The following is a 55066-nucleotide window of genomic DNA, read 5'->3' as shown; positions in this document are numbered from 1 at the left end:
GCTGTTCCCCGAGATGGTCTTCCCGGTGAGTGTCGGCCGGCCCTCGTCGGTCGCCGCCATCCAGCAGGCCGTCCGCGAACAGCGCCAGATCCTGCTGGTGCTGCAGCGCGAGGCCACGAAGGAAGAACTCGTGCCTGCCGACCTGCACACGGTCGGCACGGTCGTGAACATCCTGCGCTACGTCACGACGCCCGACGGCAACCATCACATCGTCTGCCAGGGCGTGCAGCGTTTCCGCATCACCGACTTCGTCGACGGCCACCCGTTCATGCTGGCGCGCGGCCTGCATCTCGCGGAACCGACCACCTCGGGCCCGGAGATCGAGGCGCGCTTCCTCGTCCTGAAGCAGCAGATCCGCGAGACGCTGGAGCTGCTGCCGCAGGTCCCGCAGGAGCTGCGTCAGACCGTCGAGAACACGACATCCGCAGGTGCGCTGGCCGACCTCGCGGCCTCCTATCTCGATTCCAGGCCGGCCGAGAAGCAGGAGGTGCTGGAGGCGATCGACCTCGTGCCACGCCTCGACAAGGTCACTGAGCTTCTCTCGAAGCGGCTGGAGGTGCTGCGCATCAGCAGCGAGATCGGCAGCAAGACCAGGAGTTCGCTCGACGCCCGCCAGCGCGAGATGGTGCTGCGCGAGCAGATGGCCGCCATCCAGCGCGAGCTGGGCGAGGACGATTCAAACAAGCAGGCGATCGCGGATCTCGACAAGGCGATCACCGAGGCGAAGATGCCGCCGGAGGCCGAGACCGCCGCGCGCAAGGAACTGCACCGCCTGCAGCGCACGCCCGAGGCGTCGGCCGAGCACGGCATGATCCGTACCTATCTCGACACGCTGGTCGAGCTGCCCTGGGCGCTGCCCGAGACGCAGCCGATCGACATCGCCGAGGCGCGCAAGGTGCTCGACGCCGATCATTTCGGCCTTGAGAAGATCAAGAAGCGCATCGTCGAGTATCTCGCCGTGCGCAAGCTGGCGCCGGAGGGCAAGGCGCCGATCCTGTGTTTCGCGGGACCGCCGGGCGTCGGCAAGACCTCGCTCGGCCAGTCGATCGCCAAGGCGATGGGCCGCAAGTTCGCGCGCGTGAGCCTGGGCGGCGTCCACGACGAGGCCGAGATCCGCGGCCATCGCCGCACCTACATCGGCGCGCTACCCGGCACGATCATCCAGGCGATCCGCAAGGCGGGCGCGCGCGACTGCGTGATGATGCTCGACGAGATCGATAAGATGGGCAGCGGCGTCCACGGCGATCCGTCGGCGGCGATGCTCGAAGTGCTGGACCCCGAGCAGAACGGCACGTTCCGCGACAATTATCTCGACGTGCCGTTCGACTTGAGCCGCGTCGTCTTCATCGCGACCGCCAACATGCTGGACACGATCCCCGGCCCGTTGCGCGACCGCATGGAGATCATCCAGCTCAGCGGCTACACGGCGGGCGAGAAGCTGCAGATCGCCAAGCGCTATCTCGTGCGCCGCCAGCTCGAGGCCAACGGCCTCACCGCCGAACAGGCCGGCATCGACGACGAGGCGCTGGAGCTGATCATCGCAGGCTATACGCGCGAGGCCGGCGTGCGCTGGCTCGAACGCGAGATCGGCCGCGCCCTGCGCCATGTCGCGGTGCAGGTGGCCGAAGGCACGGCCACTAAGGTGCAGATCGGCAAGGCCGACATCGAGGAACTGTTGGGACCGGTCCGCTTCGACAACGACGTGGCGATGCGCACCAGCGTGCCCGGCGTGGCCACCGGTCTCGCCTGGACGCCGGTGGGCGGCGACATCCTGTTCATCGAGGCGACGCGCTCGCCCGGCAACGGCCGGCTGATCCTGACGGGCCAGCTCGGCGACGTGATGAAGGAGAGTGCGCAGGCGGCATTGAGCGTCATCAAGAACAAGGCCAAGTCGATCGGCATCGACGCCGCGCTGTTCGAGAAGAACGACATCCATGTGCACGTGCCGGCCGGGGCGACGCCCAAGGACGGGCCGAGCGCCGGCGTGGCGATGTTCATGGCGCTGGCCTCGCTGATGACGGGCCGGACCATCCGCAGCGACACGGCGATGACCGGCGAGATCAGCCTGCGCGGCCTCGTCCTGCCGGTCGGCGGCATCAAGGAGAAGGTCGTGGCCGCCGCGGCTGCGGGCATCACCCGCGTGATGCTGCCGGCCCGCAACAGACGCGACTACGACGACATCCCCGAGGAGGTCCGCAACACGCTCGAGTTCATCTGGCTCGAGAAGGTCGACGACGCCGTCGCACAGGCGCTGACGCCCGACGCGCCGGACGAAAGCGAAGAGGGCTGAGCCTCCTCTCATGTTCCTCTCCCCCGATAGGGGGGAGAGGTTAGGTGAGTGGGCTATAGGAGGTGCGCCGCCCCCTCACCCAGCCTCTCCCCCCTATCGGGGGGAGAGGAGCCTGAGGGAAATCACGCAATCGGCAGCGACAGCGGCGAGATCTGGTCGCCCGGCCGGTTCGCATAGTCGAGCTTGACCGAGTCGCGCAGCATGCGGGCCTGCGCCTCGGCCAGACGTTCCATGGCGGCCTTCGGATCGAGATGGACGGGATCGCCGTCCTTCAGGACCACCTCGCCATCGACGATCACCGTCTGCACGGCGCGATCGGCGGCGTGGAAGACGAAGGAGCGCAGCGGGTCACGCGCCGGTTGCATCAGCGGATGGTTGAGGTCGACCAGTACGATGTCGGCCGACATGCCCGGCGCCAGCGCGCCGATGTCGTCGCGGCCGAGCGCGGCCGCGCCGCCAAAGGTCGCCGCCTCGAAGGCGCCGGCGGTGTCGAGGCTGCGGATGTCCTCGCTCATCAGGCGGCCGGCGACGATGGCCAGTCGCATCTCCTCGATCAGGTTGTGCGGCGCGCAGTCGGTGCCGAGGCCGACATTCACGCCGCGTGCGCGATAGCGGCCGACATGATCCATGGCGAGTCCATAGCGCGCGAAGGGCTGCGGACAGTGCGCCACCGAGGCACCCGCCTCGGCGATCAGGTCGAGGTCCTTGCGCGTGTGCCAGGCGATCTGCGGATGGTCGTCCAGCAGGATGCAGTGCGCCATGATCGTGTCGGACTTCATCAGTCCGTTCTGCGCGGCCCACTGGATGGGCGTCATGTTGTGGCGGCGGATCATCTCGCGCACCTCGACGACCGACTGGCCGACATGGGTCGAGAAGCGGCGGCCCGTTTCATCCGCATGCTTGCGGCCGGCGGCAAACAGTTCCGGCGTCACCGTGTCGATCTGGGCGGGAAAGACCACGGCCGAGAGACGCCCGGAATTGTGCGCCTCGGCCTCGTCCATGACGCGCTTGGCCTTCTCGAACTGCGCGAAGCCCGCCGCCTCGTCCCACTTCCACGTCACGGTCTGCGGCGCGGCCATGCCCCAGCGCGCCGAGGCGAAGGTGGGCGCCGCATGGAAGCGCATGCCGCTCTGCGCCATCGTCTCCAGCCAGCCCTCGAACGGCACGGTGACGTCGCAGGCGGTGGTCGTCCCGGCGCGCAGCATCTCCGAATAGGCCATCGTCGCGGCGCCCTGACGACCGTCGTCGCCCAAGCGGAACGCCTGCAGCCGCTCCATCAGGCCGGTCATCTGCTGCTCGGGCACGCCGTGATCCTCGCGCACGCCGCGATAGCCCGGCTCGGTCGACGGATGCGAGTGGATGTTGATCAGGCCCGGCAATGCCAGCATGCCGCGCCCATCAATCACCGTCTCCGCCGGTCCCGACGGCTTCGCCCCCGCCGGCGTGATCTCGACGATGCTGCCGTCCTTCAGATGAAGGTCGACCTCGCGGCGATAGACGTGGCGCTTCTCGGCACCATCCCGGACGACGGCCCAGGAGACGTTACGGATCGAATCGGGCCGGCTGTCCATGGTCTGCTCTCCCACAAGGCATGCCTGTTGCATAGGCACCGCAATGGGACGATAGAATCGGGACAACGATAGAACAAGGAGGCAGGTCATGCGGAAGATGAAATGGGCGGCGCTCGCGGCCACGGCGGCGGCACTGGTCTCGGGCGCGGCACAGGCGCAGACGCTGAAGGTCGTCATGCATTCGGACGTCAAGATCGTCGACCCGATCTGGACCACCGCCTACATCGTGCGCAACCACGGCTACATGATCTACGACACGCTGCTCGCGGTCGACGACAAGCTCGCGGTCAAGCCGCAGATGCTGGAAGGCTGGAAGGTGAGCGACGACAAGCTCACCTACACGTTCACCCTGCGCGACGGCCTGAAGTTCCACGACGGCGCACCGGTGACGGCGGAAGATTGCATCGCCTCGATCAAGCGCTGGGCCTCGCGCGACGCGATGGGACAGAAGCTCATGAGCTTCACCAAGGGCCTGGCGGTCGTCGACGACAAGACCTTCACGCTCACCCTCAACGAGCCCTACGGGCTCGTGATCGAGTCCCTCGGCAAGCCCAGCTCGAACGTGCCCTTCATCATGCCCAAGCGCGTGGCCGAGACGCCGGGCAACACCCAGATCAAGGAGTTCATCGGCTCCGGCCCATTCGTGTTCCGCGCCGACCTGTGGCGGCCGGGCGAGAAGGCGATCTACGACAAGTTCAAGGACTACAAGCCGCGCGCCGAGCCGCCCTCGGCCCTCTCGGGCGGCAAGAACGTCTACGTCGATCGGGTCGAATGGGTGAACATCCCCGATCCGCAGACCGCGGCCAACGCGCTGATGACCGGCGAGATCGACATCCTCGAACAGCCGCTGATCGAGATGCTGCCGCTGATCGAGAAGGACAGGAACATCGAGATCAAGGATCTCAACCCGCTCGGCAGCCAGTACAGCCTGCGCTTCAACGTGCTGCACAAGCCGTTCGACAATGCGAAGATCCGCCAGGCCGCGCTCTATGCGCTGAACCAGAAGGACTTCCTGCTGGCCGGCATCAACGACCCGCGATACTTCAAGGAATGCAAGGCGCTGTTCATCTGCGGCACGCAATATGCGACCGACGCGGGCTTCGAGGACAAGCTCAACTCGAACTTCGCCAAGTCGAAGGAGATCCTGAAACAGGAAGGCTATGACGGCACGCCGGTCGTGCTGCTGTTCGCCACCGACACCAACACCGGCCGCCTGACTCCCATCGCGAAGTCGCTGCTGGAACGCGGCGGCTTCGTCGTCGACATGCAGGCGATGGACTGGCAGACCGTTCTGGCGCGCCGCTCGCGCAAGGAGCCTCTGAATGCCGGCGGCTGGAGCGGCTTCATGACGTCATGGGTGTCGGCCGACCTGCTTGACCCGATCGTGTCGGCCTTCGTGGGCGCCGCCTGCGACAAGGCCGCGATCGGCTGGCCGTGCGACGCCAAGATCGAGGAACTGCGCGACGCCTTCGCCAAGACGACCGATCCCGCCAAGCGCAAAGAGCTGGCGACCGCCGTCCAGGTGCGCGAATCGGAGTATCCGACCTTCGCCCAGCTCGGCCAATTCAACATCCCGATGGCGATCCGCAAGACCGTGACCGGCAACCTGACCTCGCCGGCACCGGTCTTCTGGAACATCAAGAAGGCGCAGTAGACCTGGCACCTCACCCTGAGGAGCGGTCCGCTGGACCGCGTCTCGAAGGGTCGGCACGAGCACCACGTCCATTGCCCATCCTTCGAGACGCACGCCTGCGGCGTGCCCCTCAGGATGAGGATGTGCGGAACGAAGTCAGCCGAGTTCGAGGCTGGTGACGCCGAACAGGCCGGCATAGTCGACGTCGGGATCGGCGCCCGTGTACATGCGCGCAGTCTCGAAGGAGGGTTTGAGGCCGATCTGTTCGGCCAGCTTCACGGCCGGCTTGTTGCGATCGGGCACATCGATCGCGACGGCGCTCGCGCCGAGCGTCTTTGCCAGCGCTCCCACCAGCGCCGACGCGATCTCCGGCGTCGCGCCATAGAGCGGTCCGACGCGAGAGGCGGCGGCACAGGCCCGCATCACGGCGAAGCCCGCGATCTCGCCATCGCGCAAGGCGACCAGAGAGGCGCGTTCGGGCAGCGAGATCCATGAAGCGAGGAAGGAATCACGGGCTTCCGGGAAGAAGCGGCGGTCATAGGCGGCGAGACGATCGAAGCCGATGCTGCGCGCATCGACCAGCGCTACGCCCGCGGGCGCCTTGTCCGACGGCGGCGCGCCTTCGTGGCGGATGTTGTTCCAGGCCAGGCGAAAGCCCGACTTCCTGTAGTTGCCCTGCTGCGCCACCACGCCGTCGAGCCCGACATTGCGTCCCTGCAGCCGCGCCATGCCGGCACGCCAGACCTGGATGCCGTAGCCCTTCCCGCGCACCGGCGGGCGCGCGATGTAGAAGCCCAGGAAGCCGAAGCCCGCGCCGTACTTCACGACGGAGATGCAGGCCTGCGGCTCGCCGTCGAGGCGACCGATCAGGAAGGCGGACGGATCGGCGGCGAAGAAGGCATGGGCATCCGTATTGCCCGGATTCCAGCCTTCATCGTTGGCCCAGGTGGCCATGCGTTGGACATCGTCGGCGCTGCCGACCGTGATCTCGAAGCTCATGGTGCGGAGTTTACTCCGCCGCCCTCGCCTTTTCCGCGAAAAAGCGGTTCTCGGGACGCGGCAGGCCGAGATTCTCCCGCAAGGTCGTGCCCTCATACTCGGTGCGGAAGAGGCCGCGGCGCTGCAGTTCCGGCACGACCTTGTCGACGAAATCGTCGAGGCCGCCTGGCAGGTAGGGGAACATGACGTTGAAGCCGTCGCAGGCCTCCGTCACCAACCACTCCTCCATCTGGTCGGCGATCATCGCCGGCGTCCCCAGCATGCCGAGGCCGCCATAGCCGCCCAGGCGGCCCGCGATCTGGCGCACCGTCAGGTTCTCGCGCTTGCCGAGCTGTATGACACGGTCGCGGCCGCTCTTGCTCGCCTCGGTCTCGGGAATGTCGTCGGGTAGCGGCTTGTCGGGATCGAACTTGCGGGCATCGACGCCCAGCGCCATCGACACGGCGGCGATAGAACTGTCGTAGTTCACCAGACCGTCGAGCCGCGCGCGCTTCTCCTTCGCCTCGTCGAGAGAATCGCCCACCACCACGAAGGCGCCCGGCAGGATCTTGATGTGATCGGGATTGCGACCGACTTTCGCCGCCCGGCCTTTCACGTCGGCATAGAAGGCGCGCGCATCGGCGATCGGGCCGCCGGCGGCGAACACCATCTCCGCCGTCTCGGCGGCGAGCTGGCGGCCGGCATCGGAGGCGCCGGCCTGCACGATGACGGGCCAGCCCTGCACCGGCCGGGCGATGTTCAGTGGCCCGCGCACCTTCAGGTACTTGCCCTTGTGGTCGAGCACATGCAGCCGCGCCGGGTCGAAGTAGATGCCGTTCTCGACATCGCGGATGAAGGCATCGTCGGCCCACGAATCCCACAGGCCCGTCACCACGTCGAAGAACTCGCGGGCGCGGGCGTAGCGCTCGGCATGGGGCATCTGGTCGTCCAGGCCGAAGTTCAGCGCGGCATCGGGATTGGACGTCGTCACCAGATTCCAGCCGGCGCGACCCTCGCTGATATGGTCAAGCGAGGCGAAGCGGCGGGCGATCGTGTAGGCCGGCTCGAAGGTGCTCGACGCGGTGGCGATCAGGCCGAGATGCTTCGTGGCCATGGCGAGCGCCGGCAGCAGGGTCAGCGGGTCGAACGAGGTCACGGTGGCGCTGCGCTTCAGCGCATCCATCGGCATGTTCAGCACGGCCAGGTGATCGGCCATGAAGAAGGCGTCGAACTTGCCGCGCTCCAGCGTCTGGGCGTACTGCACCAGCGCCTTCAGGTTGAAGTTGGCATCCGGCGTGCCGCCGGGATAGCGCCACGCGGCGGTGTGGATGCTGACGGGGCGCATGAACGCGCCAAGGCGAAGCTTCTTCTGGGTCATGGGCGATATCTTGCCCTCGCCGGGCGGACCGGCAAGGTCCGCTCGGACGACAAGAACTAATTCGATGAATTATTTCTGCAATCAGACGATCGGCGGGTGCTTCTTGTCCGTCCCGGCCACCCGTTCCCAGGCACGCGCCACCTGGAAGACCGTCGCCTCGTCGAAGTAGCGGCCGACGAACTGCACCGAGACCGGCAACCCGCCGACCGAGAGGCCGGCCATCATGGCCAGCGCCGGATGACCCGTGACGTTAAACGGCGTGCGCGCCTGCCGCGGGTAGGTGCGCTCGACCTCGGCCGTATCCTCGATCCGGCAGGCCGGGTCCATCGAGCTGGCGCAGAGCAGCACGTCGACCTCGCGGAAAGCCGCCTCGACCTCGGCGATCATCTGCAGGCGGCGACGGCTGGCCAGCATGTAATCGCCCGCGCTCATGAAGGCGCCGGCCATCAGGCGCTGGCGTCCGAGCTTGCCGTAGTCGCCGGGACGTTCGCCGAGCCACGGGCCATGGATCGACCAGGCCTCGCTCTGCAGGATCACGCGATTCACGGCGCCGAACTCGCCGAGCGATGGCAGCTTGATGTCGCGCACCTCGGCCCCCTCGACTTGCAAGCTGCGCGCGACATGCTCGAGCGCGGCCGTGACCTCGGGATGGGCCGGCGTGTCGATCTCGTGGAAATGACGCACGAAGCCCACGCGCAGGCCGCGGATGCCCCGGTCGAGCGCAGCGGCGTAGTGGCCCTGCGACGCTGCCGCGCTGCCAGGATCCAGCGGATCGTGGCCGGCAATGGCCTCCAGCATGAGCGCATTGTCGGCCACCGTGCGGGTCATCGGCCCGACATGGTCGAGCGTGAACGAGAGCGGGAAGACACCGCGGCGCGAGACCAGCCCATAGGTCGGCTTCAGGCCGACGATACCGCAGCAGCTCGCGGGATTGCGTACGCTGCCGCCGGTATCGGTGCCGAGCGCCATCGGGAACAGGCCGGCCGCGACGCCAGAGCCTGAACCGGATGAGGAGCCGCCGGGATGATGATCGGTGTTCCACGGATTGCGCGCCGGCGGCCACGGCAGGTCGAAGCTCGGCCCCCCGATGGCGAATTCGTGGGTCGATAGCTTGCCCAGCACGATGGCGCCCGCGCCGCGCAGCTTCTCGACGCAGACCGCATCGGCACTCGCCATGTTGTCCTGCAGGACTTTCGAGTGGCAGGTGGTGGGCAGGCCGGCGACGTCGATGATGTCCTTGATGCCGACCGGCACGCCGTGCAGCGGCCCGCGCAGCCGGCCCGATTGCGCCTCGGTCTCGGCCGCGAGGGCGGCCGCCATCGCGGCCTCGCCATCGACGCGGATGAAGGCGTTTAGCCTGGGATCGAGCGTGTCGATGCGATCGAGCAGCGCCTTGGTGAGATCGACCGGCGAGAGCTCCTTCGCGGCGATGGCGCGGGCGGCGGCACCCACCGTCATCCAGTGCAGCTCGCTCATAGCGTCGTCCCCGCCTTCATCGGCGGCCACGGCTCGGCCTTGGGATCGGCGGGACGCCTGATCTTCTGCGCCACGTCAGCCGCCTGGGTCGCGGCGACCCTCACGTCCTCGGGAAAATCCGTCAGCGCCTTGGCAAGCCCGGCGCGCTTCGCCAGGACTTCGATCGTTTCCTTGTCCACGCGATATCTCCTAAAGCCCCCGACAGGTCAGCACGAGTCGTGCCAGCCGTCCATCGGCCCGGAGTCAGCGGGACGGTACGCCGGCCGGTGAGCCGAGGCCCGGCGGGTGCTTGTGCCAGGCGCGGCCCTCCACGATCTCGCGCACGCCGTATTCGTAGAGGGCGTTCATGTAGGCCTGGTCGAACTCGCCCTTCTTGGGCGCATCGAAGTCGCGCCCGATATAGGCGAGGTTGTAGTCGACCTTGTCGCGCTGCGAGACGAAATAGGTCCGCAGCACGTCGTTGACGCCGCTGGCCGCCAGCATCGTGCTGATCGCGCGGCCGGCGATGGTGATCGTCCGGCGCTCCGCCATCGCATAGTCGGGATCGAGGCGGGCATTGCGGATGATGTAGGCGTAGCGCTCGCGCTTGATGTTGGCGGCGGACATGTCGATGGAGGGCGGATAGAGGAAGAGCTGGGCGATGGCGCCGCCATCGACATGCAGTTCCTGATACTTCTTGCCGTCGAGCTCGACGTCGATCAGCACCGGCTGGAAGGCGCCCGGAATGGCGGCCGACGCGCGCAGGATCTTGCGGAACAGTTCGAGCGAACCCGGCTTGCCGCTGGCGGCGATGGCGCCGATGTTCCAGATCACCGGCCGCTGCGCATCGAGATCGGTCGTGCCGATCATCAGCAGCCGTCCCTTGCCATACTCGACCGCGATCGCGTCCAGGAGCTTCTGGTCGGCGTACTTCGCGATCACCTCGGCGAGCGGACCCGTATCGGCCATGGCGTCATCGAACAGCGCTGCCGTGATGCCGCGCGCGCGATACACCTTGTCCGGCGTCATGGTCGTGTAGACTTCACGCAGCTGGGCATCGTAGTCGGAGCCCAGGAAGGCGAACGGTGCGATCAGCGCGCCGGTGCTGACGCCGGTGACCATCTTGAACGTCGGCCGGTTGCCGACCGCGGTCCAACCATTGAGCAGTCCGGCGCCGAAGGCGCCGTTGTCGCCACCGCCGGATACGGCGAGGAAATAGGCGGGCGGCGGCTTTGTCGGCAACGGTCCCTGCGCACGCAGCGCCGCCGCCTCGCGCAGGCCCGACTGCAGGCCCTCGTCGACCATCAGCTTGGGATCGCCGTCGGCATAGAAGCGCGCATTGGGAATCCCGAGCGGCATGGCCCGCGCCGTGTCGGCCCGGGGCACCGCTTCTCCACGATCGGGAATCGAGCAGCCGGTGCCGACCAGGCACACCAGGGCCACTGCGAGCAGCAGGCGATGAATGGACATGTTCCCTCCCCCGAGGTCTCCGATCAGTCGAGTTGAAGCACCATGGCCTTTAGGTAGGCCGTTTCCGGCAGGCTCGGATGGACCGGATGGTCCAGCGCCGCGCCGCTGCTCAGCAGGATGCGCCCCGAGCGCTGGGCGTCGCGCAGGCCGCGGCGGACCTGCTCGGCAAACAGCGGCGGATCAACGAGATGCGAGCAGGAGGCCACGAAGAAGAAGCCGCCGCGCGTGACCAGCGGCGCCGCCAGGCGCACCAGCTTGCGATAGCCCTGGGCGCCGGTCTTGAGGTCCTTGCGGCTCTTCACAAAAGCCGGCGGGTCGCAGATGACGACCTCGTAGGAGCGCGGCTTCTCCTTCTCCAGCGTCTCGAACACCTCGCCCTTCCGGAACGAGACGATCTTGTCGACGTCGTTCAAGGCGGCCGCCCGCTGGGCCGCGTTGAGCGCAGGCTGCGAGCGGTCCAGGCATACGACCGACTTGGCGCCGCGCTTCGCCGCCAGCACGCCGAAGCCGCCGCTGTAGCAGTAGGCGTCGAGCACGCGCGCGTCCTTCGCCAGCCCCGCCATGAAGCGGCGGTTGTCGCGCTGGTCGTAGAACCAGCCGGTCTTCTGGCCCTCCGAGAGATCGGCGACGAAGCGGGCGTCGTTCTCTATCAGCTCGATGCTGCCCGCTTCACCCTTGGCGACTACTACCTCGCGCTTGAGGCCCTCGAGCTCGCGCACCGGCGAATCGTTCTTGAGGATGATCGTGGTCGGCGAGAATTCCGCCTCGATCGCCTCGAGCAGGACCGGCGTCAGCGCGTCCATGCCGGCGGTATTGACCTGCACCACGAAGGCGTCGCCGAACCGGTCGACGATCACGCCCGGGATGCCGTCGGCTTCGGCATGGATCAGCCGGTAGTAGGGCACGCCGACCAGACGGTCGCGCAGCGCCGCCGCGCGGGTCAGAATCCGCCCGAAGAACAGGGCATCGGCCTGCGCTTCAGGGTTCGTGCTGAGAAGGCGAGCGGCGATCAGCGAATGCGGGTTGAACGTGCAGACACCGAGCGCCTCGCCTCCCGGCGCGCGCAGCGTCGCCAGGCTCCCTGCCGGGATCGCCTTGGCGTCGGCATCCATCAGGATTTCGTTGGAAAAGGCCCAGGGATGGCCGCCGCGGACGCGGCGATCCTCGCCGGCGCGCAGGATGACGGTGGGGAGTTTCTTCACGGCCACTTCTACTCTCCTCGGGCGACGCCATCGCGTCGCGGGTCGGCGCCGCCCTCCCATCCGTCGCCCGTGCGCCGGATGGCCGTCAGGCCGCCTTCATGCCGGCGGACTTGTACTTCATGCCCCAGCTTGCGCAAGGCGTCGGCCTGGTCGGCGATCGGCGTGCCCTCCTCCAGTTCCGTGGCACCGTTGAGGTTGGCGACCCGCGGCAGGTCGACCGCGGCCTGGGCCGAGAGGTCCCAGTCGAGCAGGCCGATCAGGGTCTGCAGTGTGTCGCCGATGATCCTCGCCCCGCCCGCCGAGCCCAGTGCGGCCACCAGCTTTCCGTCGCGGTCGAGGACGAAGGTCGGCGACATGGAGGAGCGCGGCCGCTTGCCGGGCTGTACCCGGTTGGCCACCGTCTTCCCGTCCAGCTCGGGGCGCGGCGAGAAATCCGTCAGCTCGTTGTTCAGGATGAAGCCGCGCACCATCATCTGGGCGCCGAACGGCGCCTCGATGGTGGTGGTGAAGCTGACCGCGTTGCCCCAGCGATCGACGATGCTGATATGGCTGGTGCCGCGCTCGACATAGCCCGGCGGCACGCCCGGGCCGACCTTCCCCATGCTGCGGTCCGGCGACATCAGCTTGCGCCGCTCGTCGAGATAGGCGGGCGACAGGAGGCCGGCCACCGGCACATCCACGAAGGCCGGATCGGCGACGTAGCGATCGCGATCGGCAAAGGCCAGCCGGCTGGCCTCGGCGATCAGGTGCGCCGCGCGCAGGTCGTTGGGCGCGTCGCGTTGAATATCGAAGGGCTGCAGCAGGCCCAGCACCTGCAGGATCGCGATGCCGCCCGACGAGGGCGGCGGCATCCCGCATACGGTCCACACGCGATACGGCCCGCACACGGCCTCGCGCCTGACCGGCTTGTAGTCGGCCAGATCGGTGGCGGAGAGCGCTCCCGGCCGGCGATGCCCGCGCACGCGCCCGACGATCTCGGCGGCGATCGGCCCCTGGTACAGGACGCGCGCGCCGCGAGAGGCGATCAGCCCCATCGTATCGGCGAGCGCGCGATTGACGATGCGGTCGCCCCGCTCGCGCGGCGATCCATCGGCATGGAAAAAGGTCTCGCGGATCGCCGCCTCATCGCGCAGCGTCGGCATCCTCTGCAGCCAGGTCGCCAGCCGAGGCGATACCGCAAAGCCGTCACGCGCGGCGACGATGGCCGGCGCGAACAGGTCGCTCCAGGCGAGCTTGCCATGCTCCCTGTGCGCGAGTTCCAGCATGGCCAGCAGGCCCGGGACGCCGACCGACATTCCGGAGGCGACGGCCTCGCGATAACCGAGCGGCCTTCCGTCGGGCGCGAGGAACATGCCGGGCGTTGCGCCCGCAGGCGCCGTCTCGCGACCGTCGTAGACGGTGATGGCGCGACTGGTGCCGTCGTAATGCAACAGGAACCCGCCGCCGCCGATCCCCGAGGCGTGCGGCTCCACGACACCCAGAACCATCTGGACCGCGATCGCGGCATCGACGGCCGTACCGCCGCGGCGAAGCATTTCGAGTCCCGCTTCCACCGCCAGCGGGTGAGCGGCCGCGACCATCGACTGCGGCGCCGCCTGCACCGATGGTACGCGACAGACCGCGGCCAGCAGCAGCGCAATGCCGAGCAGGCGGCGAACGCTCATGCGCGGCGCGCCACGATGAACAGACGCCGGAAGGGAAACAGCGTGATGCCATCGGGTCGCGTGGGATAGGCCTTGGCAAGCAGCGCCGCATAGGCGTTGTAGAAGTCCGTGCGCTCCGGCTCCTGCAGCAATTCGAGATAGGGGCGCAGGCCGGTCGACGAGGTGTACTGCGCCACCGGATCCTTGCCGGTCAGCGGCTGCTGGTAAATCGTCTCCCAGACTTCGAGGTCGGAACAGAGCGGCTTCAGCGCGTCGTAGTAGCGTGCCGGCTCAAGCACGGGCGCGATGGGACGCACCCTCGCGAGCTTGTCGCGCCACGGACCGGCCTCGGCCGCCTGCTTCATCGAGGCGTGCGAGGGCGCCTCGTGGTTGCGCGGCATCTGGATCGCGAGCTGGCCGCCGGACGGCAGCAGCTTCAGCAGGCCGGGGAACATGTCGATATGGCCGTCGAGCCAATGATAGGCGGCGTTGCTGTAGAGGATGCCCGGCGGCAGATCCGGCTGGAAATGCGCGAGGTCGCCCTTCTGGAACGTCACGCGCGCATCGACCGTCTGGCTGCGCGCCTTGGCGAGCATTTCCTCCGAGGAATCGATGCCGACGACCGGCGCCTCCGGGAAGCGCTCCGCCAGGATGCGCGAGATGTTGCCCGCGCCGCAGCCCAGGTCGTAGATCGCGTGGCCGGGCCGTGCGCCGTTCGCCGGATCGAGCCTTCCCATGAGGTCGAGTGCCGGCCGCATGCGATGATCGGCGAACTTCAGGTAGAGATTGGCATCCCACGTCGTCGATTTGCCGTCGCTCACGTCACTTCTCCTCGAACGCCGCATCGACGGGGACACGATAGGCCGTCGCGATCTTGTTGCCCTTCTGCGCAGCCAGCACGACCGCCATGAACTCCCCGAACATCTCCTCGGTCATGCCCTTCTGCCGCGCCATGGTGCCGTGCGAAGCGATGCAGTAGTCGCACTGGTTGGCGACCGAGACCGCAAGATAGATCAGTTCCTTGGTGAGCCCGTCGAGCGCGCCGGGCGCCATCACCGCCTTCATCTCGGCGGCAAAGCGCTCCATGGTGTCGGGATGGCGGGCGAGCGCCTTCCAGACGTTGTTGATGTTGGCAGGATCGCTGCCGCGTGCCCTGGCAATGCCCTCGACCACAGCCTTCGCCCGCGGGTTCATGTCCTTGTACTCGGTCAGCTTGGCCATGCGTGGTTTGCTCCAGGAATGAAAAGGGCCGGCAACATGCCGGCCCCATCTTGGCGTTTCCGCGCCGCCCGGTCAGTACCAAGCTTGCGTCAGTACATGTGCTGGCCGCCGTTGATCGACAGGGTCGAGCCAGTGATGAAGCCGGCATCGTCGGCGATCAGGAACATCACGCCGCGGCCGATCTCGTCGGCCTTGCCGAGACGGCCGACCGGGATCTTGGCCACGATCTTCTCCAGCACGTTGGCCGGAACGGCCGCGACCATGTCGGTTTCGGTGTAGCCCGGCGCGATGGCATTCACGGTGATGCCCTTCGACGCGCCTTCCTGCGCCAATGCCTTGGTGAAGCCGTGGATGCCCGACTTGGCGGCGGCGTAGTTCACCTGGCCGTACTGGCCGCCCTGGCCGTTGATCGAGCCGATGTTGACGATGCGGCCGAAGCCGCGCGTGTTCATGCCGTCCCACACCGCCTTGCTCATGTTGAAGCAGGAGCCGAGGTTGGTATCGATGACGGCGTCCCACATGTCGCGCGTCAGGCGGCGCATCGTGGAATCGCGGGTGATGCCGGCATTGTTCACCAGGACATCGACGGGCCCCATTTCCTTTTCGATCTGCCCGACCGCCGCCTGGCAGGCGGCGAAATCGCCGACGTCGAACTTGTAGACGTTGATGCCGGTTTCGGCCTTGAACTTCTGGGCGGCTTCGTCGTTGCCGGCATAGGTCGCAGCGACCTTGTAGCCCTTGTCCTTCAGCATCCGGGAAATGGCGGCGCCGATGCCCCGCGTTCCCCCCGTCACGATTGCTACCCGTCCGGCCATTTTGTGCCTCCCTTGCGATGACGCGCGAACAGTCTAGCCGGTTATCCCCCATCGCGGGCAAGCGTCAGATTGATGCCACCGGGCGATTCGAATTGACCGCCGCCGGCGGATAGAAGCGACCGCTCGTCCCACCCTAGAAGCGTGGTGATGAAACCTTTCACCGCTCTGCTCGGCGCCGCCGCCGGGACCCATGCCGCCGACCAGATGGCACTGGCCACCCTGCCGTTGACCGCGACCCTCGTCCTGGGTGCCGGCCCCGACCTGCTCGGCCTTCTCGTGGCCGCGCAGAGTGCCGCCTGGCTTCTGGTCTCGCTCCCCGCCGGCGCCTGGATCGACCGGTTGCCGCGCCGCCGCCTGCTGATCGTGGCGCTGGCACTCGGCCTCGCCGCCTCGATCGCCGCCGTCGCCGCGGCCGCCACCGGCTTCGTCTTCCTGCTGGGCCTCGCCGCCATCGCCGGCGCGTCGGGCACCGTGGTCTATGTCCTGACCTCGGTGTCCCTGCTGCCGAGCCTCGTGCCGGCCGACGACCTCTCGCGCGCCAACGCCCGCCTCGAGCTGGCGCGCGCCATCGTGAGTCTCGGCGCGCCGTTCGTGGCGGGTCTGCTGGCGCAATATCTCTCGCCGACCTGGGGCTATGTGCTGGCGGCCCTCGGTGCCTGTCTCGCGCTGGCGTGCGTGCTCGCCTTGCCGGAAGGCACTGCACCGGCCATCGCCGGCGAGCGCCCCTCGCTCGCAGGTGCCGTCCGCCTCGGCACGTCGTTCGTCATCCGCAACCGGCTGCTGCGCGGCATCAGCCTGTGCGCGATCTTCTGGAATTTCGCCTTCTTCGCCCTGCTCGCCATCTGGGCGCCGCTGGCGCTGGGGCCGCTCGGTCTCGATCCGGCGCAGATGGGTCTCGCACAATCGGCCTATGGCGCCGGCCTGATCCTCGGCGCCGTGGTGGCGCCGCTGACCGCCCGCCGGCTGCCGCCGCTCGTCACCCTGATCTTCGGGCCGGCCGCGTCGATCGTCGCTTCCCTGATTTTCCTGTCGGCCATGCCGGGCAACGGCCTCGTCCTGGCCGCGGCCGGCTTCTTCCTGGTGGGTTTCGGGCCGATGCTCTGGCTGATTTGCCAGACGACGGTGCGCCAGCTCGTGACGCCCTCGGCGCTGATGGGCCGGGTCAATGCCACGGTTCAGACCGCGATCTACGGCGTCCGGCCGCTGGGCGCGCTGACGGGCGGGCTGGTGGCCGCGCAGGCGGGCCTGACGGCAGCCCTGCTGCTGATCGCCGTCTCGTTCGCGCTGTCGACCCTCGTCATCCTGCTGTCGCCGCTGGCGCGGCTGCGCGCCATGCCCGCGCCGGTGCAGGTCCCGGCGCGGGCTTGACCCACACGCCCGTCCGTCGGAATTTGGCGGCGGAGGTCGTTGCATGAAGAAGTTTCTGGGCGCCGCGTTGCTGGCGCTTTCCCTGTCCGCTTGCCAGAACTCGCCTTCGCCCTGGTACCAGGCCTATGGCACGACGAGCTTCCCCGTCGCCAAGGACGGCATGGCCGCACTCTACATCGTGCGCGACACCGCCCCGCCCGACGCGCCGAGCATTCCCATCTCGATGAGCCGCCATCCTGTCGGCGGGCTGACGGGCTCGACCTGGATGCGTCTCGACCTGCCGCCCAACCCCTACGACCTGCGCGCCTTCGGCAGCAGCGAGAGCACCGAACTGATTATCACCGTCGTGGCGGGCGAGACCCGGTTCCTCCTGGCAAAGCCCAAGGGCACCAACGACGCCGAACTCACCTGGCTGTCCCAGGAAGACGGCCGCGCGCTCGTCCGCAAGGGAACGCAGGTCGGCAGCTACTACAACCCCTGAACGGCAAAACGCCCGAAGGATTTCTCCCTCGGGCGTTTGAACCTTCAAGCGTCGGCGCGGGATCAGTCGCGCTGGACGCACATGGCGATGCCCATGCCGCCGCCGATGCACAGCGTGGCGAGGCCCTTCTTGGCGTCGCGCTTCTGCATTTCATAGAGCAGCGTCGTCAGCACGCGCGCGCCCGAGGCGCCGATCGGATGGCCGAGCGCGATCGCGCCGCCGTTGACGTTGAGCTTGCTGTCGTCGAGGCCGAGCTGTTTGCCGACGGCCAGCGCCTGCGCGGCGAAGGCCTCGTTGGCCTCGACCAGGTCGAGATCCTTGACCGTCCAGCCGGCCTTCTTCAGCGCCGCCTGCGAGGCCGTGACTGGGCCGATGCCCATGATCGACGGATCGACGCCGGTGGTCGCCCACGACACTATCTTGGCGAGCGGGGTGATGCCGCGCTTCTTGGCTTCGTCGGCGCTCATCAGCACCAGCGCCGCGGCGCCGTCGTTGATGCCCGAGGCGTTGCCGGCGGTGACCGAGCCGCCTTCCTTGGTGAAGGCGGGACGCAGTTTGGCCAGCGCCTCGACCGTCGTCCCGTGGCGCGGGAACTCGTCGGTGTCGACGACGACGTCGCCCTTGCGGGTCTTGATCGTCACCGGGACGATCTCGTCCTTGAAGCGACCGGACTTCTGGGCCGCCTCGGCCTTGTTCTGCGACGAGGCCGCGAACGTGTCCTGCTCGGCGCGCGTGATCTGGAACTTCTGCGCGACGTTCTCGGCGGTGTTGCCCATGTGATAGCCGTGGAACGCATCCCACAGCCCGTCCTTCAGCATGGTGTCGACCATCTTGAGCTCGCCCATCTTGGTGCCGTCGCGCATGTGCGCGGCGTGCGGCGCCTGGCTCATGCTCTCCTGGCCGCCGACCACCATGATGTTGGCGTCGCCGTTGCGGATCGCCTGCCAGCCGAAGGCAACGGCGCGCAGGCCCGAACCGCAAAGCTGGTTGATGCCGAGTGCGGTCTTCTCGACCGGGATGCCGGAGTTGACGGCCGCCTGGCGCGCCGGGTTCTGGCCCTGACCGCCGGTCAGGATCTGGCCCATGATGACTTCGTCGACTTCCTCGGGCTTCACCTTGGCGCGCTCGAGCGCGCCCTTGATGGCGGCCTTGCCGAGATCGTGCGCCGGCACCGCGCCGAACGCGCCGTTGAACGAGCCGATTGGCGTGCGCGCCGCGCTCGCGATTACGATGTCCGTCATTGAATCCTCCTTGGCAGGCCGCCCTTGGCGATATTTATAGGCCTGCCGCGCGCCGGAGCAAGGACCGCCGGGCGACCGGACCGGCCGGCTTCATGCCGAACAGCGGCCGGACCCAGCGCCACGGGCGCACCAGCCCTGCGTAAATCAACCCGGTTCCTGCGAAGGTCGCGAAGACGGCGGCCACGAAGCCCGGCAGCGGCGACGCCCCCGCCCCCAGCAGCGCCCAGACCGCGATCACCGTGACGGTCTGGTGAATGAGATAGAACGGATAGACCGCCTCGGTGGCCTGCGCGAGGAAGGCGGGCCGCCGGGTCAGATGGCGGTGCGCGAAGCCCACGATGGCGAACAGCCAGGCCATGACGTTGATGCCCGACACCAGGGCGAAGAGCGGCCGGGCCGGCGGCTCGATCACCGCCCGCACGGTGCCCTCGAAGTAGCCGAGATAGAGGAAGGCGTAGGCCGCGATGCCGACGAGCAACGATACGAAGCGCTGCCGCTCCAGCGCCCGCAGCAGATCGGGCGATCCGAAGAGGAAGGCGCCGTAAAGCAACAACGCGCCATAGGACACGAGCCCGTTCCAGTCGCCGACCAGGCCATTGATGTTCCAGGAGACGGGCGCCAGCCACAGGGTCGACGCGGCCAGCGGCAGGACCATCAGCCACTGCAGGCCATACCGCGCCGCGACCGCACCGGCCTGGGCCACGGCGCTGTTGCCGCGCGCGGTCCGCGCCCACAGGAAGATCGGCAGCAGCACCAGCGTGAAGACGAGTACGTAGGCCAGGAACCAGAGATGATGCCAACTCAGGTTGCCCCCGGGATAGACGCCCTCGAAGGCGTGCGGTAGCCATTCCAGGAACGAGCCGCCGAACTGGCCGCGCGACAGCCGCTCCAGATAGACTTGCGGCGGCACGATCACGACCATGCCGAAGGCAAGCGGCAGCAGCAGCCGCTTCAGCCGGTCGCGCACGAAGGCGCCCGGCGTGCGATCGCCGAGCGCCAGCACGATGGCCGCGCCCGACACCATGAAGATCAGCGGCATGCGCCAGCGGTTCAAGAACCGCATGGCCTCGCGCAGCCCGTCCAGACTGTCGGGGCTGGTGACGTGCCAGGACCAGCCCGACCAGGCCATGCCGGCGTGGTAGAAGATCAGCAGACCGAAGGCGAGGACGCGCAGCCAGTCGAGGTCGGCGCGGCGTTCGACAGGGGCGACTGGCGGCATGACAGGGCTCCCGGGGATGGACACCGCCTGCCCTTAACCCGCAAGCCTTTGATTTCTCGGCGTTTTGTGACGACCGGCGCGGAGGATGGGACGACCGGCGGGCGGCGCGGGACGTCCGGTCAGGTCCTGACGGGGGCCAGCGCCTCGAACCGCTGGCGGTAGCGTCGGCTCAGGTTGACCTCGGCACCGCCCTGCAGCCGGATGCGCCAGTCGCCGCTCACCCAGGGTGTCACCTCGACCACGCGGGCGATGTTCACCAGATGGGATTTGTGCACGCGCACGAAGCGCTTAGGATCGAGTTCGCCCTCCAGCCGCGTCAGCGAAGAGCGGATCTCGAAGGTCTCCTCGCCGACGTGGAGGACGGCGTAGTTGCCCGAGGCTTCGATCCAGTCGATCTCGCCGACCTCGACCATGATCTCCCGGCCCTTGCGACGAACCGCGAAGCGCTCGGGACGCGGCGCTAGCGGGGGCTGCTGGGGCTGCGGGATCGCCTCGGGCGTCGCCGCCCCGGCCGCCACCGCAGAGTCGGCCGGACGCGTCAGATAGTGGCGCAGCGCGACCACGCCGGCGCTCAACAGGCCATAGGCGATGATGTCCTTGGCGAACTCGTAGAGCATGCGGTCGAGGGTGAGCGGGAAACTGTGCGTCTTGCCCAATATCCCGCCGAACCACACGAAGCGCAGCGCCGCCATGCCGACCGTATGGACGATGCTGAAGGGAACGACGGCCGCGCCGTGGATGACGAGGTTGCGCGGGCGCTCGCCGATCGGGAAGCGGCGATGCAGCCAGTAGATCACCGGCAACAGGGCCGCGACCACCAGATGGCTGGAAACCTGGATCGCCAGCGCCGTGCCATACGGCATGCCAACGCCGCGCGCCGTTTCGTTGGCGATCTCGACATGGGTATGCGCAAACACCGACACGGTCAGCAGCGCCGCCCAGATCGCCGGGAGACGCCAGTCGAAGGAGCTAGCCGGTGACGACACGGGACCGCCGCGTGGGAAGATTGCCCAGCCACTCCATCAGCGGTGTCCAGCAGAGATCGCGCGCGCGGCCGCTGACCACCATGCCGATATGGCCGAGCGGCAGGTCGATCCGCGTGGCGTTCTTCAGCCCCTTCTTCGGATCCGCCAGCGCCGCCGCCGAGAGCGGCGGCACGATGCGATCGCCCGAGGGGATCATGACCAGGGCCGGCACCTTGATCTTCGACGGCACGATGCGGCGGCCCGCCACGACCCACTGGCCTTTGCCCGGGACGTTGTCGCCGTACCAGCCGACGAGACACTCGCGCGCGGTCGGACCGGCGAGCGGCGCGCCGCCGTTCAGCCAGTCCTCCAGCAGCACGAATTCCTTGGCATGCTCGCCGTTCTGGTCGAGGCCGAGGAAGCGGCCGAACTTCTTCACTGCGAGCCACGGATCGAGCGACCAGAACAGGGTCTGCAGGATGTCGACCGGCAACTCGCCGACGCGGTCGGCGACCTCGGCCAGCAGCGGCCCGGTCGAGACGAGGAACGCCTGGCCCGTCCGGTCGGCATGGAAATCCCAGGGCGCCGCCATCAGTGCGAGGCCCGCGACGCGGCGCGGCTTGCGAGCGGCCAGCGCGACGGTGAGCGTGCCGCCCATGCAGTAGCCTAGGACGGCCGGCGCCCGCCGGGCCCGCTTGGCGACGAAGGCCAGCGCCCGTTCGAGGCGCCCCACATAGGCCGTCGTGTCGAAGCCGCGCTCCTCATCGTCGGGCGTGCCCCAGTCGACGAGATAGGGCCGCAGTCCCTGCGCCGCCATGGCGCGCAGCAGGCTCTTCTCGGCGGTGAGGTCCAGCACTTCCCAGCGATTGATCAGCGACGGTACGACCAGCACCGCGCGCGCGCCGCGGCGGCGGGCGGCGCGATGGGTGGCGCCGTAGTCGAGCAGGCGCGTATTGCCTTCGCGCCACACCGCGGGGGGTTCTTCCAGGGTCCGGCGGACAGCGTGCCGCTGATAGGCGAGCACACCATCGGCCAGCCGGTCCATCCGCCGCAGGATCTCCCGTTTCAGCGCTTCGTCGAACCTGCCGGGTCCCGCCTGCGCCTCGAGGAAACCGATCTCGGGCAGCAGTGCTGCCAGAGCTTCAGGAGGTTCGCGTGCGGGACTCGAGTTCTGCGAGCCGGGCTTCAAGAGCTTCCACGCGCTTTCGGAGCTCGCCCACGTCATCAGCGCCGTTCCCAGATGGAGCGGCAGCGGGCGGGGGCCTAGTCGTGCCTGCATGAGATGCTCCTTGGACAGCCTGCATCGCCGAGGCGACCTGCGTGTTGGCGGCGGCAAACAGGCGGGCGATCTGTTCGGTCACGGCCTGATCGGAGGCAAGGCCGGAAAGCTGGGCCTGCCAGAGATCCAGGTAACGGCGGGCCAACCTGTCGAAATCGGCGGTGGAATCGCCCGTCGTACTGCCTGTCGCGTTGTCGTTTTCGGAGGCCATGCGCGTACTATAACGCATCGACGCGCTTTCGCTGCTTTCGCATCAGCAAAGCCTGCCTTGTCGCACTGCGGCATCGGCGCTAAGGTGAACGATCCCAGTAAACGAGCGTTCACTGCGCACGGGAGCTAGAGGAGCGAAGCGTAATGGCCGACCAGGCAGTACCCGACGGCGGACCGAAAACGGCGCCGGTGGTGATCAAGAAGTACGCGAACCGGCGGCTCTACAATACCGCCACATCGGCCTATGTGACGCTCGATCATCTGTCCCAGATGGTGAAGGACAAGACCGACTTCGTGGTCTACGACGCCAAGACGGGCGACGAGATCACCCGCTCGGTGCTGACCCAGATCATCTTCGAGGAAGAGAGCAAGGGTGGCCAGACGCTGCTGCCGATCCCGTTCCTGCGCCAGCTCATCTCCTTCTACGGCGACAGTCTGCAGGGCGTGGTACCGCAGTATCTCGAAATGTCGATGACGCAGTTCGCGCGCAATCAGGACCAGATGCGCCGCTACATGCAGAATGCCTTCGGCTTCAATCCGTTCCAGCAGTTCGAGTCGATGGGCAAGCAGAACATGGCGATGTTCGAGAACGCCATGCGAATGTTCAACCCGTTCGGCACGGCGCCCAGCAGCCCGCCCGCGGCTCCCCCGTCGGCTCCCGCCAACGGTCACGAGCCGGCCAGGCCGGAAGCCGCGGCGGCGTCCAACGATGCGGCGATCGACGACCTGAAGCGCAAGCTCGACGAGTTGCAGAGCCAGCTCTCGGAACTCGGCAAGAAGTCCTGAACCGGGCATGAGCGCGTCGACGTCGTCGATGACCCGCCGGGTCATGTCGCCCTGCATCGGCATCTGCAAGCTCGACCAGAAGAGCGGCCTCTGCATCGGCTGCAAGCGCACGATCGAGGAGATCGGCCGCTGGGCCATGCTCGACGACGCCGCGCGCCAAACCATCATCGACCAGCTTCCGACGCGTAAGCTTTAGAGCCGTTCCAGTTCATATTGACCCACTTACCTCATCCTGAGGAGCGCGCCGAAGGCGTGCGTCTCGAAGGATGGGCAACAGGCAAGGTGCGCGTTCCCACCCTTCGAGACGCATCGCTGCGCGATGCTCCTCAGGGTGAGGTCGTTGTTTGAATGTTCGGCTTGATTCAATCTCGCCCAGAAGCGCTCTAAGGGATCACTCCTCGCTGCGGGCGCGCCTGATTCATGATCGCGCCACTCAAGAGGGGAGGTCACGCCGCTCACAGTGGCGCGGCCCCCACCTATCTGCCCTTGAACGACGGCTTGCGCTTCTCGCGGAAGGCCGAGGTGCCTTCCTTGTAGTCTTCGGTCAGGCCGGTCAGCACGTTCTGGTCGGCGTCCATGTGGCTGCCGAGATCGTCGAGCGCATGGGCGAGACGGTTCACCGTGCTCTTGGTCATGCGCACAGGGATCGGCGGCTGGCGGGCGATACGCTCGGCGAACGCCATCGAGGCGGCCAGCGCCTGTCCGTCGTCGACGACGTTCTCGACCAGGCCCCAGTCCAGCGCCTCCGCCGCACCGATCCGGTCCGACGCCAGGATCACCGCCTGCTTGGTGCGCGCCGGGCCCATCAACGCCAGCATGCGCGGGATCGAGCCCCAGCTCATGTTCATGCCGAGCTCGACTTCGGGAATGCGGAAGTGCGCTGAGCGGCCGCAGGTGCGAAAGTCGAGCGACACGACCAGCGCCGCGCCGCCACCGACGCAATGGCCCTCGACGGCGGCGATGGTGATCTGGTCCATGTCCTGCCAGGCCTTGCACATCCTGGGGCCCAGCCGCTGGCGGTGGATGCGCTCGCCGATCGACAGGCCCTCACGCTCGCGGCCCTCCGGATCCTTGAGGTCGAAACCGGCCGAGAAGGCCTTGGCCGAGCCGGTCAGGATCACCACCGTCGTCTCGAGATCGTCCTCGAAAGCGCGCGGCACGTCGCGCAGCTCGCGCATCGCCTGCTGACTCAGCGCATTGATGTTGTCGCCCCGATCGAAGCGTACGACGGCGATGCGGCCCTGCGGCCCCAGCCCCTTCTCGATCTTCACGAACTGTCCGCTCATCGCGCATTCCTCCAGGATTTCGCACGACCCTAGCGGCTCGTCTTTACAAGGGCGAGCCGCTTCGATTGACTGGCCTGCATGTCGAAAGCCATTGAATCCGCCGTCTTCGAGCGTCGCGTCACCGCGTTGTTCGCTTCCTACACCAAGCCCGGTTCGCCGGGCGCCGTCGTCGGCGTCATGCGCAATGGCGACGTCGAGTTCTGCAAGGGCTTCGGTCTCGCCAGCGTGGAACTGAACGTTCCGATCCGCCCGGACACCCGCTTCCGCATCGCCTCGGTGAGCAAGCAGTTCACGGTGACGGCGGCGCTGATGCTGGCGGCCGAAGGCAGGCTCAAGCTCTCCGATCCGCCGCACAAGTACCTGCCCGAGCTGGCGCCGCTGCCGGTGACCATCGACCAGATGATGCGCAATTCGAGCGGGCTGCCCGACTTCCTCGAATTGCTGCGGCTGGGCGGACACGGTCTCGACAGGCCGGCTAGGCCGGAGGATCTGTTCGATGCCTGCACGCGCAACCGCCATCTCAACTTCGCGCCCGGCAGCCGCTTCCTCTACAGCAACACCAACTTCCTGCTGCTCGGCCTGATCGTCGAGAAGCTGGCGAAGCAGAAGCTGGGAGACGTGCTCGCCGAGCGCATCTTCAAGCCGCTCGGCATGGCGCAGACAAGACTGACGGCCGAGATCGACGCCGTGATTCCCGGTCTCGCCACCGGCTACCTCGGCGACCGCGAGCAGGGCTTCCGCCGCGCGGCGCATGCCTATCCCCAGGGCGGCGAGGGCGGCCTCACCTCGACGGTCGAGGACCTGCTGATCTGGAGCCGGCATTTCGACAGGCCCACGCTCGGCAAGACGATCCCCGCGCAGCTCGCGGCCATCGCGCCGCTGACCGGCGGCAAGGCCAACAGCTATCGCCGCGGTGTCGCCGTCGAGGAACTGCGTGGCCTGCAAACGATCGGCCATGGCGGTCTGTGGCCGGGCTTCCGCACGGAATTCCTGCGCGTGCCGAGGGCCGATCTCACCGTTGTGGTGATCGCCAACCTGGGCAGCATCGACCCGTGGCGGCGCGCGCGCGATATCGCGGCGCTCGCCCTCGACGGCGACCGCCGGATGAAGCCCGCCCTGGCGCCGATCACGCAGGCCGAGATCAAGCCGATCGGCGGGACCTGGTTCAACGCAGCGGAGCCGTCGCTGTTCGATCTGGCGTGGCGCAATGGTGAGGCGACGGTGACGCAGAACGGCATGCCCTTCGCGCTGGGACGCCGCGCCGGCGGCTGGCTGGCGGCCGAGCGCGGCTCCTACGAGTTCGCGCTGAAGCCCGGGCCAAAGGGGACACTGAAGGTCGATCTCGGCGCCGGCCGCATCGTGACGTTCGGCAAACTCGCCATGCGCGCGGCCGTACCGGCCGATCTCGCCGGCACCTATGTCTCGTCCGACTGCGCCGCCGTATGGCGCATCAGCCGCGACGGCAAGGACTGGACCATGGAGGTCGGTGGACCGCTGATTTCGGGCGGTGCGCCGTGGCTCGTGCGCGGCCTCGATGCCGACACGGTAGAGGTGGAATCGCCGGGCAACTGGATCAAGGCGACCCAGCTCGCCCATCTGGTCCGAGACCGCGCCGGCCGCATCGTCGCGCTCGAAGTCTCGACCGGCCGCATCAAGAAGATGCGCTTCGATCGCGAGGACTGAGCCCACCCCCCATTCGGATGGGGAAGTGTCGCGTTTGCGGCTTGCAACCCAGCCGCTGATGCGACGGAGGGGTCATGACCCCATCGCCCTCGTAAGACGAGGGCACTTCCCCTTTGCGGAACCCGCAAAGGGGAAGTGATCGACGATCAACGGAACGGGATTGCGTACATCAGGCCGCCGTTGGTCCACAGCGCGTTCTGGCCGCGGTCGAGCTTCAGCGGCGTCGCCGGACCGACATGGCGGTCGTAGCTCTCGCCGTAGTTACCGACCTGCTTGATGACGTTGTACATCCACTTCTCGTCGACGCCGACGGCCTTGCCGAAGCCGGGCGTGACGCCAAGGAAGCGCTTCACCGCGGGATCCTCGCTCTTCAGCTTCTCGTCGACGTTCTTGGAGGTGATGCCCATCTCCTCGGCCTCGATCATGCCCATCAGGGTCCACTTCACGAGGTCGAACCACTGGTCGTCGCCGTGGCGCACGATCGGACCGAGCGGCTCCTTGGAGATGCGCTCGGGCAGGATGACATGCTCGCCCTTGCCGGCCAGCTGGCCGGCGCGCACCGCGGCGAGGCCGGAGGCGTCGGTCGTGTAGGCGTCGCAGCGGCCGGCGGCATAGGCCTGCAGCAGCTCGTCGAGCTTCTCGATCAGCACCGGCTTGAAGGTCATCTTGTTGGCGCGGAAATAGTCCGCGAGGTTGAGCTCCGTGGTGGTGCCGGGCTGGACGCAGATCGTGGCGCCGTTCAGCTCCTTCGCGCTCTTGATGTTGGCCTTGGCCGGCACGATGAAGCCCTGGCCGTCGTAGAAGTTGACGCCCGCGATGTTGAAGCCGAGCGACGTGTCGCGCAGCAGGGTCTGCGTCGCGTTGCGGGTGATGACGTCGACCTCGCCCGACTGCAGGGCGACGAAGCGCTGTTGCGCCGTCGTCGGGGTGAACTTCACCTTCTCGGCATCGCCGAACATCGCCGCGGCGATGGCCTTGCAGAGATCTACGTCGAGGCCGGTCCACTTGCCCTGGCTGTCGGCGAAGGAGAAGCCCGCCAGGCCGGTGTTCACCGCGCACTGCACGAAACCCTTGGCCTTGACCGCGTCGAAGGTCTGCCCGGCAAGCGCCGGACCGGCAGCCAACGCGGTCACGCCCAAAACGGCGGCCAGCGCCACACCAAACCTGACAGACATTGCGTTCACCCTTCTCATGAAACCCCGTGGTCGCGACACCATAGCAGAACACATGCCACCGGCCGTCAGTCCGCCAGGAAATTGCCGATCTCGTCGAGCAGCCGCGCATGTGCCGGCTCGCCGTCGAGCAGGGCGTGGTTCTTGCTCTGCAGGGTGACGAAGCGGGCGCCGGGGATTTCCGCCGCCATCGCCCGGCCGAGCTCCCACGAGGCGACGGCGTCGCCGCGCGAATGGGTGACCAGCGTCGGCACCTTGACCTTCGGCAGCAGGTCGCGAACGTCGATGTTGCCGACGGCCTCACGGATGCGAAAGGCGTTCTCCGGCGAGATGCAGATTCGCTGCAACTCGTTGAAGCTGTCGAACACCTCCTTGGTACCGTCGGGGAAGAACAGCGATGTGAACATCTGGCGGAAGGCCGGATTGTCGGTGCCCCAGCCGGTACGGATCAGGTGCATCATTGCCCGTGTCTGCTCCGCCACCTCGGGCGACCGCCGGAGCGGCCCGACCGCGAAGCCGCCGTGCAGGATCAGGTGGCTCACCCGCTCGGGATGGCGCACCGCGTAGGCGACGGCCACGGCGCAGCCCTGTGACATGCAGAATACCGGCGCACGCTTGATGCCCGCTGCATCCATCACCGTTTCCAGGTCGGTGACGAAGGCCTCGAAGTCGATACGTCCGACCTCCCAGTCCGACAGGCCGTTGCCGCGCGCGTCGTAGCGGACCAGCGTGCGCTCGGCCGCCAGCCCGCGGAACAGGCCGCGATAGATTGGGCTCTCCCAGTCGTACTCCAGGTGATTGAGCCAGTTCGCCGTCTTCACGATCGGCGGCCCCGCGCCCACCGTTGCATAGGCCAGCCGCACCCCATCGGAGGCGCGACAGAAGGCGATGCGCTGCTCGCGCGCCGGTGCAGCCGGCCCCGACGGCAAGGCTTCGGAGGCGGCGGGCGCGTGCGCGGCGACGCCCAGCCGGGCGGCGAAAGCCTCGACGTCGAGATCCCAGTCGGCCCGGCCGAAATCGGCCTTGTGGCGCATCACCGCCTGGGTGAGCAGCGAGAGATTGTGGTCGGTCGGCACCGTGGCGCCCGAGGCCCAGCGGCTGACCACCGACTTGTCGATCCCCACCGTCTGCGCCAGCCGCCCCCGGCTGAGGTTGAAGGCCTTCAGCACGAGATCGAACTTGCGCGCGAAATCCCGCACCGCCGCCATTTTCCTCCCCGAACCGGCGCCATTCTGGGGGTTGTTCGCCGCCGTGCAACCCCCTGCACGCCGCAGCAACTGCCGGCCACGGCGGCGCGGTGCCAAAACCCTCCCATCGACGGACGGCATCCCGCCAGCCCGCACACCTCAAGGGAGACTTCAAATGTTCAAGACCATCCTCGCCACCGCTACCGCCGCCCTGATCGCCACGGCCATCGGCGCCCCGGCCCAAGCCCAGATCCGGCCGAACGGCCTCACCCTCCAGGGCGTCGAAATGAACGGCGGCACCTGGAATGGCCAGCGCTTCCACGGGGCGACCATCGAATCGCAGGGCTTCGCGCTCGACGGCATCGCGCTGCCGGCCTCCGTGCGCTGAGACCGCCAGCCCCCACCCACATCTCAAGGGAGACTTCAAATGTTCAAAGCCGTCCTCGCCGCCGCCGCCGCCCTGATCGCCACGATCCTCGCCGCCCCGGCTCATGCGGTCATCAGGCCGAACGGCGTCGCGCTCAACGGCAGCGTCGCCCCGACGTCGTCGAACGTCACCATCGACCAGGTCCAACTACCGGCCGGAACCCCCTGACCGACTCCGCCCGTCACCCCGCCCGGCCGGCCCGAATTCGCAGGGCCGGCCGCCTCTTTTCCAGAATCCAAGCGCCGTCCAACGCCGGCAGGACTCCCATGAAGGTCAACCGTCGCCCACCCTGGCTCGACCATCTCGGCATGATCGCCGCGGCTGCCCTGGTGGCTTATGCGGTCGCGGCTGCCGGGGCCGTTCTGTCCGCACTTCGATCCGGCCATGCGCTCGATGTCTCGCTGCTTGCGCAATGGCCGGTCGAGTCGCTGGCCTGTTGGTATGTCCCCGTCCTGCTGGCGATCTTCGCCCTCGAGATCGCGGTCGGCGGTTGGCACGACAGCCCGGCATGGCGCGTTCTGCATGGAACGTCGCCCTCCCACCGCACCGACGTGTTCTACCTCGCGACCGAACTGCTGGCGTTAGGGCCGATGATGGCGGCGGTCGCCACGATCGGCCTAAGCACCGCCCTCGATGCGGTCCTGACGGCACCACGGGCCTGGCAGCCAGCCGCCGATCTGCCGTTATGGCTGGCGGTACCGCTGTTCATCATCGTCGAGCCGTTCTTCACCTACTGGTCGCACCGCCTCATGCATACACCGCTGATGTGGCCGCTCCATGCGGTCCATCACGCCGCCGACGATCTCACCGCGATCTCGACCACGCGCCATCATCCCGGCGACACCCTGGTGTGCACCGGCATCAGCGGCGTACCGGCGGCGCTGTTCGGCTTCCCGCCGGATGCGGTGTTCTATGCCCTTGTGGCGATGGCGACGGCGACCACGCTGCTGCACACGCGCGTTCCCGTGCCAGCTTGGATCGAGAAGTATATCGTCGCCGGGCCGCGCGCTCACGGCATCCATCACAGCCGCGATGCCGCCGACCACGACACGAACTTCTGCCTGTTGCCGATCTACGATCGGGTGTTCGGCACCTGGCGCTGGCACGAGCGGCCGGTCGCCTTCGGCGCCGGCGATGCCCGCTTCGACACCGGCCGGCCGTTACACGATATCGTCGGCGTCTACGTCATCTGGATCGACGGTCTGTGCCGGGCAGCCCGTCACCTGGCCAGGAAGCAGCCGATCTCTTCGAACAGGCGGACGTGCGCGGGCTCGCTGTCCAGAAGGGCGTGAGTGATGCCTTGCAGGGCGTGCGGCCTTCGCGATCGACCGCATCGAACGGTCGGCCTCGGTGCGCTGAGACGGACCCGACCTCGCGCGTGACCGCCATTCGCCCGCTTCTTCTCCTGCCGACCGGCCTGGGCGGCGCCACCGCCCAAACCACCTTGTGCCCCCTCCGTCGCAAGAGGGTGAGCCGTCCGCAATACGGATCCGACACCCCCCGCTCTAAGGAAGGCCCGCCTTGGCGAGGGCGGCGTGATAGCGCTTCCAGCCTTCATTGGTCTGCTCGATCGCGTTGGCGATCGTCGCGAGGCGCACGCCGGGCGCGTAGCGGAGCGCGAGCTGAACATGTCGAGCGGCGTCGTCGGGCCGATCGAGTTCGGCAAGCGCCGCCGCCATGTACAGATGATTGTCGACCGACGCTTCGTTGAGTTGCAGCCCGCTTTCAGCCGAGGCGAGGGCGTCGCGGAAGTCGCCCCCCGCAAAGTGACAGAAAGCCCGGCAGCCGAAGAACAGATAGGCCATCGGATCGCGCGGGCTGAGGCGCATCGCCTGATCCACGTGCGGCAAGCCGTCGTGGGATTGGCCGAGGCTCCCATACCCCCGCGCCAGCAACGCGCGCGCCATGGCAAGATTTGGATTGAGCATCACTGCCCGCTCCAGCAGGCCGACTCCGGCGCGGTGCCGCCCCATGAACATCGACGCGCCGCCGACCAGGAAGAGCCCGGTCGGATCGTCCTGGTCGAGCGCGAGCGCGTGCTTGATGTCCGCCGCCGCCTGGCGTGCATCGCTGAGCCAATCCTCGCCCCATTGCGTGTACGCACGATAGCCGCGCGCGAAGGCACGCACGCCGTAGGCGAGAGCGTCGTCGGGCGCCAGTGCGATGGCGCCGGTGGCGTTCTCCTCGGCGGCCGCGAGATTGTCGCGTGTGAAGCTGATCAATGCCACCAGTCCGCGCACGACCAGTCCCCAAGCCCCCAGATCCGGTCGCTGGAGCTGGCGCTGCGAGCGGATCTCGGCATTGAGAAGCTGCGGGAACAGCGTACCGACGATCGCACTCGCGATGTCGTCCTGGACGGCGAAGACATCGACCAGCTCACGGTCGAATTGCCCGGCCCACAGCCGTTGCAGGTTCCGGCCATCGACGAGATGGGCGGTCACCCGGACCCTGTTGCCCGCCGTGCGCAGCGTGCCTTCGAGCAGATAGCGGACATTCAGTTGCTGCGCGATCCGGCCCGGGTCGCTGGGGCCCGCCTTGTAGGAGAAGCTGGAGCTGCTGGCGATGACGGTGAAGGCCTGGCTCTGGGACAGCAGCGCGATCGTGTTCTCGGTCATGCCGTCGGCGAAGTATTCGTGCTCGGGATCGCCACCGATGTTCTGGAATGGCAGCACGGCGATTGACGGCTTCTCGGGCGGAGCGGGGGACGGTGCCACCCGCTCCGGCGCAGCGACGCCGAGCCGGGCGGCGAAGGCCTCGACGTCGAGATCCCAGTCGGCCCGGCCGAAATCAGCCTTGTGGCGCATCACCGCGTGGGTCAGCAGCGAGAGATTGTGGTCGGTCGGCACCGTGGCGCCCGAGGCCCAGCGGCTGACCACCGACTTGTCGATCCCCACCGTCTGCGCCAGCCGCCCCCGGCTGAGGTTGAAGGCCTTCAGCACGAGATCGAACTTGCGCGCGAAATCCCGCACCGCCGCCATTTTCCTCCCCGAACCGGCGCCATTCTGGGGGTTGTTCGCCGCCGTGCAACCCCCTGCACGCCGCAGCAACTGCCGGCCACGGCGGCGCGGTGCCAAAACCCTCCCATCGACGGACGGCATCCCGCCAGCCCGCACACCTCAAGGGAGACTTCAAATGTTCAAGACCATTCTCGCCACCGCTACCGCCGCCCTGATCGCCACGGCCATCGGCGCCCCGGCCCAGGCCGCAAGTTGTCTGAAGTGCCTGCCCAACGGCGTCGAGATGAACGGCCTCGGCTGGAACGGCCTCGGCTGGAACGGCCTCGGCTGGAACGGCCTCGGCTGGAACGGCATCGCCCCCGCCGCCTCGTCCTTCGTGCTCGAAGCCATCGAGCTGCCGCCCCAGGAGCACTGAGCCGGACCGGATCCCGCACCCAAGGCAAGACCCATGCGCCTGCTCCTTCTCCTCCTGCTGATCGGCCTGGGCGGTGCTGCCGCCCGGGCTGCCGAGCCGGAGGGCCGGGTGCAGGCGCAGTGGGTGGCCGGCGCAGGCTTCGCCCTCTTCGCCGAAGCCAGCCGCAGCCACGAGACGACCGGCGCCGGCCGCCATCTCGGCGAGACCAGCGCGGCGGGCCTCTCTTGGCAGGCCGGCGGCTTCAAGGCCGCCCTCTCCGCCGGCCACTTCTCCTACGACTATACCGGCGTCGGCGTCGGCGCCGGTCGGCACGCCTCCTTTGCCGTCAGCCACGAGATCGTCACCCCGGCCGCCGGCTCCTTCTCCCTCGAGCTGCGACGGTCACGCCTCTGGGAAGCCGAGAACCAGCTCGACATCACCAGCGGCCGCCTCGGCTGGACGCTCAGGTTCTGAACTCCCTGCATACCGGATCTGGACCATGACCCGTCGCTTCCCCTGGCTAGACTATCTCCTGATCGTCACAACCGTCGCTGCCTTGGCTTACGTAGTGGCTGTTGCCGGCGCGACGCTGGGCGCCCTCGACAAGGGCGCGACCCTCGATGCCGCCGTGTTCGCACAATGGCCGGTCAGCGATCTCGCCTACTGGTATGTGCCCGTGCTGTTGGCGATTTACGGTGCCGAGGTCCTGCATCTTGGATGGCATGCGAGCCCGCTATCCGACCTGCTGCAGAGTCCCAGCCGTTCGCACCGCAGCGATGTCTTCTACCTGGCCGTCGAGCTGCTGGGGCTCGGCCCGCTGTTCCTTGTCGTCGCCTCGCTCGGCATGAGCGCCGGCCTAGATGCCGTTCTTTCCGAGCCGCGCGCCTGGCGGCCAGCCGCCGAGTTGCCGCTGTTGATCGCCGTGCCGCTGCATTTTCTGGCCGATAGCTTCTTCACCTACTGGTCGCATCGCTTCCTTCACTCGCCGCTCATGTGGCCCTTCCATGCCATCCATCACGCGGCCAAGGAGATGACTGCGATCACGACGACCCGGCACCATCCCGTGGATGGGTTTTTCGGCATGCTCGTGAGCACCCTGCCTGCCGTGCTGTTCGGCTTTACGGCCGACGCCGTCTTCATCGCCGCCGTTTCCGCCGGCGTCGCCACCACGATCCTGCATACGCGACTGCCGGTCCCCGCCTGGTACGAGAAGCTGTTCGTGGCAGGTCCGCGAATCCACGGCATCCATCACAGCAGCGATCCTGCTGACCACAATGCGAACTTCAGCCTGTTCACGCCGTGGGACCGCCTGTTCGGAACGTATCGCTGGCACGAACGGCCGCTTGTGTTCGGCGTCCACGATCCCCGCTTCGATACCGGCCACCCGCTGCTTGATCTCTTCGCCGTTTACCCAATCTGGCTGGCCGGCGTGCGCGACCGCGTCACGACCGCGCTTTCGGCACGGCTTTCAAGGAGGATACAGGCATGAAAAGGATCACTCTCGCGGCCGGGCTTTTCGTCCTGCTCGTCGCGACCGCTTTCGCCCAGTCGCCTTCCGTGTCGTCGCTCGGTGTCGACGGCACCGAGATCGTGGTCGGGCTGGCCGACGGCCGGACCTTGCGCAGCACGGACCTGGTCGGCGCGGTGCTCAAGGTGCGGTTCGAAGGGGAACCCGCCGAGGTGCGCATCGCCGCCGTCGAGGCCGATCCCGACGACACGTCGAAGACGGTGTGGCTGCACACGTTCGAAGGACGGCAGGCCGACGGAAGCTGGGCGAATCTGTGCGGTCCCGGCCCCGATGGCCGCCGCCAGGGATTCCCGCTGCAGGGACCGCAGGGGCTGGAGTTCACCTGCTCTTCCGGCGCGCTCGGCAAGTGCGTGCGCATGGGCTACCGCCCGTGGGCCGTCGGTCCCGACGGAACGAGCCTTGCACCGCTCCATGCCGCCTGCCTGCGCATGGTGCGCGCCGACTATGGCGGCGACGGCAGGGCATGGACGAAGGACGGCATGCGCATCGACATCTACGACCCCCAGGGCATCCAGACCGCCGAAGAAGATCCGGTCGACAGGTTCGAGGCCGGCTGGTCGCCCGAGGGCGCGGTGTGCGTGCGCCATGTCAGGGTGAAGGAGAACGCGACGCTGGAAGAGCTGGAGGCGACTTACCCGCGCCTCGCCGGCCGCACCGGCGCCGTCTGCACCGAAGACTTCGCCCGCGCCAACGGCGCCATCCTGTTCAACCGATCGAAGGACTGAGCGCGACCGCTCGGTCCCGCGTCGTCCGGCAGCGTCAGATCGTGCGCTCGACCATCAGCTTCTTGATCTCGGCGATCGCCTTGGCCGGGTTCAGGCTCTTGGGGCAGGTCTTGGTGCAGTTCATGATCGTGTGGCAGCGATAGAGCCGGAACGGGTCCTCGAGATTGTCGAGGCGCTCGCCCTTGGCTTCGTCGCGGCTGTCGGCGATCCAGCGATAGGCCTGCAGCAGGATGGCCGGCCCCAGGTAGCGCTCGCCGTTCCACCAGTAGCTGGGGCACGAGGTCGAGCAGCAGAAGCACAGGATGCACTCCCACAGGCCGTCGAGCTTGGCGCGCTCCTCCGGCGACTGCAGGCGCTCGCGCGTCGGCGGCTGGGTGGAGGACTTCAGCCACGGCTCGATCGAGGTCAGCTGGGCGTAGGGCACGTTGAGGTCGGGCACCAGGTCGCGCACTACCGGCATGTGCGGCAGCGGGTAGATCTTGATGTCGCCCTTCACCTCGTCGATGAACTTGGTGCAGGCCAGCGTGTTGGTGCCGTCGATGTTCATCGCGCACGAGCCGCACACGCCCTCGCGGCAGGAGCGGCGGAAGGTCAGCGAGCTGTCGATCTCGTTCTTGATCTTGATCAGCGCGTCGAGAACCATCGGACCACAGGTGTCCATGTCGACTTCATAGGTGTCGACCTTCGGGTTCTTGCCGTCTTCCGGCGTCCAGCGATAGACCTTGAACGTCCTGATGTTCTTGGCGCCCGCGGGTGCCTTGTAGGTCTCGCCGACTCCGATCTTGGAATTGGCGGGGAGGGCGAACTCGGCCATGACTTCCTCTCGAACTCAGTACACGCGGGCGGTTAGTACACGCGGGCTTTTGGCGGGAACGACTGGACGTCGTTGCTCATCGGCTGCAGGTTGACCGGGCGGTAGTCGATCCGGGTCTTGCCCGTCTTCTCGTCGACCCAGACGACCGTGTGCTTCAGCCAGTCCTTGTCGTTGCGCTCCGGGAAGTCCTCGTGGGCGTGGGCGCCGCGGCTTTCCTTGCGGTTGGCGGCCGAGCGGATCGTGCCCTGCGCCTGGAGGATCAGGTTCTCGAACTCCAGCGTCTCCATGAGATCGGAGTTCCAGATCATCGAGCGGTCCTTGACGCGGATGTCGTCCTTGCCGCCGAACACCTTGTCCATGTTCGCGCAGCCCTCGTCGAGGGTCTTGGTGGTGCGGAACACCGCGCAGTCGTTCTGCATGGTCTTCTGCATCATGGCGCGAAGCTGCGCCGTCGGCGTGCCGCCGTTGGCATGACGCGCCTTGTCGAGGCGGGCGAGCGCTTCCTCGCCGGCGTTCTTCATGTCCTTGTGAGGCTGGCCCGGCGTCAGCTGCTCGGCGACGCGGTTGGCGGCGGAGCGGCCGAAGACGACCAGTTCGAGCAGGGAGTTGGAGCCCAGGCGGTTGGCGCCGTGGACGCCGATCGACGCGGCCTCGCCCAGCGCCATCAGGCCGGGCACGACGGTGTTGGGATTGCCGTCCTTAACCGTCATCACTTCGCAGTGATAGTTCGCCGGGATGCCGCCCATGTTGTAGTGGCAGGTCGGCAGGATGGGGATCGGCTGGCGGGTCACGTCGACGCCGGCGAAGATGCGGGCGGTCTCGGCGATGCCCGGCAGGCGCTCGTGGATGATCTTCGGGTCGAGATGCTCGACGTGCAGCTCGATGTAATCCTTGTTCGGACCGCAGCCGCGGCCTTCGCGGATCTCGATGGTCATCGAGCGGCTGACGACGTCGCGCGAGGCGAGGTCCTTGGCCGACGGCGCATAGCGCTCCATGAAGCGCTCGCCGCTGGCGTTGGTGACGTATCCACCCTCGCCGCGCACGCCCTCGGTGATCAGGCAGCCGGCGCCGAACACGCCGGTCGGATGGAACTGCACGAACTCGAGATCCTGCAGCGGCAGGCCGGCGCGCAGCACCATGGCGCCGCCGTCACCCGTGCAGGTGTGGGCCGAGGTCGCGGTCTGGTAGACGCGGCCGTAGCCGCCGGTCGCCAGCACCACCTTGTGGGCGCGGAAGCGATGGATCGTGCCGTCGTCGAGGTTCCACGCCATGACGCCGCGGCAGACGCCTTCGTCCATGATGAGGTCGAGCGCGAAATACTCGATGAAGAATTCGGCATGGTTGCGCAGCGACTGCTGGTAGAGCGTGTGCAGGATCGCGTGGCCGGTACGGTCGGCCGCCGCGCAGGTGCGCTGGGCAATGCCCTTGCCGTATTCCGTGGTCATGCCGCCGAACGGGCGCTGGTAGATCTTGCCCTCGGGCGTGCGGCTGAAGGGCACGCCGTAATGCTCGAGCTCGATGATCGCGCCGATGCCGTCGCGACACATGTATTCGATCGCGTCCTGGTCGCCGAGCCAGTCGGAGCCCTTGACCGTGTCGTACATGTGCCAGCGCCAGTCGTCCGGGCCCATGTTGCCGAGCGCCGCGGAAATGCCGCCCTGCGCCGCCACGGTGTGGCTGCGGGTCGGGAACACCTTGGTGATGCAGGCCGTCTTGAAGCCCTTGTTGGCCATGCCGAAGGTCGCGCGCAGGCCCGAGCCGCCGGCGCCGACCACGACCACGTCGTACTCGTGATCGATCACCTTGTAGGCGGTGTTGCCGATGTTCATGATGCCTGCGACAGGCAGGCTGCTCTTGCCGTTACTCGCCTCGGCCATGACTTAGCCTCCGAAACCGATACGCAGGATGGCGACCGCTGCCGCCAGCCCGAAGAATACCGCGATGAACTTGACGCCGACGATCATCGCCAGCTTGGCGCCGTCGTTGTGGACATAGTCCTCGATCACCACCTGGATGCCGAGTTGGGCATGATGCAGCCCGATGACAATGGTGAGGATCAGCAACACCATCACGAACGGCGAACCGATCCAGGCCCGCACCATCGCGTAGTCGGCGCCGCTCAGCGTCACCAGCGAGACGGCGAACCAGACGGCCAGCGGGATCAGCGCGACGGCGGTGAGACGCTGCACCCAAAAGTGATGAACGCCGCTCTTGGCGGAACCGAGGCCGCGGGCGCGGCCGAGATGGCTTCGGAGATCGCTGCTCATGGGATGCTCCTCAGACCAGCCGCAGGCCGACGATCCAGGAAGCGGCCGTCGCCACGAGGGCCGCCACCACCACGATCCAGCCGCTGCGATAGGCTTCCTTGATCTCGAAGCCGTAGCCCATGTCCCAGAACAGATGCCGGATGCCGTTGAACAGGTGGAAGAACAGGCTGAACAGCCAGCCTCCCAGCACGAAGCGGCCGACGATCGATCCGTTGAAGCCCTGGAACGTCGCGTAGGTCGAGGGGCTCGCCGCGGCGAACACGACCCAGGTCGCGAGGTAGAGGGCACCCACCGACAGGGCAATTCCGGTCGCGCGGTGCAGAATCGAAAGGACCGAGGTGAGCTGCGGGCGGTAGACCTGCAAGTGCGGAGAAAGCGGCCGATGCACCGGCCGGTTGGCGACGCTCATCCGTAAAAACCTCTAAATGCCGATATCGGCTGCTGGTGTATGTAGCGCCCGACCGCATCAAGTCAACGAATGTCGGCGTCGCACGCGCGGTAAGCCCCGGATTTGCAAGCGGAAATCCGCCTGCCGAGCGGCGGCGCTAACCGAGGCGCCTGGGCATCAGCACCCAGTAGTCGAGATCGAGCACCACCGCGGGATGATATTTGCCGTCGGCCCCCTTGCCCGGCCAGTCGCCACACGGGCAGTCCTTTGTCGCAATGCTTCTTATTCTCAGAGCACCGACATCCGCGCGACCCGGCAGCGGCGCGCTTTCGAGCACCTCCGACCAGGCATAGATCGTGTCGCCGCCGAAGGTGGGACCGACATGGCTGCCGGCGTTGAAGGCGGCGACCCGGAAGCCGTTGGCCAGCCCGTTGAACGACAGCGCCCGCATCAGCGAGATGACGTGACCGCCATAGGCCAGGCGCCGACCGAACCGCGTCTGCTTGCCCGCGTAGGCATCGAAATGGACGCGCGCGGTGTTCTGGTACAGCCGCGTCGAGAACATGTGGTCGGAGTCCTCGACCGTCATGCCGCTCACATGGTCGATCCGCTCGCCTGGCGCATAGTCTTCCCAGCGATGCGACGAGCCAGCGGCGCCGTCGTCGTAGCCGGCGATCGAGAGCCCGGCCGGCACGACGAGATCCTCCGGCTTCACCGAGGGCGCGGTCTTCGGCACGACGACCGGCTGCACCGGCGCCTGCGGGTCGCGCTTGTGCACCATCACCCAGCGCACGTAGTCGAGCACCATTTCGCCCTTCTGGTTGACGCCGGTCGAGCGCACCCAGACGACGCCGCTGGTCTTGTTGGAATTCTCGCGCAGGCCGAGCACGGTCGATTTGGCCGACAGCGTGTCGCCGGGATAGACCGGCACGCCCCAGCGGAACTCGGCATAGCCGAGATTGGCGACGGCGTTCAGCGAGATGTCCGGCACCGTCTTGCCGATGACGACGTGGAAGACCAGCAGATCGTCGAGCGGTGCGCGCGGCAGTCCGATCGCCCGTGCGAACTCGTCCGACGAATTGACGGCGAAGCGCGATCCATAAAGCGCGACGTTGAGCGCCGCATCGGCCTCGGTCAGCGTGCGCGGGGTGGCGTGGCGGAATTCCTGCCCGACCCGGAAATCCTCGAAGAAGTTGCCGTTGCTGGTCTTGCTCATGGTGGTCGCGCTCACGTTGCCGCCTGGAGTTCCTTGATCGCCGAGGCCAGCGCCAGAGCGCGCTCGGCCTGCTCGACGTGGAGATTCTCGATCATCCGTCCATCGACCGTGACGACCCCCTTGCCCTCGGCCTGCGCGGCCTTGAAGGCGGAGACGATCCTGGCCGCCACTTCCAGTTCGGCGCTCGAGGGCGCAAATACTTCGTTGCAGGGCTCGACCTGGCTGGGATGGATCAGCGTCTTACCGTCGAAGCCCATTTCCAGGCCCTGCTGGCAGACCGCCCGGAAGCCCTCGGCGTCCTGAATATCGTTGTAGACGCCGTCGAGGATGGTGAGGCCGTGCGCGCGGGCGGCGAGCATGCCGAGCCCGAGCGCCGTCACCATCGGCAGGCGCATCGGCGTGTGGCGCGCCTTCATGTCCTTCACGAGGTCGTTGGTGCCCATGACGAACAGGGCGAGCCGCGGATGCGATCCGGCCACCTCTTCGGCGCGCAGGATGCCCTTGGGCGTCTCCATCATGGCCCAGATCGCCATCGACGCCGGCGCGCCGGCCGCATCGAGCAGACCGACGACGGTGGCCACCTCGGCGGCGCTCTCGACCTTCGGCACCACGATGGCATCGGCGCCCGACTTCGCGATCGCGGCGATGTCGGCCTTGCCCCAGGGTGTGCCGAGACCGTTGCAGCGGATCGCGATCTCGCGCTTGCCGTAGCCCCTGCTCTGCGCCGCGGCGACGACGTTGGCGCGGGCGGTCTCCTTGGCGTCGGGCGCGACCGCGTCCTCTAGGTCGAAGATCAGCGCGTCGGCCGGCAGGGTGCGCGCCTTCTCCAGGGCGCGCGTGTTGGCGCCCGGCATGTAGAGAACGCTGCGGCGCGGACGGACGGTCATCGACATCTGGAGGTCTCCCCGAAAACGCGGCGGACTATAATGACGGTCCTCCTTGTGGCAAGGTGCCGCCGGCCATGCGCTTCCTGTCCCTCCAGAGCCATGTCGCCTACGGCTACGTCGGCAATCGTGCGGCAACCTTTCCCCTGCAACGATTGGGCCACGAGGTCTGGGCGGTGAACACGGTCGAATTCTCGAACCACACGGGCTACGGCGCCTGGCGCGGTCGCGCCGCCTCGGCCGAGCAGGTGAGCGAGATCGTCCAGGGAATCGAGGCGCTCGGGCAACTGCAACGCTGCGACGGGGTGCTGACGGGCTATGTCGGCGATGCCGCACTGGCCGACGTCGTGCTCGATGCCGCAGGCCGCGTGCGATCCGCCAACCCGCGCGCCGTCTGGTGCTGCGATCCCGTGCTGGGCGACATCGACACCGGCGTCTACGTGAGGCCGGGCATCGAGGCCTTCTTCCGCGACCGCGCCATCCCGGCCGCCGACCTCGTTACGCCCAACCACTTCGAGCTGGAACTGCTGACAGGCCGCACGGTGTCGACGATGGACGAGGCGCTGGCGGCGGCCCGCCTGCTGCTCCAGGGGCCGCGGCTCGCCCTGATCACCAGCCTGCGCCGGGCGGATGCCCCACCCGACGGGATCGAAATGGTCGCGGTGACGCGGGAGGCCGCGTGGCGCGTTGCAACGCCCATGATCGGCTTCCCCATCGCACCCAATGGCACCGGCGACGCCGTCGCCGCCCTGTTCACCGCCCATTGGATTTCGGGCGACGAAATCCCCGAAGCGCTGAGCAAAGCCGCCTCGTCGATCTTCGCGGTGCTCGAGGCCACGCAGGCGATGGGCGAGCGCGAATTGCAGCTCGTGGCGGCGCAGGACCGGCTGGTCGCGCCGCCGCGCGTCTTCAGAGCCGAGAGGCTTTAGGCGCGCGATGGACGTGCCCGGCTTCGTCTTCAATCCCATAGCGCTCGCCATCGAGGGCGCGGCCATCGGCTTCCTCATTGCCGTCCCGGTCGGACCCGCCGCCGCGTTGTGCATCCGCCGCTCGATCACGGTCGGCGCCATGGCGGGCTACATGACGGGAATCGGCGCGGCGCTGGGCGACGCGGTGTTCGGCGCGGTCGCGGCCTTCGGCCTCTCCTTCGTGCAGCAGTTCGTGATCGAACGCGAAGCCTGGCTGCTCGGCATCGGCGGGCTCGTGCTGGTGATCATGGGCTGGACGACGATGCGCCACCGGCCGCGCAACGTCGGCGATCCCGTCGCCGACGATCGCGAGCATACGTTCTCGACGCACTTCCACTATGCCAGTTCGAGCTTCTTCATCACGGTGTTCAATCCGCTCACCGTTATGGCCTTCGGCGCGGCCTTCGCCGGACGCAACCTGGCCGGGGTCGGCGCCAGCCTGCCCGACGCCACCCTGCTGGTCGCGTCGGTGTTCTGCGGCGCGCTCGCCTGGTGGACGATCATCTGCACCGCATCGGTGTCGCTGCGCGCCCGCTTCACCGGCGCCGGCCTCCTGTGGCTCAACCGCGGCTCGGGCGCGGTCATCCTGGGCTTCGGGCTGGCGGCGCTGATCTCGCTGCTGCCGCTGCCCTGGAAGCAGATCGGGGCGTTCTTCGGGCTTTAGGATCCGCCGACGTTCGTCCCTTTTCACCTCCCCCGCGTGACGGGAGAGGTGAAGATTCTCACACGATCTTGCAGACTTCGTCGAACGCGAAGCGCGGGCTGCGGGCGAACACCTTGGAGTGATCGCCGTAGCCGATGTTGCACAGGAAGTTCGTCTTGAACTTGCCGTCGGGAAAGAACGCCGCGTCGACCTTGGCATTGTCGAAGCCGCTCATGGCGCCGCAGTCGAGGCCGAGCGCGCGCGCCGCGATGATCAGGTAGGCGCCCTGCAGGGTGCCGTTGCGGAACGCGGTGGGTTCGGCCGAGGGCTTGCCCTTGAACCAGTGGATCGCCGTCTGGTCGTGCGGGAACATCCGCGGCAGGTGCTCGAAGAATTCCGAATCGTAGGCCAGGATCGCCGTCACCGGCGCCGTCATCGTCTTCTCGGTGTTGCCCGCGCTCAGCGCCGGCTTGAGCTTCTCCTTGCCCTCCTTGGTGCGCACGAAGACGATGCGCGCGGGCTGGCAGTTGGCCGAAGTCGGACCCCACTTCATGAGATCGTAGATTTCGTGCAGCTGCTGGTCGGTCACCGGCTTGTCGAGCCAGCCGTTGTGCGTGCGGGCTTCGCGGAAGATGGTGGCAAGCGCCTTGTCGTCGAGCATGGAAATCCCCTTGTGTTGATTGACCGTAGCGAAGCTTGGCCACACGGTCGAGACGCGCACATGTGATCGAGTTACCGCCCGGAACCCACCATTCCATTGCACGAACTGTGCTAGGCTCGCTCGTCGACGTGCGTACAGGTTTCAATCGATGCTGCCGGTCTTGCTGGATCCTGCGAAATTCAAGGACGCCCGGACCACGGCGAAGGGCGAGCCACGCGCGCACGTGGCGCTTAAGTCTCTCGAGACGCTGTGGTTCAACACCGGCACGCTCTGCAACCTCACCTGCCGCAACTGCTACATCGAATCCTCTCCGCGCAACGATCGGCTGGTCTACCTGACGGCGGCCGAGGTCACGGGCTATCTAGAAGAGATTGAGCGCGACGGCCACGCCACGAAGCTGATCGGCTTCACCGGCGGCGAACCCTTCATGAACCCCGAGCTGCCGGCGATGCTCGACGAGGTGCTGTCGCGTGGCCTCAAGGCCATGGTGCTGACCAACGCCATGAAGCCAATGCACAAGATGAAGCCGGCCCTGCTCGATCTGCTGGCCCGTCACGGACGCAGCAGCCTGACGATCCGGGTGTCCGTCGATCACCACGAACGATCGCTGCACGAGGAGGAGCGCGGCCTGCGAAGCTGGAAGCCGACGATCGACGGCCTCGTCTGGCTCGCCGAAGCCGGCTTCGACGTCCATGTCGCCGGCCGCCACTTCTCGAACGAGACCGACGACGAGGTGCGCGCCGGCTACGCGCGGCTGTTCGCGCGCCTGGGTGTTCCCATCGACGCGCAGGATGCGGCCACGCTGGTCCTGTTCCCGGAGATGGACCCGACCGTCGACGTGCCCGAGATAACGACGGCCTGTTGGGGCATCCTGAAGAAGTCGCCCGACAGCGTGATGTGCGCCTCGGCTCGCATGGTGGTGAAGCGCAAGGGCGCGGAACGGCCCGCCGTCGTGGCCTGTACGCTGCTGCCCTACGATCCGCAGTTCGAACTGGGCGGGACGCTGGCCGAGAGTGTCGGAGCGGTACGTCTCAACCACCCCCATTGCGCCAAGTTCTGCGTGCTGGGCGGGGCCGCCTGCAGCGCGTGACGACGACCCTCGACATCATCATCCCGACGCTCAACGCCGGCCGTACGCTCAGCCAGACGCTCGCTGCGCTCCCCTCTCCTCCCGGCATCCCGATCTCGACCACGGTCTGCGATGGCGGATCCGAAGACGGCACGGTGTCGCTCGCCCGGAACGCCGGCGCCCGTATCGTGACCGCACCACCGGGACGCGGCGGACAACTGGGCGTCGGTGCCGCAACCGGCGATGCGGCGTGGCTGCTGTTCCTGCATGCCGACACGCGGCTCGATCCGGGCGCAGGCGAGGTCGTCGCGAACTTCATCTCGTCCCCCGCCAACCACGACAAGGCCGGCTACTTCCGGCTGCGCTTCGATACCGCCGATCCGCGCGCGCGACGGGTCGAGAGCCTCGCCGCCTGGCGCTGCCGCACCTTCGGCCTGCCCTACGGGGACCAGGGCCTGTTGATCGCGCGCCCCTTTTACAAACGTCTCGGCGGCTTCCGCCCCATGCCGCTGATGGAGGACGTCGATCTCGTGCGCCGCATCGGCCGTCGCAATCTGGTGGCGCTCGATGCCGATGCGGTCACGTCGGCCGCGCGCTACGAGCGCGACGGCTGGCTCGCCCGGCCGCTGCGCAACCTGGGCTGCCTCGCGCTGTACTTAGCCGGCGTCTCGCCGGACTTCCTGCGCAGGCTCTACGGATGAGGAAACGCCATCTCGTGATCTTCGCCCGCGCCCCACAGGCCGGTCGCGTGAAGCGCCGCCTCGCTGGGGAGATCGGGACGATGGAAGCGGCCCGCTTCTATCGCCGCATCCTGACGGCACAGATCGAGCGCCTGACGCGCGACCCGCGCTGGACGGTCTGGATGTTCGTCACACCCGACACCGCGCTCCGGCATCAGGCATGGCGCCTCGTGCCGATCGCGCGCCGGCGGCCACAGCGCCGGGGCGATCTCGGCCACCGCATGAAGCGTCCGTTCGAGATCCTACCGCCCGGCCCCGTCGTGCTGGTCGGCAGCGACATCCCGGCGATGCGCCCCTGCCACGTGGCGCGCGCCTTCGCGCTGCTGGGCACGCACGATCTCGTCTTCGGACCGGCGCGCGACGGCGGCTTCTGGCTGATGGGCGCGAAACGCTTGCGGCCCTTGCCGCGTACGCTGTTCGACGAGGTGCCTTGGTCGACGGCGACGGTGCTGGCCGACACGCTGGCCAGCATCCCTTGGCATGTCACGACCGCGTTGGCCGACACGCTCGACGATGTCGACGACGTCGAGGCGCTGCGACGGACTACGCTCTAGGCGGCCTGTTTCTTCAAGGTGTCGAGTTCGCGCCGCACGGCGGCCAGCACGTCGCTCCAGTCTCCCGGTACGCTCTGCCGGAAGAGACGAGCCGATGGATACCAGGGCGCACCGGCACCGCCGAGCTGCCAGCGCCAGTCCGCGGCGGCCGGCAGCAGCACCCAGGTCTTCACGCCCATTGCGGCGGCGAGATGGGCGACCGGTGCGTCGATCGATACCAGAAGGTCGAGCTGCGAGAGCGCCGTCGCGGCCTCGGCGAAATCGAAGATGCCGCGGCCGACATCGTGCACCAGCCCGCCCGCGCCGAAGGTCTGAATGTCCTTCTGATGCACGCCGCCCTGCAGACTGAAGATCAGCAGTTCCGGATCGCCCGAGAGCGCCAGCAGTTGCGGGAACGGGACCGAGCGCTGCCGGTCCTGGGTCTGGCCGGGCATCGCCGCCCAGTAGAGGCCGATGCGCAGTTTGGCCCCGCCGACATGGCCGAGCTTGATGCGGCTTTCGTCCGGCGCACGAAGATAGGGCGGTTCCGTCGACAGGGCCGCGAAGTCCGGCCGGCAGAGGTGCGGCAGGGACACCAGCGAGGCATGCACGTCGAAGGCCGGCAGCTTCTCGCCCTCGGCCACGACCTCGTCGACGAAATCGACGGCGCGCAGCAATTCCTTCAGCAGCGCCTGGCAGAGCACGATCACCGTGGCGCCGCGTCGCTTCAGCTCGCGGGCGAAGCGCACGAACAGCAGCGCGTCGCTGAGACCCTGTTCGGGGTAGAGCAGGATGCGCTTGCCCTCGAGCGGCCCGCCGTCCCAGGCCGGCTGCTCGAATTCGGGAGAGGGCGTCTCGGGAAGGCGCTTGCGCGTCTCGTAGGCCGCGAACCCCTCCGCCAGATCGCCGCGCATCAGCAGTGCGATGGCGAACTCTACCCGCATACGACGGCCGTCGGGATTGAGAGTCAGCGCCCGGCTGAAGCAGCCGATGGCCTCGTCGAGGCGACCGAGATCGCGCAGGCAGAGCGCGAGATTGAAGAAACCCTCGGCATAGTCGCGGCTGAGCGCGATCGACCGGTAATGATGCTTCACCGCCTCGTCGAACTGGTGCGCGGCGCGCAGCGCATTGCCGAGGTTGGAATGCAGGGCGGGGTTGGCGGGATCGGCGGCCAGCGACAGGCGATGATGCGACACCGACGCTTCGAGCTTGCCCGCGAGGCGCAGCGCGACGCCGAGATTGTTGTGCAGCTCGGCGTGATCGGGCTTCACCGACAGAAGGCGCATATAGGACGCGATCGCCTCGTCGAGCCGGCCGGCGCGGTGGGCCTGCGACGCGAGGCGCAACTGCTGCACGAAGCTGTCGGCCGCACTGCCGAACAACGGCGTCGGCGCGCTTGAGGCCGCCGATTCCCGCTTCGTCGGATGGAAGGTGGGCGTGTCGTTCACGAAACTCGCTTGGGATCGATGCGGAGTTCGCAGTCTACCTCAGGCAGACGTCACAAGCACCCGTCCTCAAAGGGAAATGACGCGGACTGTCCGGCCCGCGCCATTCGGCACACTCATCATGTCATTCGTCGTCTCGACCGGAGCACCGACGGTGCGGAGTGGAGAGAGACCATTCTCGGACCTGGAGCCGTCAAATCGAGAAAAAAGGTCTCTCCACTTCCTCGCTGACGCTCGCGTCGTTCGAGACGACGGGGTTTCAGACGTAGCTCTTGATCAATTCCTCGGCGATCTGCACGGCGTTCAGCGCCGCGCCCTTGCGCAGGTTGTCGCTGACCACCCACATCGCCAGTCCGTTCTCGACCGTGGGATCGGAGCGGATGCGGCTCACGAACACGCCGTCCTGGCCGGTGACTTCCTTCGGCGTCACGTAGCCGCCGGGCTCGCGCTGGTCGACCACCAGGACGCCGGGCGCCGCAGCCAGGATGCGCCGCGCCTCTTCGTCGTCGAGCGGTCGCTCGAGTTCGAGGTTCACCGCCTCGGCATGGCCGACGAAGGTCGGTACACGCACGCAGGTCGCGTGGACCTTGATCCTGGGGTCGAGGATCTTCTTGGTCTCGACCACCATCTTCCACTCTTCCTTGGTCGAGCCGTCATCCATGAAGACGTCGATCTGGGGAATGACGTTGAAGGCGATGTTCTTGGTGAACTTCACCGGGTCGAGCGTCTGGTTGACGAAGAAGCTCTTGGTCTGGTTGACCAGCTCGTCCATCGCTTCCTTGCCGGCGCCGGAGGTCGACTGATAGGTCGACACGACGACGCGCTTGATGCCGGCCGCGTCGTGGATCGGCTTCAATGCGACGACCATCTGGATGGTCGAGCAGTTCGGGTTGGCGATGATGCCGCGGCCCTTGTAGCCGGCGATCGCCTGCGGATTGACCTCAGGGACAACCAGCGGGACGTCCGGGTCCATGCGCCAGTAGGACGTGTTGTCGATCACCACGGCGCCGGCCTTGGCGGCGCGCGGGCTGTGCTCGGCCGACACCTTGGCGCCGGGCGAACTCAGCACGATGTCGATGCCCTTGAAGTCGAACTTGGCGAGATCCTGGACCTTCAGAATCGACTTGTCGCCGAACGAGGCCTTCAGGCCGACCGAACGGGAGGAGGCAAGTGCCACGACCTCATCGGCCGGGAAATTCCTCTCGGCCAGGATCTGCAACATTTCGCGACCGACATTGCCGGTCGCGCCGACGACGGCGACTCTGTAGCCCATGACCATATGCGCCTAGCGTGCGCGCACCCCTGATTGAAGGACAGGGGGAGATACGCGCACGGCCCCGCTTTGGCAAGAATGGGGCCGGCAGCCCCTAGTCGGCCGTCGCGCCGGACGCCTTGATGATGGGCAGCCACAAAGCGAGGTCGGCGGCGACCAGCTTCTGCGCCGCCGCCGGGGTGACCGGGGGCAGCATTTCGATGCCCTGTCCCATCATCTTCTCGCGTACCTGCGGCAACTGGCCGATGCGGTTGATCTCGGCATTGAGACGCGTGACCACCGGCTCGGGCACGCCGGCCGGGACGGCGAAGCCCATCCAGGTGTTCACGACGTATTCCTTGACCCCGGCCTCGATCATTGTCGGTGCGTCGGGCAGGAGGTTGGAGCGCTGTTCGCTGGTCACGGCCAGTGCCTTGAGCTTGCCGCCCTTGATCAGGCCGATGACCGTCGGCGTGTTGAAGAGGCCCATCGCCACCTCGCCGTTGGCGACGGCCTGGATGCCGGCCGGCGTCGCGCGATAGGGCACGTGCTGCAGCTTCACGCCGGTCCGCAACTCCAGCAGCACACCGGACATATGGTGGCTGGTGCCGACACCGCCCGACGAGTAGGTGAGCTCGCCAGGCTTGGCGCGGGCCTGCGCCAGCAGGTCGGCTACGGTTCTGGCCGGATTGTCGGGTGAAACGATCAGAACGTTGGAGACCCCGCCGGTCACGGCGACCATCGCGAGGTCCTTCAGTGGATCGTAGCCCGGAGTCTTGTAGAGGCCGATGTTGAACACCATCGTGCCCTGCGAGACCAGGCCCATCGTGTAGCCATCGGCCGGGGCGCGGGCCAGCTCCGCGGTGGCGATCGTCCCGCCGGCGCCGGTCTTGTTGTCGACCACGACGGTCTGTCCCAGCGACTTGCCCAGCTCCTCGGCGAAGACGCGCGCGACGATGTCGGCCGTGGCGCCGGGCGCCAGCGGCACGATCATGCGGATCGGCTTGGTCGGCCAGGCCTGCGCCATGCTCCTCGTCGAGACGACGGCCAGTCCGGCCGCCAGCAGGTTTCTCTTCGTCAGGACCATGGCTTTCAGTCTCCTAGAGGCCAACCGATTTCGCGACCAGGGAAGCGAGCTGCTTGCGCAGGCGCGCGACCAGCCCCTTCTCCGATCGCTTGCCGATCAGGTTTTTCATTTCGTAGGGATCGCTCTTGAGATCGTAGAGTTCATCGCACGCGACGCCATCGAGCGACTTCTGCGTCCAGTGGATGTACTTGTGACGCTTGGTGCGGATCGCCTTGTAGCTCATGCCGACGAGCCACGGCATGGCGTTCTCGCTGAAGTATTCGCACATGAACGAGGTGCGCCAGCCCTTAGGCTTGGCCCCCTTTGCCAAGGGCTTCAGCGACTGGCCCTGCATCGTCTTGAAGTCGGCCGCCTTGCCGCCCGCAAGGTCGACCAGGGTCGGCGCTATGTCGAGCGCCAGCACGAGTTCGTCGTTCACCGTGCCCGGCTTGAACCACGCCGGATAGCGGATGAGGAACGGTGACTTGATGCCTTCCTCGTAGGCGAAGCGCCGCTCGGGCCCCAGCCCGTGCTCGCCGAAGAAGTAGCCGTTGTCGCCCAGGAACAGGATGAAGGTGTTGTCGAGCTCGCCCTTCTCCTCGAGCACCTTGAGGATGTCGCCCATGCCCTCGTCGACGGAGGCCATCATGGCGGCGCGCAGCCGGATCTCCTCGTCGGTGCCGGCCAGGATTCCATCCAGCACCTTGCGCGACGCCTCGTTGACGCGCATCGCGTGGGCTTCCGTCCAGGCCGGCTTGTCCTTCACCACCTCCGACGCCGGCAATGCATTCGGCCGGCGCGGGAAGTGCTCTCCCTTGTAGAGATCGGCATGGCGCGGCGCCGGACGGTAGCCGCCGTCGGTAAAGTCGATCGTGCCGTCCGCCGCCTGGAAGGCGTCGGGATGGACGGCCTTGTGGGCGAAGAACAGCGCGAAGGGCTTGTCGCGCTTCTTCTTCAGGAAATCGACCGCATGCCCATTCAGCAGATCGGTAATGTAGCCTTCGTACTTCTTTTCCTTGCCGTCGATGTTCAGCACCGGGTCGATGATCGAGCCATGACCCGGAAAGCTCACCCACTTGTCGTAGCCCGGCCGCGGCCCGCCGGAGTTGCCCATGTGCCACTTGCCGATATGGGCAGTCTCGTAGCCCAGGCGCTGCAGGATCACATGGTAGTTCGGCAGGCGATGGCTGTGGGCGTCGCGCGCCACGTTGTCGATGATGCCGTGGCGGCTGGCATACTGACCGGTCAGGATCGAGGCGCGGTTGGGCGAGCAGAGCGGCGTGGTGTGGAACGCCGAGGTGAACATCGCGCCTTCGTGGCCGATCCGGTCGATGTGCGGCGTCTTCATGTAGGGATGGCCGCAGATCCCCAGCTCGTCGAACCGGAGGTCGTCGATCAGCACGACCAGAAAATTGGGCTTACGCTTCTTTGCCACGATGGGGTCCCCGCTCTTGATTTCCGGCAAGCACACCGCGTGCCGAAATCAGGCTAGCGAGCCCTGTTGACGGAGACCAGAGCCCCGCGCCCATATCGGGCGCGAAAGGGAGAATCCATGACCGAGACTGGCCTGCCGCTGGCGGGATTGCGTGTATTGGACATCAGCTCGTTCATCGCCGCGCCGGCCGCCGCCGTCGTGCTGGGCGACTGGGGCGCCGACGTCATCAAGGTCGAGGGACCGGAAGGCGATCCCAACCGGCGGATCATGCACGATTCGTCGAACTATCCGAAAAGCGAGGTCAACTATCCCTGGCAGATGGATTCGCGGAACAAGCGCTCCATCGTGCTCGATCTCAAGCAGGCCGACGCGCGCGCGGCGCTGGACCGGCTGATCGCGGTCTCCGACATCCTGATCTGCAACTTCCCGCCGCCGGTACGCGACAAGCTGAGACTGGCGTACGAGGATGTGAAGAAGGTCAATCCGAAGCTCATCTACGCGTCCCTCACCGGCTACGGCGAAAGCGGTCCCGACCGCGACCGGCCGGGCTTCGACGCCACCGCCTACTTCGCCCGCTCAGGGCTCCTCGATGCGCAGCGCTACGAAGGCGGACCGCCGGGCGTGCCCGGGCCGGCGCAGGGCGACCGCGCCACGGCGATGTCGCTGGTGTCGGCGATCCTGATGGCGCTGATGCACCGCATGAAGACGGGCGAAGGCTCGTGGGTCGGCACGTCGCTGCTCGGCAACGGCCTGTGGTCGTGCGGCGTGATCGCCCAGGCAGCCCTCGTCGGCGCCTTCCTGCCGCACCGGCCGCCGCCCGACCGCCCGCGCTCGGCGCTGGGCAACATCTATCGCACCGCCGACGACCGCTGGCTGCAGCTCACCATCGTGCGCGCCGACAAATTGTGGGCGCCGCTCTGCCGCGCGATGGGGCTGGAAGCGCTGATCGAGGATCCGCGCTTCGCCACCGAGCCCGAGCGCCGCGCCCGCGCGGGCGAACTCGCCGGTATCCTCAGCGACACCTTCGCCACCCGCCCCTACGAGCACTGGCGCGAGGCGCTGGCGGCGCACAGCGTCACCTTCGGCGTGATCAGCCGGCCGCAGGACGTGCCGGACGATGAACAAGCGGTGGCCTGCGGCGCCGTGGTCGAGACGGCCATTCCCGACATGCCGCGCACCCTGGCCGACCCCATCCGACTGGGCTTCGCCACGCCGCGCGTGGCGCACCCCGCCCCGGCGCTGGGCGAGCATGGCGAGGAAGTGCTGCGCGAGGCCGGCGTGAGTGCGGAGGAAGTCGCTTCCCTCAAGGCGAGTGGCGCCCTTCGATGACACCCGAAGAGCCGTTACCGCTCGCCGGCCTCACCGTCCTCGACGTCAGCTCTTTCATCGCCGCGCCCGCGGCGGCAGCGGCGCTGGGCGACTACGGCGCCGACGTCATCAAGATCGAACCTCCGGTCGACGGCGATCCGCATCGCAACAGCTTCCGCAACGCCAGCTATCCGCAGAGCGACCGGAACTTCCCGTGGCAGCTCGACGGGCGCCACAAGCGCTCGCTGGCGCTCGACCTCAAGACCGAGGGCGCCCGCACGATCCTCGAGCGGCTGCTGAAGCGCGCCGACGTGATGATCGTGAACTTCCCGCCGCCGGCGCGCGAGCGATTGAAGCTGCGCTGGGAAGACATCGAGCCGATCAACCCGCGCCTCATCTACTGCTCGCTCACCGGCTACGGCGAGAGCGGCCCCGACCGCGACCGGCCGGGCTTCGACATCACCGCCTATTTCGGCCGCTCCGGCATCCTCGATGCGGCGCGCTACGACGGCGGGCCGCCGGGCGTCTCCCTGCCGGCGCAGGGCGACCGCGCCACTGCGATGACGCTGGTCGCTGCGATCCTGATGGGGCTGCGGCGACGTGACCAGACCGGCAAGGGCGGCTGGGTCGGCACCTCGCTCTACGCCAACGGCGTGTGGGCCAACGGCACGACGGCTGCCGGCGCACTGGTCGGCGCGGAGCTGCCGGTGCGCCCGCCGCCCGACAGACCACGCAACGCGCTGACCAACCTCTACCGCACGAAGGACGATCGCTGGCTGCAGCTGCTGATGGTCCGCGACGACCGGCTATGGGAGACGTTCTGCAACCTCATCGGCCGGCCCGACCTGATGGCCGATCCGCGCTTCACGGGACGGCCGGAGCGTCGCGCCCACGCGCAGGAACTGCACGATCTGCTGGCGCCGGTCTTCGCCGGCCGCTCCTATGCGGACTGGGAGAAGCTGCTGTCGGGCACCGGCATCCCCTTCGGCGTGATCGGCCGCCTGGCCGACGTGATCGGCGACGAGCAGGCCGAACATGCCGGCATCTTCGCCGACACCGACAATCCCGCGATCCCGCGCACCGTGAATACGCCCATCCGGCTGGGCTTCGCGAAGCCACGCAAGGCGGGACCGCCGCCCGAGGTGGGCCAGCACAATGACGAGGTGCTGCGCGAGACCGGTTTCAGCGAAAGCGAGATCGAGGCCCTCAAAAAGGCCGGCGCTTTGGGGTAGGCTCCACACATGGCCTCCCGCTTCCGGACCTACGCCGAATTCTGGCCCTTCTACCTGCGCGAGCACGCCAAGCCGTCCACGCGGGCGGTCCACTATGTCGGGACCATCGCGTCGGCCGCGCTGCTGATCTGGGCCGTCGTCACGCAGAACTGGTGGTGGCTGCTGGGCGTCCCCGTGTTCGGCTACGGACCGGCCTGGTTCGGCCACTTCTTCATCGAGAAGAACAAGCCCGCCACCTTCGAGGCACCGTTCTGGTCGCTGATCAGCGACTACAGGATGTGCGGTCTGTTCCTGACCGGCCGGCTCGGTGACGAGCTGATGAAACACCAGGTCCGCGCGCCCTAGGCGAAGTAGACTCTACCTCCCCCATTCAGATGGGGAGGTGTCGCGTCTTACGCGACGAAGGGGTCATGAGGGTCCGCTCTTTCTTCGACGCTCCCGGACATCGCTTTGCGATGTCCTGCCGCTAACGGGCCGAGCTTTGCTCGGCCCACTGGCCCCTTGCTTCCCGGGGGGTGCGACGCCACATTGCGGACGAACCACCCCCAATTCCCTCCGAGGACTCATGGAAACGATGCTGCAGGGCGCCGCGCCGCAGGCTGCCCCCGCCGACCTGATCAAGGACAGCGACCAGACGAAGTTCGCCAAGGACGTGCTCGAAGCCTCGCGGACCGTCCCGGTCATCGTCGATTTCTGGGCGCCGTGGTGCGGCCCGTGCAAGACGCTCCAGCCGATGATCGAAAAGGTCGTCAAGGAGGCCAAGGGTGCGGTCAAGCTGGTCAAGATCGACATCGACAAGAACCAGATGCTGGCCCAGCAGCTGCGCATCCAGTCGATCCCGGCCGTCTATGCCTTCTTCGGCGGCCGCCCGGTCGACGGCTTCATGGGCGCTGTCCCCGAGAGCCAGTTGAAGGAATTCGTTGGCCGCCTCGTTCAGGCCTCCGGCGGCGCCGGCGATCCGGCCGCCGCGGAACTGGCCGAGCTGCTGGAGCAGGCCAAGGCCGCGATGGCGCAGAACGACATGGACACCGCGGCGCAGCTCTACAGCGAGATCCTGGGCGTCGAGCCGACCAACGTGGTCGCGCTCGCGGGCCTCGCCCGTTACCAGGTGTCGCTCGGCGACATCGAGCAGGCCCGGGAGTTGCTCGAGCAGATCCCGGCCAAGGAACGCACCGGTGCCGACGTCGTGGCCGCGCAGGCCGCGATCGATCTCGCCGAGAAGGCCAAGGAAGCCGGGCCGATCGGCGACCTGAAGGCCAAGGCCGAGGCCGATCCCAAGGACTTCCAGACCCGCCTCGACCTCGCGATGGCCTATTGGGCCGCCAACCAGAAGCAGGAAGCCGTCGACGAGCTGCTCGCGATGATCAAGGCCGACCGCAACTGGAACGAGGCGGCCGCGCGCCAGCAGCTCCTCAAGTTCTTCGAGGCGCTGGGCTTCACCGACCCCATCTCGGTCGACGGCCGCAAGCGGCTGTCGACGATCCTGTTTTCGTGAGGGTTCCTCGTGAGTGAACGCGCGCCGTCGTCGACGAGTCCGGGGCGCAATCCTTTCGAGCCCACGTTCGAGCAGCTACCCGAGACGCTGCCGATCTTTCCCCTGTCGGGCGTGCTGCTGCTGCCCGGCGGCAAGCTGCCGCTCAACATCTTCGAGCCGCGCTACCTCGCCATGATTTCCGACGCGCTGGCCGGGCATCGCATGATCGGCATGGTCCAGCCGGTGCAGCCCGGGGGCTTCGCCGGCGACGGGCTGCCGTCGGAAGACGGCAGGCCCAAGGTTCACCGGGTCGGCTGCGCCGGTCGCATCACCAACTTCAACGAGACCGAGGACGGACGGCTGATGCTGGTGCTGAGCGGCGTCTGCCGCTTCGATATCGTGCGCGAGCTAGATCTCGCCCAGGGCGGCTATCGCCGCGTCTCGTCGGTGTTCTCGCCCTATCGCGCCGATCTCGACCATGCCGACGACGTCGTCGATCTCGATCGCGACCGGCTTATGGCCGCCCTCGCCGCTTTCTTCCGCGGCCGCCAGCTCTCGACCGACTGGGATGCGGTGAACAAGGCGGCCGACGCCAACCTCGTCACGTCGCTTTCGATGGTGCTGCCGTTCGGGCCGGCCGAGAAGCAGGCGCTGCTCGAAGCGTCCGACAGCACCGCCCGCGCCAAGCTGCTGATCGCCTTCCTGGAGATGAACGCCTTCGGCGATCCGTCGGACACGCCGCCCAGCCGCAAGAACTGATCGCCGGCCGGGCACCGGCCCGGCGCGACCGATCGGGAGTTCAGTCGGCGTAGGGCACGGGCGTGGAGAGCGCCGGCTCCTCGTGGCGTGCCCAGTAGAGTTCCTCGATGCGCCGGGTCAGCGCGCCGGGCCGGCCGTCGCGGACGGAGCGGCCCTCGTAGTTCACCACCGGCATGATGCCGCCGGCCGTGCTGCTGATGAAGATCTCGTCCGCCTCGGCCACCTCGCGCGCGTGAACGCCGCGCACCTCGACACGCATCTGGAGAGCCTCGGCGATCTCCATTACCGTGCGGCGGGTAATGCCCTCGAACATGCCGCGCGCCGGCGTGGCGAGCGTACCGTTGCGGA

The 55066-nt window shown here is 67.6% G+C and carries 56 protein-coding genes (2 of these 56 running past the window's edge); 25 read left to right on the top strand and 31 right to left on the bottom strand.

Annotation, left to right across the window (positions count from 1 at the left end):
* Positions 1 to 2290, top strand: the 3' portion of a protein-coding gene (gene lon / locus LJ725_RS15225) for an endopeptidase La (protein ID WP_408015742.1). 116 nt of this gene lie to the left of the window's left edge; only the last 2290 of its 2406 coding nucleotides appear in the window; its start codon lies off the left edge, out of view; it ends in the stop codon at positions 2288 to 2290.
* Between the two features lie 122 nt (positions 2291 to 2412).
* On the opposite strand, the gene LJ725_RS15220 is transcribed toward lon, so the two are convergent.
* The gene (locus tag LJ725_RS15220) at positions 2413 to 3861 is read right to left on the bottom strand and encodes an amidohydrolase family protein (RefSeq protein ID WP_230551496.1); all 1449 of its coding nucleotides are present in this window, start codon (positions 3859 to 3861) and stop codon (positions 2413 to 2415) included.
* An 88-nt stretch (positions 3862 to 3949) separates the two neighbouring features.
* Between LJ725_RS15220 and LJ725_RS15215 the strand changes: the two genes are divergently transcribed.
* Positions 3950 to 5515, top strand: a complete 1566-nt coding sequence (locus LJ725_RS15215; RefSeq protein ID WP_230551495.1) for an ABC transporter substrate-binding protein — start codon at positions 3950 to 3952, stop codon at positions 5513 to 5515.
* 135 nt (positions 5516 to 5650) lie between these two features.
* On the opposite strand, the gene LJ725_RS15210 is transcribed toward LJ725_RS15215, so the two are convergent.
* From LJ725_RS15210 to phbB, 10 genes are all read right to left on the bottom strand, one after another.
* Positions 5651 to 6493 carry a GNAT family N-acetyltransferase gene (locus LJ725_RS15210; protein ID WP_230551494.1) on the bottom strand — a complete coding sequence of 281 codons (843 nt, stop codon included), beginning with the start codon at positions 6491 to 6493 and terminating at the stop codon, positions 5651 to 5653.
* Between the two features lie 10 nt (positions 6494 to 6503).
* Positions 6504 to 7850 (bottom strand): LLM class flavin-dependent oxidoreductase, encoded by a 1347-nt coding sequence (locus tag LJ725_RS15205; protein ID WP_230551493.1) that lies wholly within the window; start codon positions 7848 to 7850, stop codon positions 6504 to 6506.
* 81 nt (positions 7851 to 7931) lie between these two features.
* Entirely contained in the window at positions 7932 to 9326 is a 1395-nt protein-coding gene (locus tag LJ725_RS15200) for an amidase (protein WP_230551492.1), read from the bottom strand.
* The gene (locus LJ725_RS15195) at positions 9323 to 9505 is read right to left on the bottom strand and encodes a hypothetical protein (protein ID WP_230551491.1); all 183 of its coding nucleotides are present in this window, start codon (positions 9503 to 9505) and stop codon (positions 9323 to 9325) included. Before LJ725_RS15195 ends, LJ725_RS15200 begins: the two co-directional genes overlap by 4 nt.
* Before the next feature lie 64 nt (positions 9506 to 9569).
* Complete coding sequence (locus tag LJ725_RS15190; protein WP_230551490.1) at positions 9570 to 10775, bottom strand: patatin-like phospholipase family protein; 1206 nt, start codon at positions 10773 to 10775, stop codon at positions 9570 to 9572.
* Between the two features lie 23 nt (positions 10776 to 10798).
* Positions 10799 to 11983, bottom strand: coding sequence for a class I SAM-dependent rRNA methyltransferase (locus tag LJ725_RS15185; RefSeq protein ID WP_230551489.1), 1185 nt, complete (start codon positions 11981 to 11983; stop codon positions 10799 to 10801).
* Positions 11984 to 11985: 2 nt separating this feature from the next.
* The gene (gene ggt / locus LJ725_RS15180) at positions 11986 to 13641 is read right to left on the bottom strand and encodes a gamma-glutamyltransferase (protein WP_230551488.1); all 1656 of its coding nucleotides are present in this window, start codon (positions 13639 to 13641) and stop codon (positions 11986 to 11988) included.
* Complete coding sequence (locus LJ725_RS15175; protein WP_230551487.1) at positions 13638 to 14441, bottom strand: methyltransferase domain-containing protein; 804 nt, start codon at positions 14439 to 14441, stop codon at positions 13638 to 13640. Before LJ725_RS15175 ends, ggt begins: the two co-directional genes overlap by 4 nt.
* Before the next feature lies 1 nt (position 14442).
* Positions 14443 to 14841: a carboxymuconolactone decarboxylase family protein gene (locus LJ725_RS15170; protein WP_230551486.1), complete on the bottom strand. Its 399-nt coding sequence runs from the start codon at positions 14839 to 14841 to the stop codon at positions 14443 to 14445.
* Between the two features lie 89 nt (positions 14842 to 14930).
* Complete coding sequence (gene phbB, locus LJ725_RS15165; RefSeq protein ID WP_230551485.1) at positions 14931 to 15656, bottom strand: acetoacetyl-CoA reductase; 726 nt, start codon at positions 15654 to 15656, stop codon at positions 14931 to 14933.
* A gap of 147 nt (positions 15657 to 15803) precedes the next feature.
* Between phbB and LJ725_RS15160 the strand changes: the two genes are divergently transcribed.
* Complete coding sequence (locus LJ725_RS15160) at positions 15804 to 17024, top strand: MFS transporter (RefSeq protein ID WP_230551484.1); 1221 nt, start codon at positions 15804 to 15806, stop codon at positions 17022 to 17024.
* A 43-nt stretch (positions 17025 to 17067) separates the two neighbouring features.
* Positions 17068 to 17505: a hypothetical protein gene (locus LJ725_RS15155; RefSeq protein ID WP_230551483.1), complete on the top strand. Its 438-nt coding sequence runs from the start codon at positions 17068 to 17070 to the stop codon at positions 17503 to 17505.
* Positions 17506 to 17567: 62 nt separating this feature from the next.
* On the opposite strand, the gene LJ725_RS15150 is transcribed toward LJ725_RS15155, so the two are convergent.
* The 4 genes from LJ725_RS15150 to LJ725_RS15135 all read right to left on the bottom strand — a co-directional run bounded on the left by LJ725_RS15150 (position 17568) and on the right by LJ725_RS15135 (position 22209).
* Entirely contained in the window at positions 17568 to 18746 is a 1179-nt protein-coding gene (locus LJ725_RS15150) for an acetyl-CoA C-acetyltransferase (RefSeq protein WP_230551482.1), read from the bottom strand.
* A 34-nt stretch (positions 18747 to 18780) separates the two neighbouring features.
* Positions 18781 to 19965 carry an acyltransferase family protein gene (locus LJ725_RS15145; RefSeq protein ID WP_230551481.1) on the bottom strand — a complete coding sequence of 395 codons (1185 nt, stop codon included), beginning with the start codon at positions 19963 to 19965 and terminating at the stop codon, positions 18781 to 18783.
* A gap of 119 nt (positions 19966 to 20084) precedes the next feature.
* Complete coding sequence (locus LJ725_RS29195; RefSeq protein ID WP_230551480.1) at positions 20085 to 20951, bottom strand: LytR/AlgR family response regulator transcription factor; 867 nt, start codon at positions 20949 to 20951, stop codon at positions 20085 to 20087.
* Positions 20935 to 22209 (bottom strand): alpha/beta fold hydrolase, encoded by a 1275-nt coding sequence (locus LJ725_RS15135; RefSeq protein WP_230551479.1) that lies wholly within the window; start codon positions 22207 to 22209, stop codon positions 20935 to 20937. Before LJ725_RS15135 ends, LJ725_RS29195 begins: the two co-directional genes overlap by 17 nt.
* A 10-nt stretch (positions 22210 to 22219) precedes the next feature.
* Between LJ725_RS15135 and LJ725_RS15130 the strand changes: the two genes are divergently transcribed.
* The 3 genes from LJ725_RS15130 to LJ725_RS15120 are packed head-to-tail and all read left to right on the top strand — an operon-like array spanning position 22220 to position 23401.
* The gene (locus tag LJ725_RS15130; protein WP_230551478.1) at positions 22220 to 22549 is read left to right on the top strand and encodes a hypothetical protein; all 330 of its coding nucleotides are present in this window, start codon (positions 22220 to 22222) and stop codon (positions 22547 to 22549) included.
* A gap of 14 nt (positions 22550 to 22563) precedes the next feature.
* A complete protein-coding gene (phaR, locus tag LJ725_RS15125) occupies positions 22564 to 23205 on the top strand; it encodes a polyhydroxyalkanoate synthesis repressor PhaR (protein WP_230551477.1) in 642 nt (213 codons plus the stop codon).
* 7 nt (positions 23206 to 23212) lie between these two features.
* Entirely contained in the window at positions 23213 to 23401 is a 189-nt protein-coding gene (locus tag LJ725_RS15120; protein WP_230551476.1) for a DUF1289 domain-containing protein, read from the top strand.
* A 280-nt stretch (positions 23402 to 23681) separates the two neighbouring features.
* On the opposite strand, the gene LJ725_RS15115 is transcribed toward LJ725_RS15120, so the two are convergent.
* Positions 23682 to 24491 carry an enoyl-CoA hydratase/isomerase family protein gene (locus LJ725_RS15115; protein WP_230551475.1) on the bottom strand — a complete coding sequence of 270 codons (810 nt, stop codon included), beginning with the start codon at positions 24489 to 24491 and terminating at the stop codon, positions 23682 to 23684.
* 78 nt (positions 24492 to 24569) lie between these two features.
* On the opposite strand from LJ725_RS15115, the gene LJ725_RS15110 reads away from it, so the two are divergent.
* Positions 24570 to 26174 carry a serine hydrolase domain-containing protein gene (locus LJ725_RS15110; protein ID WP_230551474.1) on the top strand — a complete coding sequence of 535 codons (1605 nt, stop codon included), beginning with the start codon at positions 24570 to 24572 and terminating at the stop codon, positions 26172 to 26174.
* A gap of 146 nt (positions 26175 to 26320) precedes the next feature.
* On the opposite strand, the gene LJ725_RS15105 is transcribed toward LJ725_RS15110, so the two are convergent.
* A complete protein-coding gene (locus LJ725_RS15105; protein ID WP_230551473.1) occupies positions 26321 to 27349 on the bottom strand; it encodes an amino acid ABC transporter substrate-binding protein in 1029 nt (342 codons plus the stop codon).
* Between the two features lie 65 nt (positions 27350 to 27414).
* On the bottom strand, positions 27415 to 28554 hold the full coding sequence (locus LJ725_RS15100) for an alpha/beta fold hydrolase (protein WP_230551472.1): 1140 nt from the start codon (positions 28552 to 28554) through the stop codon (positions 27415 to 27417).
* A gap of 154 nt (positions 28555 to 28708) precedes the next feature.
* Here LJ725_RS15100 and LJ725_RS15095 point away from each other — a divergent pair, with 154 nt between their 5' ends.
* The 3 genes from LJ725_RS15095 (at position 28709) to LJ725_RS15085 (ending at position 30252) form a co-directional block, all read left to right on the top strand.
* Complete coding sequence (locus LJ725_RS15095; protein WP_230551471.1) at positions 28709 to 28921, top strand: hypothetical protein; 213 nt, start codon at positions 28709 to 28711, stop codon at positions 28919 to 28921.
* Between the two features lie 39 nt (positions 28922 to 28960).
* The gene (locus LJ725_RS15090; protein ID WP_230551470.1) at positions 28961 to 29128 is read left to right on the top strand and encodes a hypothetical protein; all 168 of its coding nucleotides are present in this window, start codon (positions 28961 to 28963) and stop codon (positions 29126 to 29128) included.
* A 98-nt stretch (positions 29129 to 29226) separates the two neighbouring features.
* Entirely contained in the window at positions 29227 to 30252 is a 1026-nt protein-coding gene (locus LJ725_RS15085) for a sterol desaturase family protein (RefSeq protein WP_230551469.1), read from the top strand.
* Between the two features lie 213 nt (positions 30253 to 30465).
* On the opposite strand, the gene LJ725_RS15080 is transcribed toward LJ725_RS15085, so the two are convergent.
* On the bottom strand, positions 30466 to 31938 hold the full coding sequence (locus LJ725_RS15080) for a hypothetical protein (protein ID WP_230551468.1): 1473 nt from the start codon (positions 31936 to 31938) through the stop codon (positions 30466 to 30468).
* 154 nt (positions 31939 to 32092) lie between these two features.
* Here LJ725_RS15080 and LJ725_RS15075 point away from each other — a divergent pair, with 154 nt between their 5' ends.
* The 4 genes from LJ725_RS15075 to LJ725_RS15060 are packed head-to-tail and all read left to right on the top strand — an operon-like array spanning position 32093 to position 34564.
* Positions 32093 to 32332: a hypothetical protein gene (locus LJ725_RS15075; RefSeq protein ID WP_230551467.1), complete on the top strand. Its 240-nt coding sequence runs from the start codon at positions 32093 to 32095 to the stop codon at positions 32330 to 32332.
* 33 nt (positions 32333 to 32365) lie between these two features.
* A complete protein-coding gene (locus LJ725_RS15070) occupies positions 32366 to 32785 on the top strand; it encodes a hypothetical protein (RefSeq protein WP_230551466.1) in 420 nt (139 codons plus the stop codon).
* A gap of 25 nt (positions 32786 to 32810) precedes the next feature.
* The gene (locus tag LJ725_RS15065) at positions 32811 to 33800 is read left to right on the top strand and encodes a sterol desaturase family protein (protein WP_230551465.1); all 990 of its coding nucleotides are present in this window, start codon (positions 32811 to 32813) and stop codon (positions 33798 to 33800) included.
* Positions 33797 to 34564 (top strand): ADYC domain-containing protein, encoded by a 768-nt coding sequence (locus tag LJ725_RS15060; RefSeq protein ID WP_230551464.1) that lies wholly within the window; start codon positions 33797 to 33799, stop codon positions 34562 to 34564. The genes LJ725_RS15065 and LJ725_RS15060 overlap by 4 nt, the downstream gene beginning before the upstream one ends.
* A 34-nt stretch (positions 34565 to 34598) precedes the next feature.
* Here the strand turns inward: LJ725_RS15060 and LJ725_RS15055 are convergent, their stop codons facing one another.
* The 6 genes from LJ725_RS15055 to LJ725_RS15030 all read right to left on the bottom strand — a co-directional run bounded on the left by LJ725_RS15055 (position 34599) and on the right by LJ725_RS15030 (position 40142).
* A complete protein-coding gene (locus LJ725_RS15055) occupies positions 34599 to 35378 on the bottom strand; it encodes a succinate dehydrogenase iron-sulfur subunit (RefSeq protein WP_230551463.1) in 780 nt (259 codons plus the stop codon).
* A 32-nt stretch (positions 35379 to 35410) separates the two neighbouring features.
* Positions 35411 to 37255, bottom strand: coding sequence for a succinate dehydrogenase flavoprotein subunit (sdhA, locus tag LJ725_RS15050; protein WP_408015741.1), 1845 nt, complete (start codon positions 37253 to 37255; stop codon positions 35411 to 35413).
* A 3-nt stretch (positions 37256 to 37258) separates the two neighbouring features.
* Positions 37259 to 37645 (bottom strand): succinate dehydrogenase, hydrophobic membrane anchor protein, encoded by a 387-nt coding sequence (gene sdhD / locus LJ725_RS15045; protein ID WP_230551462.1) that lies wholly within the window; start codon positions 37643 to 37645, stop codon positions 37259 to 37261.
* Between the two features lie 10 nt (positions 37646 to 37655).
* On the bottom strand, positions 37656 to 38054 hold the full coding sequence (sdhC, locus tag LJ725_RS15040) for a succinate dehydrogenase, cytochrome b556 subunit (protein ID WP_230551461.1): 399 nt from the start codon (positions 38052 to 38054) through the stop codon (positions 37656 to 37658).
* Positions 38055 to 38190: 136 nt separating this feature from the next.
* Entirely contained in the window at positions 38191 to 39249 is a 1059-nt protein-coding gene (locus LJ725_RS15035) for a MaoC family dehydratase (protein ID WP_230551705.1), read from the bottom strand.
* 11 nt (positions 39250 to 39260) lie between these two features.
* On the bottom strand, positions 39261 to 40142 hold the full coding sequence (locus tag LJ725_RS15030) for an HpcH/HpaI aldolase/citrate lyase family protein (protein ID WP_230551460.1): 882 nt from the start codon (positions 40140 to 40142) through the stop codon (positions 39261 to 39263).
* 68 nt (positions 40143 to 40210) lie between these two features.
* Here LJ725_RS15030 and pdxY point away from each other — a divergent pair, with 68 nt between their 5' ends.
* Together pdxY and LJ725_RS15020 are read left to right on the top strand one after the other, a co-directional pair.
* A complete protein-coding gene (gene pdxY / locus LJ725_RS15025) occupies positions 40211 to 41062 on the top strand; it encodes a pyridoxal kinase PdxY (RefSeq protein ID WP_230551459.1) in 852 nt (283 codons plus the stop codon).
* A gap of 7 nt (positions 41063 to 41069) precedes the next feature.
* Positions 41070 to 41765, top strand: a complete 696-nt coding sequence (locus tag LJ725_RS15020) for a LysE family translocator (protein WP_230551458.1) — start codon at positions 41070 to 41072, stop codon at positions 41763 to 41765.
* Positions 41766 to 41823: 58 nt separating this feature from the next.
* On the opposite strand, the gene LJ725_RS15015 is transcribed toward LJ725_RS15020, so the two are convergent.
* Positions 41824 to 42405, bottom strand: a complete 582-nt coding sequence (locus LJ725_RS15015) for a malonic semialdehyde reductase (RefSeq protein WP_230551457.1) — start codon at positions 42403 to 42405, stop codon at positions 41824 to 41826.
* A 148-nt stretch (positions 42406 to 42553) separates the two neighbouring features.
* Here LJ725_RS15015 and LJ725_RS15010 point away from each other — a divergent pair, with 148 nt between their 5' ends.
* The 3 genes from LJ725_RS15010 to LJ725_RS15000 are packed head-to-tail and all read left to right on the top strand — an operon-like array spanning position 42554 to position 44768.
* Positions 42554 to 43495: a radical SAM protein gene (locus LJ725_RS15010; RefSeq protein ID WP_230551456.1), complete on the top strand. Its 942-nt coding sequence runs from the start codon at positions 42554 to 42556 to the stop codon at positions 43493 to 43495.
* Positions 43492 to 44175 carry a TIGR04283 family arsenosugar biosynthesis glycosyltransferase gene (locus tag LJ725_RS15005; protein WP_230551455.1) on the top strand — a complete coding sequence of 228 codons (684 nt, stop codon included), beginning with the start codon at positions 43492 to 43494 and terminating at the stop codon, positions 44173 to 44175. Before LJ725_RS15010 ends, LJ725_RS15005 begins: the two co-directional genes overlap by 4 nt.
* A complete protein-coding gene (locus tag LJ725_RS15000; protein WP_230551454.1) occupies positions 44172 to 44768 on the top strand; it encodes a TIGR04282 family arsenosugar biosynthesis glycosyltransferase in 597 nt (198 codons plus the stop codon). The genes LJ725_RS15005 and LJ725_RS15000 overlap by 4 nt, the downstream gene beginning before the upstream one ends.
* Here LJ725_RS15000 and LJ725_RS14995 read toward each other — a convergent pair.
* From LJ725_RS14995 to LJ725_RS14980, 4 genes are all read right to left on the bottom strand, one after another.
* Positions 44765 to 46195 carry a tetratricopeptide repeat protein gene (locus LJ725_RS14995; RefSeq protein WP_230551453.1) on the bottom strand — a complete coding sequence of 477 codons (1431 nt, stop codon included), beginning with the start codon at positions 46193 to 46195 and terminating at the stop codon, positions 44765 to 44767. The two genes, LJ725_RS15000 and LJ725_RS14995, sit on opposite strands and share 4 nt — an antisense overlap.
* A 256-nt stretch (positions 46196 to 46451) precedes the next feature.
* On the bottom strand, positions 46452 to 47465 hold the full coding sequence (locus tag LJ725_RS14990; RefSeq protein ID WP_230551452.1) for an aspartate-semialdehyde dehydrogenase: 1014 nt from the start codon (positions 47463 to 47465) through the stop codon (positions 46452 to 46454).
* A gap of 94 nt (positions 47466 to 47559) precedes the next feature.
* Entirely contained in the window at positions 47560 to 48531 is a 972-nt protein-coding gene (locus tag LJ725_RS14985) for a Bug family tripartite tricarboxylate transporter substrate binding protein (protein ID WP_230551451.1), read from the bottom strand.
* 13 nt (positions 48532 to 48544) lie between these two features.
* Positions 48545 to 49945 (bottom strand): sulfatase-like hydrolase/transferase, encoded by a 1401-nt coding sequence (locus LJ725_RS14980; protein WP_230551450.1) that lies wholly within the window; start codon positions 49943 to 49945, stop codon positions 48545 to 48547.
* A gap of 117 nt (positions 49946 to 50062) precedes the next feature.
* Here LJ725_RS14980 and LJ725_RS14975 point away from each other — a divergent pair, with 117 nt between their 5' ends.
* The 5 genes from LJ725_RS14975 (at position 50063) to LJ725_RS14955 (ending at position 54718) form a co-directional block, all read left to right on the top strand.
* Positions 50063 to 51274 carry a CaiB/BaiF CoA transferase family protein gene (locus LJ725_RS14975; protein ID WP_230551449.1) on the top strand — a complete coding sequence of 404 codons (1212 nt, stop codon included), beginning with the start codon at positions 50063 to 50065 and terminating at the stop codon, positions 51272 to 51274.
* Positions 51271 to 52485 carry a CaiB/BaiF CoA transferase family protein gene (locus LJ725_RS14970; protein WP_230551448.1) on the top strand — a complete coding sequence of 405 codons (1215 nt, stop codon included), beginning with the start codon at positions 51271 to 51273 and terminating at the stop codon, positions 52483 to 52485. Before LJ725_RS14975 ends, LJ725_RS14970 begins: the two co-directional genes overlap by 4 nt.
* A 9-nt stretch (positions 52486 to 52494) precedes the next feature.
* On the top strand, positions 52495 to 52830 hold the full coding sequence (locus tag LJ725_RS14965) for a DUF962 domain-containing protein (RefSeq protein WP_230551447.1): 336 nt from the start codon (positions 52495 to 52497) through the stop codon (positions 52828 to 52830).
* 220 nt (positions 52831 to 53050) lie between these two features.
* Positions 53051 to 53980 carry a thioredoxin gene (gene trxA, locus LJ725_RS14960; RefSeq protein ID WP_230551446.1) on the top strand — a complete coding sequence of 310 codons (930 nt, stop codon included), beginning with the start codon at positions 53051 to 53053 and terminating at the stop codon, positions 53978 to 53980.
* Between the two features lie 87 nt (positions 53981 to 54067).
* On the top strand, positions 54068 to 54718 hold the full coding sequence (locus LJ725_RS14955) for an LON peptidase substrate-binding domain-containing protein (protein ID WP_230551704.1): 651 nt from the start codon (positions 54068 to 54070) through the stop codon (positions 54716 to 54718).
* 40 nt (positions 54719 to 54758) lie between these two features.
* Here the strand turns inward: LJ725_RS14955 and LJ725_RS14950 are convergent, their stop codons facing one another.
* On the bottom strand, positions 54759 to 55066 hold the 3' portion of the coding sequence (locus tag LJ725_RS14950; protein WP_230551445.1) for an aminotransferase class IV. The gene runs 607 nt beyond the window's last position; the window shows 308 of its 915 coding nt (coding positions 608-915); its start codon lies off the right edge, out of view; it ends in the stop codon at positions 54759 to 54761.

The sequence above is a fragment of the Reyranella aquatilis genome, from assembly GCF_020880995.1.
Classification (GTDB): domain Bacteria; phylum Pseudomonadota; class Alphaproteobacteria; order Reyranellales; family Reyranellaceae; genus Reyranella; species Reyranella aquatilis.
The sequence above is the reverse complement of the archived record's forward strand: the minus strand, read 5'-3'. Positions and strand labels throughout refer to the sequence as shown.

Excerpts from the sequence above, each read along its gene's own strand:
- LJ725_RS15220 (WP_230551496.1), bottom strand. The coding sequence starts at position 3,861 with ATGGACAGCCGGCCCGATTCGATCCGTAACGTCTCCTGGGCCGTCGTC.
- LJ725_RS15215 (WP_230551495.1), top strand. The coding sequence starts at position 3,950 with ATGCGGAAGATGAAATGGGCGGCGCTCGCGGCCACGGCGGCGGCACTG.
- LJ725_RS15210 (WP_230551494.1), bottom strand. The coding sequence starts at position 6,493 with ATGAGCTTCGAGATCACGGTCGGCAGCGCCGACGATGTCCAACGCATG.
- LJ725_RS15205 (WP_230551493.1), bottom strand. The coding sequence starts at position 7,850 with ATGACCCAGAAGAAGCTTCGCCTTGGCGCGTTCATGCGCCCCGTCAGC.
- LJ725_RS15200 (WP_230551492.1), bottom strand. The coding sequence starts at position 9,326 with ATGAGCGAGCTGCACTGGATGACGGTGGGTGCCGCCGCCCGCGCCATC.
- LJ725_RS15190 (WP_230551490.1), bottom strand. The coding sequence starts at position 10,775 with ATGTCCATTCATCGCCTGCTGCTCGCAGTGGCCCTGGTGTGCCTGGTC.
- ggt (WP_230551488.1), bottom strand. The coding sequence starts at position 13,641 with ATGAGCGTTCGCCGCCTGCTCGGCATTGCGCTGCTGCTGGCCGCGGTC.
- LJ725_RS15170 (WP_230551486.1), bottom strand. The coding sequence starts at position 14,841 with ATGGCCAAGCTGACCGAGTACAAGGACATGAACCCGCGGGCGAAGGCT.
- phbB (WP_230551485.1), bottom strand. The coding sequence starts at position 15,656 with ATGGCCGGACGGGTAGCAATCGTGACGGGGGGAACGCGGGGCATCGGC.
- LJ725_RS15160 (WP_230551484.1), top strand. The coding sequence starts at position 15,804 with ATGAAACCTTTCACCGCTCTGCTCGGCGCCGCCGCCGGGACCCATGCC.
- LJ725_RS15155 (WP_230551483.1), top strand. The coding sequence starts at position 17,068 with ATGAAGAAGTTTCTGGGCGCCGCGTTGCTGGCGCTTTCCCTGTCCGCT.
- LJ725_RS15150 (WP_230551482.1), bottom strand. The coding sequence starts at position 18,746 with ATGACGGACATCGTAATCGCGAGCGCGGCGCGCACGCCAATCGGCTCG.
- LJ725_RS15145 (WP_230551481.1), bottom strand. The coding sequence starts at position 19,965 with ATGCCGCCAGTCGCCCCTGTCGAACGCCGCGCCGACCTCGACTGGCTG.
- LJ725_RS15135 (WP_230551479.1), bottom strand. The coding sequence starts at position 22,209 with ATGCAGGCACGACTAGGCCCCCGCCCGCTGCCGCTCCATCTGGGAACG.
- phaR (WP_230551477.1), top strand. The coding sequence starts at position 22,564 with ATGGCCGACCAGGCAGTACCCGACGGCGGACCGAAAACGGCGCCGGTG.
- LJ725_RS15120 (WP_230551476.1), top strand. The coding sequence starts at position 23,213 with ATGAGCGCGTCGACGTCGTCGATGACCCGCCGGGTCATGTCGCCCTGC.
- LJ725_RS15115 (WP_230551475.1), bottom strand. The coding sequence starts at position 24,491 with ATGAGCGGACAGTTCGTGAAGATCGAGAAGGGGCTGGGGCCGCAGGGC.
- LJ725_RS15110 (WP_230551474.1), top strand. The coding sequence starts at position 24,570 with ATGTCGAAAGCCATTGAATCCGCCGTCTTCGAGCGTCGCGTCACCGCG.
- LJ725_RS15105 (WP_230551473.1), bottom strand. The coding sequence starts at position 27,349 with ATGTCTGTCAGGTTTGGTGTGGCGCTGGCCGCCGTTTTGGGCGTGACC.
- LJ725_RS15100 (WP_230551472.1), bottom strand. The coding sequence starts at position 28,554 with ATGGCGGCGGTGCGGGATTTCGCGCGCAAGTTCGATCTCGTGCTGAAG.
- LJ725_RS15095 (WP_230551471.1), top strand. The coding sequence starts at position 28,709 with ATGTTCAAGACCATCCTCGCCACCGCTACCGCCGCCCTGATCGCCACG.
- LJ725_RS15090 (WP_230551470.1), top strand. The coding sequence starts at position 28,961 with ATGTTCAAAGCCGTCCTCGCCGCCGCCGCCGCCCTGATCGCCACGATC.
- LJ725_RS15085 (WP_230551469.1), top strand. The coding sequence starts at position 29,227 with ATGAAGGTCAACCGTCGCCCACCCTGGCTCGACCATCTCGGCATGATC.
- LJ725_RS15080 (WP_230551468.1), bottom strand. The coding sequence starts at position 31,938 with ATGGCGGCGGTGCGGGATTTCGCGCGCAAGTTCGATCTCGTGCTGAAG.
- LJ725_RS15075 (WP_230551467.1), top strand. The coding sequence starts at position 32,093 with ATGTTCAAGACCATTCTCGCCACCGCTACCGCCGCCCTGATCGCCACG.
- LJ725_RS15070 (WP_230551466.1), top strand. The coding sequence starts at position 32,366 with ATGCGCCTGCTCCTTCTCCTCCTGCTGATCGGCCTGGGCGGTGCTGCC.
- LJ725_RS15065 (WP_230551465.1), top strand. The coding sequence starts at position 32,811 with ATGACCCGTCGCTTCCCCTGGCTAGACTATCTCCTGATCGTCACAACC.
- LJ725_RS15060 (WP_230551464.1), top strand. The coding sequence starts at position 33,797 with ATGAAAAGGATCACTCTCGCGGCCGGGCTTTTCGTCCTGCTCGTCGCG.
- LJ725_RS15055 (WP_230551463.1), bottom strand. The coding sequence starts at position 35,378 with ATGGCCGAGTTCGCCCTCCCCGCCAATTCCAAGATCGGAGTCGGCGAG.
- sdhA (WP_408015741.1), bottom strand. The coding sequence starts at position 37,255 with ATGGCCGAGGCGAGTAACGGCAAGAGCAGCCTGCCTGTCGCAGGCATC.
- sdhD (WP_230551462.1), bottom strand. The coding sequence starts at position 37,645 with ATGAGCAGCGATCTCCGAAGCCATCTCGGCCGCGCCCGCGGCCTCGGT.
- sdhC (WP_230551461.1), bottom strand. The coding sequence starts at position 38,054 with ATGAGCGTCGCCAACCGGCCGGTGCATCGGCCGCTTTCTCCGCACTTG.
- LJ725_RS15035 (WP_230551705.1), bottom strand. The coding sequence starts at position 39,249 with ATGAGCAAGACCAGCAACGGCAACTTCTTCGAGGATTTCCGGGTCGGG.
- LJ725_RS15030 (WP_230551460.1), bottom strand. The coding sequence starts at position 40,142 with ATGTCGATGACCGTCCGTCCGCGCCGCAGCGTTCTCTACATGCCGGGC.
- pdxY (WP_230551459.1), top strand. The coding sequence starts at position 40,211 with ATGCGCTTCCTGTCCCTCCAGAGCCATGTCGCCTACGGCTACGTCGGC.
- LJ725_RS15020 (WP_230551458.1), top strand. The coding sequence starts at position 41,070 with ATGGACGTGCCCGGCTTCGTCTTCAATCCCATAGCGCTCGCCATCGAG.
- LJ725_RS15015 (WP_230551457.1), bottom strand. The coding sequence starts at position 42,405 with ATGCTCGACGACAAGGCGCTTGCCACCATCTTCCGCGAAGCCCGCACG.
- LJ725_RS15010 (WP_230551456.1), top strand. The coding sequence starts at position 42,554 with ATGCTGCCGGTCTTGCTGGATCCTGCGAAATTCAAGGACGCCCGGACC.
- LJ725_RS15000 (WP_230551454.1), top strand. The coding sequence starts at position 44,172 with ATGAGGAAACGCCATCTCGTGATCTTCGCCCGCGCCCCACAGGCCGGT.
- LJ725_RS14990 (WP_230551452.1), bottom strand. The coding sequence starts at position 47,465 with ATGGGCTACAGAGTCGCCGTCGTCGGCGCGACCGGCAATGTCGGTCGC.
- LJ725_RS14985 (WP_230551451.1), bottom strand. The coding sequence starts at position 48,531 with ATGGTCCTGACGAAGAGAAACCTGCTGGCGGCCGGACTGGCCGTCGTC.
- LJ725_RS14975 (WP_230551449.1), top strand. The coding sequence starts at position 50,063 with ATGACCGAGACTGGCCTGCCGCTGGCGGGATTGCGTGTATTGGACATC.
- LJ725_RS14970 (WP_230551448.1), top strand. The coding sequence starts at position 51,271 with ATGACACCCGAAGAGCCGTTACCGCTCGCCGGCCTCACCGTCCTCGAC.
- LJ725_RS14965 (WP_230551447.1), top strand. The coding sequence starts at position 52,495 with ATGGCCTCCCGCTTCCGGACCTACGCCGAATTCTGGCCCTTCTACCTG.
- trxA (WP_230551446.1), top strand. The coding sequence starts at position 53,051 with ATGGAAACGATGCTGCAGGGCGCCGCGCCGCAGGCTGCCCCCGCCGAC.